Genomic DNA, 57,671 nt, shown 5'->3' on the forward strand with positions numbered 1-57,671 from the left:
ATTTCCATCTTGATGATCCCGGTACAATCATCCAGGCGATTACCAATTCAGAAATTGAAGTTAGACGCTATCCAACGATCAAGGTAATCATTGACGAGGAAACATCGTTTGAATGCTTGAACGAGTTCAGCGTCCGCTCAGCGATTATTAAAGCTTTCGTGATGGATGTATTCATCGATGACAATCACTTTGAAACCTTTCGAGGGGATGGAATGATCGTCGCAACACCGACAGGGAGCACCGCCTATAACAAGTCCGTGAACGGAGCAGTTGTGGACCCGCTGCTGCCGTGCATGCAAGTTAGTGAGCTTGCCTCTGTAAACAATAATCATTACCGGACACTCGGCTCCTCCTTCATCCTCAGTGGTAACCGGAAGCTTACCTTCAAGGTTGCCCAGGATGGCAACGATTATCCAATCATGGGGATGGATAACGAAGCGCTCAGCATTCAGCACGTGGAAAAATTCGACGTGAAACTGAGCAATAAATTCATCAAGACGATCAAGCTCAAGGATAATTCCTTCTGGCAAAAAGTAAAGCGCACATTTTTATAAGCAAAGTGAAAGAGCTGCGATTTCCGCAGCTCTTTAAACATGCATTCCTTTTTCTTTTTTTAACTTAAGGGATAAAGTGGCGACCAGTTTTGTCCGAGATAAAGTATACAAAACCAATGCCGACCAGATAAAGGTAAAGGAAAGCAGATGGACTGCTGAAAATGCCTCATGGTAAACGACCACTCCTAAAAGAAGCATTATTGTTGGCGTGATATATTGCAGGATCCCCAATGTAGCGAGTGGAATTCTTTGTGCGCCCTTCGCAAAAAACAGCAATGGAATAGCCGTTGCCACACCTGCCCCCGCAAGCAGTAGCGTTGTTGGCCACGAATCTGCGAATAGCGAATTCGTCCCCTCGGCAACTAGATAGCCAATGTAAATGGCGGAAAGCGGCATAACAACCAATGTTTCCAACGCGAGGCCCACTTCAGAATCTACCTTGATCAATTTCTTAGCCAAACCATATAAACCAAAGGATATGGCCAAAGATAAAGCGATCCACGGGAATTGTCCGTAAGAAATGGTCATGATCAGTACGCCGATAGTTGCCAGAAAAAAGGATAAATACTGCGCCAGAGTCAGTCGTTCCTTGAGGAACACCATTCCTAACAATACACTGACAAGCGGATTGATGTAATAACCGAGACTCGCCTCAATCATTTGATCACTATTGACTGCCCAAATATAGATGAACCAGTTTATGCTGATCAGGATTGATGCGGTGGTTAATACTGCCAGCTGTTTTTTATTGTGTATAAGGCCGCGGAGCGTTCCAATAAATATATGGCCTTTTTTATTCAGCAGCAATATGAAGACAACAACAAAGAATGACCAAAACACTCGGTTTGCCAGGATTTCATCCGCATTTACCTGTTGCAGCAACTTCCAGTACACTGGTAGAAATCCCCAGATAATATAGGAAAAGGCTGCATACCAAACACCGGCCTGTTGCTCGGTTTTGTTATGCATCCGAACCCCCCCTAATCTTTCCAGACTCGAAATAATATTTCAATTATATCGGGAATACTGTAGGCTTACAATCTATTTTTGAATCTTTTATGAAGCTATTTAGAATTTATTTTGCACTTTCTAATTCTTTGTTGCGCAGTTCCATGCGGCGGATTTTACCAGATGTGGTTTTTGGAAGTTCTTCAATGAACTCGATTTTTCTTGGATACTTATATGGTGCGGTCAATTCCTTGACGTGCTCCTGAAGATTAGCAACTAAGTTTTCCTGTTCCGGATTGATACCGTCACGCAGAACGACAAAAGCCTTAACGATATGGCCGCGGATTTCGTCCGGTGATGCGACAACGGCACACTCCTTTACAAACGGATGCTTAACAAGTGCATCCTCGACTTCAAAAGGTCCAATCGTATAGCCCGAACTAATGATAATATCATCACCGCGACCCTCAAACCAGAAATATCCTTCTTCATCCTTGCTCGCTTTATCGCCTGTTACGTAATAATCACCGCGGAATTGCATGGCTGTGCGCTCTGGGTCCTTGTAATAATTTTTAAATAAAGCAGGCGTTTCCACATGGACGGCGATATCGCCAACTTCACCCGGTGCACACGGTTTGCCATGGTCATCGATAATGTCAACCCGATTTCCAGGTGTCGGCTTTCCCATAGACCCTGGCTTTAATTTCATGCCCTTTGTTACGCCAACAAGCAGAGTGTTTTCCGTCTGGCCATACCCATCGCGTACATCGATATGAAAATACCTCCTGAAAATGTCGATGACTTCTCGGTTCAGCGGTTCTCCGGCAGACACGGCGCTGTGAAGATCCGGCAAACTGTAATCACTAATGTTTTCAACTTTCGCCATCAGCCTATATTCAGTTGGCGTACAGCAAAGCACATTCACTTGATATTTTTGCAACAGCGATAAATATTTCTGCGGCTCGAATTTCCCTTGATATACGAGACCTGTAGCTCCCATTCCCATGACAGACAGGAACGGACTCCAAATCCATTTTTGCCACCCAGGACTGGCAGTTGCCCAGACAGTGTCTCCATCTTCAATGCTTAACCAGTTTGTAGCTGCTGTCCGTAAATGTGCGTATGCCCATCCATGAGAATGGACTACTCCTTTCGGATTGCCGGTCGTTCCCGAAGTATAACTTAAGAATGCCATGTCCTCCCGATCGGTTTCGGCAAGCGGCAGTTCTTCAGAAGCAGCTTTCATTTCATGATCAAGATGAATCCAATCTTCCTTTTCTGCTCCAATAATAAATTTAGGAAGCTTTTCCACGTTTTCGATTCCATCAAACTCAGCTGTAAAAGGAGCAAAGCAAACAATCGCCTTTACATCGCCATGGTTTAATCGGTATTGAAAATCCTTTTTTCTCAGCATTTCTGAACTTGGGATAACAACCATTCCCATTTTTAGTGCAGCAATATAAACCTGATAGGCTTCCATTAGTCTTGGCACGACAACAAGAATTACGTCCCCTTTAACCAAACCATTCTCAGCGAAAATATTCCCGATTTTATTCGCGTTTTTGAGCAGTTCATTGTATGTAATTTCTTTTGTGCTTCCAGCTTCATTTTCCCAAAGGATTGCTTTCCTTGCTGGATCGTTAGCGAATTTCTCTATTTCTGATACAAGATTATACTTCTGCGGTGCTATTAATTGTTCCCTGTTCATGCTCTTTCCCCCTATCATCCATTTTTTTGCTGTTTCGGTTTCCGCTCTCCTGACTCATTATACTAAATTAACAAAAAATTATAAATTATAATACAAATATTCTTTACGACAAAAAGAGCAGGGCATTCACCCCGCTCTTTGTAGCCATGAATTATTCTATTTTTGATTAGTGAGAGAATCCGCCACCAAGTTGTTGCTCAGCCATTTGAACTAAGCGCTTAGTGATTTCTCCTCCTACAGAACCGTTAGCACGAGAAGTAGTTTCTGCACCAAGGTTTACACCAAATTCAGTTGCAATTTCGTACTTCATTTGGTCAAGAGCTTGTTGTACACCAGGAACTAGAAGTTGGTTTGAGTTGTTGCTGTTAGCCATGTGTTTCACCTCCTTGTGAGTTTAGAGTGTGTAGAAACACATGGGATAATGCAAAACTCCCGTTGGTAATTGTTCACAATTCCTTAACAAAAAACAAAAAGCGCAAGCGCCTCGAACAGACCCGACAAGCGCTGCCCTACTTTTTAAAAGAGAGCGTCTCCTAGGTCCTCTGCTCTTTCTGAAGCCGGCTTGATGATGATTCGTTCGGTTCCTTCAACGGCTTTCTGAATCAGTTCCTCAAAGTCGAAGTAGCTCTCAAAGTTTTGCACTTTTTCCAGCTTTGGCTTCGTCTTCGGCGATGAAGGAACAAAGACGGTACAGCAATCTTCGTATGGTCGGATGGATATATCGTGGGTATTGATTTTATGGGCAATATCCATGATCTCCAGCTTGTCCATTGTAATTAACGGCCGAATGATTGGCGTCGTTGTCACTTCGTTGATAGCAAACATACTTTCAAGCGTCTGGGAGGCAACCTGTCCGAGACTTTCGCCTGTTATGATGGCAAGTGCTCCTTCCTTTTCCCTCAGGGCTTCTGTTATGCGCAGCATCATTCGCCTAGTTGTGGTCATCGTATAGTTATCGGGTATCTGCTTGTGTATCGCCTGTTGAATTTCCGTAAAAGGGACGATATGAAGTGCGAACTGCCCGGTTACTTCCGCAAGCTGCTCTGAAAGGTCGAGTACCTTTTGCTTAGCGCGTTCACTTGTGAATGGCGGACTAAAAAAATGGACCCCTTCCACTTCAAGGCCGCGTTTCATGGTCAGATAGCCAGCAACCGGGCTGTCAATCCCTCCGGAAAGCATTAGCATTCCTTTGCCTCCAGACGCAGCAGGGAGCCCTCCTGCACCCTTGATTGTTTCCGCTGAAATATAAGCAGCTTCTTTCCTTATTTCAATCTGAAGGGCGACATCAGGATTCCTGACATCAACTTTCAGACCGTCGATATTCTTTAGAATATGGCTGCCAAATTCTGAATTAATTTCATTCGTATCCAATTCAAATGTCTTATCCGATCGTTTTGCAGATATTTTGAACGTCTGTTCTGGCTGGTGGATTTTCTTAAAAAGCTCCAGAGCAGCATTCTTCATTTTTTCCAAGTCCTTGTCGACTTTCACTGCCGGACTGAAGGACTGAATCCCAAATATGTCCTTGAGCTTACTGTTAATCTCTTCGCTATCCTCCCCATTAAGCAGGATGAACATCCTGTCCCGTTCTGCCTTGATCGCTGCATTTGGGTAGTCGCGCAATGCTCTTTTGATATTTTTTCTTAACCGGTCAATGAATTTATTTCTATTTCTTCCCTTGGTTGATATTTCTCCATACCGGACCAAAATACGGTCATACATCATTTTTTGATAACCTCACTTAATTGTTTTACTGTATCGGCAATTGCCTTGACCACAATTTCTGCTTCTTCTTCCGTATTGCTGTAGGTAAGGCTGACTCTAATCGCGCTTTCTGCGTCAGCAATAGGAACGCCCATTTCGAGCAGGGTCCTGCTAGCAGCCTTTTTCCTAGAGGAACAGGCGCTTGTTGTCGAAACAAATATATTCTTCGCTTCGAGGGCGTGAACGAATGTTTCTGCCTTCCATCCGCGGATCGAGAAATTCAAAATATGCGGGGCGCTATTTTTCTCGGGAGTATGAATGGTAAGTTCCTTGATTTGACTGATGCCGTTTCTTAACTTCCCCATTGCTGACTTCATCTGATTCAGCTTTTCTTCCCTTAATTCCATCGTCATCCTGAGTGCTTTTGCCATTGCTACCATACCGGCAACATTTTCGGTGCCACTACGCAGTTTCCCTTCCTGATTGCCTCCGGATAAAAGCGGGGAAAGCAGGACTCCTTCTTTGACAAATAAGGCACCTGTTCCTTTCAAACCATGAAATTTATGTCCTGAAATCGTCGCTAAATGGACCCCTGAATTGGATAAGTTCAATGGCACCTTCCCAATTCCTTGGACGAAATCAACATGAAAAAATGCCTTCGGAAAGCTTTTCAATACCATCCCGATTTCCTCGATCGGCTGAATTGTGCCGACTTCATTGTTTACATGCATGACGGACACGAGAATTGTATCATCGCGAAGTTCATTCTGGATGGATTCCGCACTAATAATACCATGGGAATTTGGTTTTACATAGGTTATATCATAGCCGAGCGATTCGAGCTGTACGATAGCGTTATGGACAGATGCATGCTCCATGCTCGTCGTAATGATATGCCTGCCCCGCTGACGATGGGCAGCCGCTATTCCCTTGATCGCAAGATTATTGCTTTCTGTTCCTCCTGAGGTGAATAGGATTTCGGTTTCTTTCACCTTCAGCAGTCTGGCGATTTGAGATCTCGCCTGCTGGAGCAGCTTTTCTGCCTGCCCGCCAATTTTATGAAGAGAGGATGGGTTTCCATAAAATTCTTCTGAGACTTTTATAAAAGAATCCAATACTTGTCTATAAGGTTTGGTCGTAGCGCTGTTGTCAAAATAGATCATCATTTCCCCTCCTTTTTAAAGCTTGCTAACTAAAAATCATATCATACTGCCAGATCAACAGGTGTAAGAAAGAAAAAAACAAGTCTCCAACCGGAGACCCTGTTCTAAAATTATTTTTCGGAGAGCATAATCTCAATTTTCTTCATTGCACCTGGGTCCACTTCTTCAATCGAGGTCGCTGCCTGTTCAAGCGCTTCGCGGTAATCATAATTTCGAAAACGCTCTTCTGCTTCACGTAACCCTCTCTCAACAGAAGGGTAGCGGCTGCGGTATCTGTTGCCATACTGGATGACCCGCTCAGCCAGCACCACTGTCTCGACAATTTCCTGAGTCGAGTTGTCAAGCTTTTCGACTGTCAGAACAGCAATTTCAAGATATTGCTGAACGGCAGGAATATCCAACGGTTTTTTCTCTAGCTGTTCATGCACCTGCTTAATGCTTTCATGTGCATCTTCAAGCAGGTATTGGTATTCCTGTGAAAGTCCAGGCATATTGCTTTTGGAGACAATTCGGATCAATTCGGAAATCTTTTTCGTAAGTCCGCTTACTTTCTCACGTGCTGCAAGCTCATCTTCCCTTAAGGCGTTAAGCTTTTCCAGCAATCTTTTTTGCTCTTCGACAAGCTGATCAAGCTGTTCTTTCGCTTCCTGAAGCTCCGATTTAATCACGCTTTGTGCCGTGTCATTTCCGGTGATCCTATGGTCAATCAGTTCAAAGCGCTTCAGCAGTCCCTTGATCTGCTGTTCAACCTGAGTTTGAGCAGACAGCTCTCGTTCAGTCAGATGATAACTCTCCTGGATATGCTTTGTTTCTTCCTGTAATGTCTTATTTTCTGTAATTGCTTTCACAAGGACTTCCTTTGCAATTTGTTCCGTGCTGGCAATATATTGTTTCGCCAAAACTTCTTCTTCGAGCATGTCGATCAATTTTTCGAGCCGTTCCTTCAAAGCATGGATGCCCTGTTCGGCATTCTCAACCTCACCCATTTCAAGCATTCCAAGATAACTCGCCAATTCATTGCTGAATTCCTCGATTTCCCGATCGGCATTTAAATGATCCAGGACATAACCTTTTTCCTTCATCTGCTTGACACCGTCTTTCAGTTCGTCAAGTTTAGCAGGGATGACCGATTGGCATTCATGCAGAAGGACCGGAATCAATTCCATCTTCGCGGAAACCTGATCAAGCATGGACTGAATGGAAAGTACAGTTTCCCTTGCTTCAAGATAATTTCCGTTTTCGGTCTTATCGTCAAATTCGATAAATTTCGACTGGATCTCTGCCAGCATCGCCTCGAGGCTGGTCTCGGCATTACCGAAGCTATGGCGGTGCGCGAGAAGATTTCTTTTATTTTCGCGATAATACTCTTTCAGTCCATCGATTTCCTCGCGGTTCTTTTCTTCACTTCCGACAAGATCATTTAATTCGCCGAGAATTTTTTTGATTTTATCTTCAGTTTCCGTAAGTCTCCTGTCAATGACTGCCAAAGATTCCTTCGCCTTGTTGAATCTGTACTTATCAATATACTCTTCTGCGTCAAACAGATAATCCTCGATAGATGGAAGCTTGGAGGTGACAAGCTCATCCCACTCCCGGCGCCAGCGCTCAAATAGCTCCTCTGTTTGTCCGGTCATGTTCAACTGCTTTACTTTTGACATTTCATCCAGTACAGGACGGTTCATGATATCGATTTTCCATGATTCATAGCGATCGACCTCGCTGTAAAATTTTCGTTTCATAAAATAGCCGATTAAAAAAAGAATGATTAGTATCGCGATCCCGCCAATTATGTACTTCATTATTATCCCCCTGGCTTCATATTCCAAGTCTGAAAACCTTCTATATAAAGACGATTGTTATTTGCGTGTATAATGTAATTATATTACCATGTAACCGACATTTTTTGACTATTAAATTGATATTTTTTGTTGAAAATGTCCGAATTAGGGGATTTTATTGAAAAACTCACCATTATCGGAGGTGTATTCTTATGAAAGATGGACATGTTCACACTGCATTTTGCCCCCATGGGACAAATGATACGATTGATGATTATATTCTACGGGCTCTCCAGCTTGGTTACAGCGAAATCACATTTGCCGAGCACGCTCCATTGCCGGATGGATTCAGCGATCCGACGCCATTAAAAGACAGTGCGATGAAATTGGATGATTTAGCTGCCTATTTTACAACAATTGCCGAGGCAAAAAAGAAGTACGAAGGAAAAATAACCATCAACACTGGATTTGAGATTGATTTTATTGAAGGGTTTGAGGATCGCACAACTACTTTTTTAAACAAATTCGGATCGTTTATCGATGATGCCGTTCTATCGGTCCATTTTTTGAAAAATAAAGCTGGTACCTATGATTGCCTCGATTATAGTCCGGATCACTTCGGGGAAATGATTAACTCATATGGCTCCGTAGAAAAAATCCATCATCATTACTATCAAACTGTCATGAAATCCATCCTTGCTGATTTGGGCCCTTATAAACCAAAAAGAATTGGCCATATGACCTTGGCCAATAAATTCCGGCTTAAATACCCACTGAGTAAAGAATGTTCAAATGAGATTTTGGGAATTTTGGATAAAGTAGCGGATCTTGGATATGAACTGGATTATAACGGTGCCGGTACAGCGAAGCCATTGTGCCGTGAGCCCTATCCTCCAAAATGGGTCATCAGCGAGGCCAATAAGCGCAATATCAGGCTTGTCTATGGCTCTGATGCGCATCAGGCAAAGGAGCTTGGACAGGGACTGGAATGGATAAGGGATGTTTTCGGTGATTAACAAAAAAAGGAAACCGTCGTTGTTCCCGGTTTCCTAAATGGTCATCAATATTTTTCGGTGTGATGGCTGTTCTGTACAGAGTATTCCTTTGATCCAGTTTGAAAGTTCATGACTGTATTTGTCCGCAAAGTACGTTTCGTGCGGTAGTACATGTAGCACTTCTGTGACATATTGGGTGTTCAAAAATGGCATTTGCAGCAAGCCTTTTAACTGCAAAATCGTATACTGGATGGAATGTTTTTTGAATTCTCCATTCTCCATCCCTGCTTCTAAAACCTTCTTGAACATATAACGTTCTTTTACATGATAGGTCGACATAATTTCCCTGACAATTTGAGAGTCGATCGTCATTTCTCGCAAAATAAATCTTGTCAATTGAATGTTTTCGCATTGGTATCTTACTACTTTTCCAAGCATTTGATTTAGACAATATTCCGAGCCGTATTCAAGCGATGAAAACCCTTTTTCCAGCTCATCGAGATAGCCTTCAAAAAAAACAGTAAAACAATTTTCGAGGAGTCCATTCTTGTTCTGGAAGTAATATGAGATATTCGCTGCATTTACGTTTGCCCTGGTTGCAATATCTCTCACCGATGTTCCCTTGAACCCCTTTGTATTGAATAAGTAGATAGCCGCATCCATTATCGCAGCTTTTGAATTTTTTCTCATAGCTCCGCCCCTCGCTTTCCCTATTAGCTTACTGTTTACCTTTCTCGATATCATCTAAAATCCCTTTATAAAAAGCTCGACAAAGTCTCCATAGTTTCGCCGATTTTTGAGTAAACTAGCATGAATTAGGGAGAATCACGAAGTTTGACGTCGAAAAATAGCACGGTAGCAACCGAAAACATGACTTGAAAATTAAGCAACGAATAGACTCATTGAAGATGCACCATGCCTTAATGAAAAAAACCCTCCGAAGATTTCTAAAGGAGGGGAAAACATTTATCTGTCCATTAGATTTTTTTGCTAAAATCAAATTGGTATTCATTCTGGATGACTACTTTGTTCTTACCGGATCCCTTTGCTTGGTAAAGTGCCTGGTCTGCCCTTTTGAATACGGTCTTAGATGTATCATTCTGCCCTCTGATCCACGTGGATACACCACATGAAATCGTGACATTTGGATCCGTATGTTTTTTGACTTTTTCGGCGAGTCTGTTAGCAATCATGACTCCTGTTTCCAATGGAGCCCCAGGCAGGTAAATTGCCAGCTCCTCCCCGCCCCATCTGGCCCCAATATCTGTACTGCGGATATTTTTGGCGATCTGTTGGGCAAGCTGAATGAGCACCTCGTCTCCCACTTGGTGGCCGTACTGGTCATTCACACGCTTAAAATTATCAATATCAATTAAGATGAATGTCCCCTGCGCATCCTCAAGCAGCGACAGATTCATTTTATCATCCAAATAACCTCGTGTATAAAGCTTTGTCAAATGATCCGTCACAACCATTCTCTCCAATTCTTCTCGAAGCATCGAGTTAGTGAAAGCTAAAGTCGAATGATGGATCAGTGACTGGAGCAACTTAAATGTATCAAAAGCAAAATGATATGGCTTTTCATGCATGACAAGTGCAAATCCCATTAAATCACCGCTCTGTATCATTGGAACACACATTACTGAGCAAAAATGGGAAGAAGCACCCTCAATATCAGATGAGAAATCCCCAATGAACAAGGGATCCAGCTCCTCTTTTACTCGTTTGGCAACATTCACAATATAATTGGCTGCCTCTTTGGAAAAGAAAAAACTGGTGCTTCCTTGAAGAACGGAATACTCTTGATGGTCCTTATTAAGCATGATTATTCCGACTTCTCTGGCATCGAAAGACTTGATGATCCTGTTGCAGATAAACTTCATCGTATCAGTCAGGCGCAGGCTTGTATTCAATTGATGTGAAGTTTCATTAATTAGCTGCAAATTGGCGACCAGCTTCCGCGATTGCTCGTATAGCTTCGCGTTTTCTAAGGCGCTGCCGGCGGTATTGGCAAGCAGCTTAATGAATTCTACTTCATTTTGCGGGAACATAAGTGAGTTTGGTGCAATAACCTGCAGTACTCCATATACACCTTGTTTTCCTATTAAAGGCGCGTACATGATGGAGTTTTTATCAATGACTAAGTCCTCGAACTGGATTTCACCGCTAACATAAGATTGCATCGCAGTCTCGTTATCACTGTTATACTCAAGATCTTTAACCGGCAATCCCTCGTAGCCCTTGTGATCATGCGAAAGCAGCAGAAAATAAGTGAACGCGGGGTATACCTCTCTTAGTGTTGAAATGATTTCACCGAGGACAACATCCATATCCATCGTCGAGTGGAATTTTTTTGTTACCCTGAACAATTGCTTATATCGCTTTTCTTCTTCCATCGTCTCTGCAAGGGTATAGATTTTTTTTACAAACAAACCGCATTCATCCACAATTCTTTCCAGTAGCCTGTCTGACAGACGGCCAACTAAAGCACTATTCATTTGAATCGCACATAAACCCTTTACATTTTCCTTTGCATCTAAAACAAACACTACATCATATTGTGGAAGCAATGCAGGATTTTTTAAAAAGGATTGTGGTGTTTCCGAAAGTTTGCCTATGCAACATTCCGGGGAACAACCGCTAATTTTCACATTGGGATCACTGCGGGTTGTCGCCTCAAGAGCCATGCCTTGCTTCCATTCCTCACTTTTATAAAAATCGACCTCCGTTGCCTGCAACAATTCCTTTAACAACGTCACCATTCGGGCAAGGCTTTCAGCTAAAGATAATTTGCCCATGCTGATTACATCAAAGAATCTGCTTTTCAGTTCCACTATTATTTCCCGTTCGATCAATTCTTCCATATGTATCACCTGTTTGAAAAATCACTTGAAAGCGATTTATAAGTAGCTGTTTAACAGGCAGCAGCCTGAGTAAGAGGAACTTCATCACCTGGCTATGTAATATCCAAATATTAGAAAAAATTAAAAATACAATTACTTATTATTATATCATAGCCTAGTAAAATAGTATGATAAATAAGCTAAATTTTTTCAGGAATTTCCGCTCAAAAAAAAACGATAACTTGAAATATCCCTTGACTTTAAGCATTCAGAAATTATATAATGATCTTTGTGTAAAATATCGCAGCCTATGTTGTCTGCATTGTGGCTGTATTTTGTTCCTCAAACATGGTTTGATGGTGTATCTCGTAACCCGCTGCTGCTAGGGCGAAGGTACATGAAAACAAAATACACATAATGTCCAGTCACAATCTGTTTTTATTTTACAAAATAAAAACTAAGGAGGAGTCATTCATGGCTCGTTATACCGGCCCAAGCTGGAAACTATCCCGCCGTCTTGGAATTTCCCTAAGCGGTACAGGTAAAGAATTAGAAAAACGCCCTTACGCACCAGGTCCTCATGGTCCTAACCAGCGTAAAAAATTATCCGAATACGGATTACAATTGCAAGAGAAGCAAAAGCTTCGTCACATGTACGGAGTTACGGAGCGTCAGTTCCGTAACTTGTTCGACAAAGCCGGCAAATTGCCTGGTAAGCACGGTGAAAACTTCATGATTCTTCTTGAAGCTCGCCTTGACAACGTTGTATACCGTCTTGGTCTTGCTCGCACTCGTCGTGCAGCTCGCCAACTGGTAAACCACGGTCACATCATGGTGGATGGCGCACGCGTAGACATCCCATCTTACCGCGTAGCTCCAGGACAAACGATCACACTTCGTGAAAAGTCTCGCAACCTTGATGTAGTAAAAGAAGCTATCGAAGTAAACAACTTCGTACCTGACTTCTTGACTTTTGATGCAGACAAGTTAGAAGGAACGTTCACTCGCATGCCAGAGCGCTCAGAACTTCCAGCTGAAATCAACGAAGCTCTAATCGTTGAATTCTACTCTCGTTAATTAGTACGCTTCGTAAATAGCGTATGCGAAAACCCTAGAAACCTTGATTTATCAATGGTTCTAGGGTTTTTTGTTTGTTTTCTGGTTTGTAGAATTTTGTATTCTCCTCCATCTATTTGGGGGATGGTTTGGGGGAACATTTTATTTACTTGTGGACAGACGCTTATTTTTTTAAATTTTTTTACCCCCTAAATTTTTGTTTACTATATAATACCGATTTTCCTATTCATAAATCATCATTAAGTTTCAAATAAGAAATGTGGTAATGCCACTTATATTTTACGTGGTTTTGTGGTATTATAAAAATGAAAATGTAGGAGGGAAATAAAATGGAATATAACCAAAGTAATGCAATTGTTGTTGAACGCATTAAGTCTTGGATGAAAGAGAACTCCTTTAACCAACAAGATGTTGCAATTAAGATGGGAATTAGTGATTCGTTAGTCGGTGCAATGCTTCGCGGCGAACGTAGGATTCCTCCAGCACGTATACAACTTTTCGCTGAAATGATGAAAATTTCTGTCAGAGAACTAGTCGAACGGCCTGCTACTGATACTGAAACAGTGGTGAAATTACGCGGTAAAGCCACATCACGAAAAAGTCGTTCAGCCATCCGCGACATTGTAGCGATGTGTGAGCATTATGTTGAACTAAAGGGCCTATTAGAAACAAATAAAAAGTAGGAGGCCATTTACAAATGGAGGAATCAGCCAAATATTTAAGTGAAGTAATCGGACAAAAAGCTGCACTCGATATTCATGCTGAACTATTTAGTGAACTAAACACATTTATAGGTCATGGATTGCCAGTGTATATTGAAAAAAAAGGTATTCACCTAATACGTAAGTTCATTGATGATAACGAAACTAAAGAAGATCATGTTGCGGGAGGATACATTAGACTCCCCGATAATACACGAGTGATTTTTGTAAATACTAAAAGGAATTTGCGAGAGCAGCTATTCACTATCGCGCATGAATTTTGGCATCATATTGAAGAGAAATACACCAGTGATTTTTCCATTTTTCAAGACAAAGATGTTAGTGAACATGCAGGCGATCACTTTGCTGCATCACTAACAATGAATGCAGCTAGTGTAAAAGTTCTTTTTCAGCGAATGGTAAATCAGCAATATTCATTAGATGAAATTATTTATTTTATTGCGGATTTAAGCTGTATGCCTTATGTTAGCGTCCTACGACGTATTAAAGAACTAAAACTATTCGATGAGTTAGAAGAACTACATAAAATGGATAGCAATCCATTCATTAAACATCTCTCTAGTGAATTTCAAAATTATCGCAAAAAATTATTAAAAAATGGCGAAGAAGAATATAACTTAGAAAATGAATTTATCCAAAAACGACAAGCTAAGCTTAGCTATACCCATCCTCTCGATATTTCTGATGGACAAGAATTGATTTTTATTGCTTATGACAAGACGATTCAAAACGTCAAAGAGCAAAATTTACTTGTTGATCGTGATGAAAAAATGACAGAGTTAGCTGCAGAAGATGAATAAGGTAATAAAGCTATGCAACAAAATTTAATTCCGAGTACAAAAAAAGTCGTTTTTTTGGATACAAATATTCTAAGTAATATTATTACTTTTAAAGATATAGACTTCAGCCAAATTATTAGTCAGGTATATGACATTATATTTGTTCAACGGGTTGTGAAAGAAGAGTTTAAAAAAGACCAAGCTGTAGTAGAAGCGTTAATTAATAAATATCCAAACTGGTTTATTTTTGATGAAAATGATGAAGAAATCCTATCAGAAGACCTATATGACCAATACAATATTGTTTATAAAGATGTAAAAGAAAAATTGAAAGAAATGGATAAACGTCGTGATATCGTGGGACATGCGAACGAAGGAGAAGCACACAGTATTACTGCTGCATATTTAATTCAAGGTGACTATATATGTAGCCACGATTTATCCATCCAAGAAGCCATTATAGAATTAGATTTATCAATTGAAAACGATGAAGAATTGCGTTTGATTTATCAGCACAATCTATACGATCTCTGCGGGATAATTTTACAAAACGGGTTGGCAAAACGTAGTTCATGCAGACAATTTGTAAGTGTATTTCACGAAGATTTTCGAAAGAGTACCAATAAGAAAAAAAATTAATATATACCAAAGCAATGCAAAAATTCGACCGATTATTTCCTGTTAAGATTAACACTTAATATTGATAAAGTGGCTCAAAGGTAAAACGAGCCACTTTTTACTGTATTATAGGCAGTGCATGTTATTCGAAAATAGACTTTTTATTTTGGTAAAGAATAATTTCAACCGTTAGTTTAGAAAGCCCAAAACAACTACATATCTCTCCGATACAATAACCATTAATATACATTTCTTTTATCCTTTGAGCAATTACTGATTTTCTTTGTCTCCTTTTGATTTTATGCCGTTCAAGAATCCGAAATACTTCAGTAGAACTCATGCCTAGCTCCTTCCCGACATCGTAGCCACTAAGACCCTCCAAGACATGCAAACGAATAGCCTTTTCCTCTACCTTTGCTTTTATAGCTTTACTGTTCACCTTCATACACAATAAGCCCCCTGTAGCCTTTCTCGTTTGTCAGTTTTATAAAGTGGAGACTCATCGCTTTAGTATTTAATCATAAAGTACTTCTTTTTGCCGCGGCGAACGATCGTGAACTGACCATCGATCTTATCTGCATCGCTAAGGACATATGCGGGATCGGTTACGCGTTCTCCATTAAGAGATACTGCTCCGTTTGTTACATCCTCTCGTGCCTGGCGCTTAGATGGCGAGATGTTAGCAGCCACCAGCAAGTCGACCAAACTTTGTTCTTCTTCCCAGGTTACTGTGAAGGAAGGAACGTCTTTGAAGCCTTGCCTGATTTCATCTGCGCTGAGGGTTTTAATGTCGCCACTGAAAAGTGCTGCTGTAATTCTGATTGCCTGTTGAAGGGCTTCTTCGCCATGAATCATGCGAGTCATTTCTTCAGCAAGAGCTTTCTGTGCTTTGCGCAGATGCGGTTCTTCCTCCACTGTTTTTCCTAGGACTTCAATTTCCTTTTTTTCAAGGAACGTAAAGAATTTCAAGTATTTCACAACATCCGCATCGGCAGTGTTGATCCAGAACTGGTAAAACTCATATGGGGATGTTTTCTCAGGATCGAGCCATACAGCTCCGCTTTCCGACTTTCCGAACTTGGTGCCGTCCGCTTTCGTCACAAGCGGAATCGTCATACCGTAGGCCTTTGAACCTTCAGCAGACATTTTACGGATCAGTTCTAGTCCTGTCGTAATATTGCCCCACTGGTCACTTCCGCCAATTTGTAGTTTGCAGCCGTGGTTCTCGTATAAATGGTAGAAATCCATCGCTTGCAGAATGGTGTAAGTAAATTCAGTAAAAGAGATTCCCGTTTCAAGTCTTGAAGCGATTGTATCTTTTGCCAGCATATAGTTCACCCCAACATGCTTTCCAAAGTCACGAAGGAATGTCACTACATCCATGGAACCTGCCCAGTCATAGTTGTTGACCATCAGCGCTCCATTTTCGCCTTCCTCGGCAAAAATTTTTCCTAGCTGCTTCTTAATTCCATCAACATTCATCTGTACTTGTTCCAGCGTCTGTAGTTTGCGCTCTTCGTTCTTGCCGCTCGGGTCGCCAATTAAGCCAGTCGCTCCTCCAACTAATACAATTGGACGATGCCCCGCATTCTGGAACCGGCGCAGAGTCAGGAATGGCAGAAGGTGGCCAATATGCATGCTGTCCGCCGTTGGATCGACGCCACAGTAAAGAGATATTTTCTCGTTTGAGAGCAGGTCCTTCATTCCTTCTTCATCTGTTTGTTGGTAAATAATTCCGCGCCACTCGAGGTCTTTCAATACATCCATTTCTATTTCCTCCATTCAAAATATATTTCGCAACCGAATTTTTGCGTAAATAAAAAACGCCCCTGCAATAACTGCAGGGGCGCTATACGCGCGGTACCACCCGGCTTGAAAACGAAAATGAAAAAGTTTTCCACTCCATAAAATAACGGTATACCCGTCCGCGGCTACTATCAACTCGGTTCACTGCGGCGCTCGGGGAGGTAATTCGTCCTTCTGTTTGTACCGGCTCACAGCAACCGCCGGCTTTCTGGAACAGTGACAGAAGTACTACTCATTCCCTTCAAAGCTTTTCCTATAAAGTTAATAATGCATTTTTACCATAAAGCGATAGATGTTGTCAAATTCGACACAAATTTTCAGAAAAATGAAGATTACCGTCTATTCGACAGCTTGATTATGCTATAATGTATGTGATTTTAGGGGGATTGATAGAATGCATGAAGGAAAACAGGCTTGGAAAGAGAAGCTTAAATCCTTTGGTGCTTTTTTTACGAATAAAAAGACCGTAAAAGGAGCCCGGATTACTTACTCGGTTATCTGGAACATTTTGCTTTTATTGATAATAGTTCTAGTCATCGGCGGGGGCTTCGCTGCAGGAACAGGAGCTGGGTATTTTGCATCCCTTGTCAAAGACGAACCCATCCGGCCATATGAAAAGATGAAAAGAGCTATTTACAACTATGAAGAAACGTCAGATTTATACTTTGATAATGATGTTTACCTTGGCAAGCTTAGAACCGACCTCTACCGCGAGGAAGTAAAGCTTGATGATGTGTCAAAGCATTTGATCGACGCAGTCGTCGCAACGGAAGATGAATATTTTTATGAGCATGATGGTGTCGTACCGAAAGCAATCATGCGGGCGCTTTTCCAGGAGGTCACAAACTCGTCGACATCCTCAGGAGGAAGCACACTGACACAACAGCTCATCAAAAATCAGATTCTAACGAATGAAGTATCCTTTGAACGAAAAGCAAAAGAAATTCTTCTTGCTCTTCGACTCGAACAATTCTTTGATAAAAAAGAAATTCTTGAAGCGTACCTGAATGTTGCTACATTTGGCCGCAACGCAAATGGCAGCAACATCGCCGGTGTCCAAGCAGCTTCTAAGGGGATTTTCGGAAAAGAAGCAAAAGACCTGACACTGCCTCAGGCAGCGTTTATCGCTGGACTGCCCCAAAGTCCTTTTGGCTATACGCCATTCAGCAGCGATCAAGGTAAGCTAAAGGATCCTGCAGGACTCGAACCTGGCCTGTCGAGATACAAGACTGTCATTACAAGGATGCATGGTGCAGGCTTCATTTCGGACACGGATTTTAAAGATGCGATCAACTACGATATTACGAAGGATTTCGTAAAAGAGGTTCCGAGTGATAATACAGTGGAGGAATATCCATTTCTGACGTTTGAAATTGAGAAGCGTTCCATTGATATACTGGCTAATCTATTGGCTGAACGTGACGGCTACGAAGCCGAGGACTTAAAAAAAGATGATAATTTGCTGGCTGAATATAAGGCATTAGCCAACCGCGATCTTCGTCAAAACGGCTATAAGATCCATACAACTATCAATAAAGATATTTATGAAAGAATGCAGGTAACTGCCCAAAACTACAAGTACTATGGTAGCGAAAAGCCACAGGAAGTACCGGATCCTGACGATTTGAACAAAACGATTGTCGTGAAAGAACCTGTGGAAATCGGCGCTACATTGATTGAAAACAAAACTGGCAAAATCATCAGCTTTGTCGGCGGCCGAAATTTCAAACGAGAGCAGACGAACCATGCTACAAGAGCTCCACGACAGAACGGATCGACAATGAAGCCACTGCTCGTGTATGCGCCAGCAATGGAGCTCGGGAAATTGCATCCTGGATCGGTTTTGCCAGACGTTCAAGTGTTTTTAAACGGAAAAGGCAAACCGTGGCCAAATAACTATGATATGCGCTACAGCGGTTTGACCTCTGCCAGACATGCTTTGACAAAGTCTTACAATGTACCAGCTGTCCTAGCCTATAAGAGCATTATTAATCAGAGACCCGCTAATTTCCTGGATAAGATGGGCTTCTCCAATTTGCAGCCTGACGACTATACCAACCTATCGACTGCTATTGGTTCCCTTCAAGGCGGTGTTACTGTCGAAGAAAATACGAATGCATTCGGTACATTCGCTAATAATGGGAAATTCATCGATGCTTATATGATTGATAAAATCGTCGACAAAAATGGCGAAGTCGTCTTCCAGCACAAAGCGGAACCAGTGGATGTTTTCAGTCCGCAGACATCATACTTGACCATCGATATGATGCGGGACGTCATCAACCGCGGTACGGCCACTGCTGTAAAAGGAAGATTGAAATTTGCTTCTGACTGGGCTGGCAAAACAGGTACTGGACATGAATACATTGATTCATGGTTCGTAGCAACCAATCCAAATGTCTCCTTCGGGGTCTGGCTTGGATATGACACACCTAAAGCACTCGAAAGAACGTATAAAGGACTTTCTTATGGCGTGCGTACTCAGATATATTTGGGCTGACTTGATGAATGCGGCCTATGATGTCAACCCTAAGCTAGTCGATCCGGAAGAACGCTTCAAGATGCCTGGGGGTATTGTCAAGCGCTCCTATTGCGCCGTTTCCGGTTTGCTTCCTTCAAGCGCTTGTTCGAAAGCAGGCCTTGTGGAGTCAGACTATTTCATAGCGAAATACGCACCGACAAAGGTGGATGACAGCCTGGTTGAAAATAAATTCGTTACTGTCGGAGACAAGCGCTATATTGCCCTAGATTCCACACCAGCAAAATTTACGGACACGGGTGTCATTTTGAACCCAGAATATATGGAAAACTACATTGGCCATAAGATCGGAAATCCACAGCAGCTGATCCCTAAAAAGGATGCTTGGAACAATATATTAGTTGCGAATGATAAGCTAAGCGAAAACGGCAAAACTCCAGCTGCACTTGGAATCCAGCTTTCCGGAAAAACGATTTCCTGGGGCAAACACCCTGAAAACGATATTGTCGGCTACCGCGTCTACAACAATAAGAAAAAAGTTGGCAGTGTCAAAGCGGGAGATTCCTTAAGTTTCCATGCGGGAGACGGCTCTTTCTTTGTCACAGCAGTCGACATTGCCGGAAAAGAATCGGCGCCATCGAATAGTATTGAAATTGGCAAAAAACCAGTACCAAAGGATCCTCCAAAGGATGACAAGCCAAAGGATCCAAAACCGAAAGACCCACCTCCGACCGATCCTAAACCAGATGATCCTAAGCCCCCTGGAGATGGAGGCGGCAATGGGAATGGAACGGGAGACAGTACAGGGAACTAACCACCACGATATCCATACAGAAAACAATCGCTAAGACAAATAGAATGTAGGCAACAAAAAGCAGCCCAATTCGATGGTGAATTGGACTGCTTTTTTTACTCATTTCCAATCAATTAATCTTCCATAGTAGAAAGATCGCCGGTTGGTAGGTCCAGCTCCCATGCCTTCAACACGCGGCGCATAATTTTACCGCTTCGTGTTTTCGGAAGCTTATCGCGAAATTCGATTTCGCGAGGCGCTGCATGTGCTGCAAGCCCTTTTTTTACAAATAGACGGATTTCCTCGATCAGTTCATCCGATTGCTCATAACCGTCACGCAATGCGATGAACGCCTTAATGATTTCCCCGCGGACTGGGTCAGGCTTGCCAATGACACCTGCTTCCGCCACAGCTGGATGTTCAACAAGCTTGCTTTCTACTTCAAATGGACCAACACGCTCACCGGATGTCATGATGACATCATCAATCCGTCCCTGGAACCAGAAATAACCATCTTCATCCATGTACGCTGAGTCACCGGAAACATACCAGTCACCCGGCATGAAATAAGATTCATACTTCTGCGGGTTGTTCCAGATTGTGTGCATCATCGATGGCCAGCCTTTTTTGATTGCGAGATTGCCCATTCTGTGTGGAGGCAATTCCTTTCCCTGATCATCCACGATTGCCGCCTGCACACCCGGGATTGGTTTGCCCATAGACCCAGGCTTGATTTCCATGCTTGGGTAGTTACAGATCAGCTGTGCACCAGTTTCCGTCATCCACCAAGTATCATGGATGCGCAGATTGAACACCTTCATTCCCCATCTGACTACCTCAGGATTCAGCGGTTCGCCGACACTGAGGATATGGCGAAGACTGCTAAGATCGAATTTCTTCACTATCTCATCACCCGCACCCATCAGCATCCTGAACGCCGTCGGAGCACTATACCAGACAGACACCCCATACTCTTCAATCATCTTATACCACGTTTCCGGATTGAAACGTCCGCCAATGATCACATTAGAAGTTCCCATAAGCCATGGTCCGAAGATTCCATATGAAGTCCCTGTTACCCAGCCAGGATCCGCTGTACACCAGTAGACATCCTCTTCTTTTAGGTCTAGTACCCATTTCGCTGTCTGGTAATGCTGGATCATCGCATTATGGACGTGCAGGACACCCTTTGGCTTTCCGGTTGAGCCGGAAGTATAATGTAAAATCAATCCATCCTTACGGTCCACCCATTCAATATCCAGTATTTTGCTCGCTTCCGAAAGTTTTTGTTTAAAATCAATATACCGATCATTCACTTCTACATTATCTCCAACAAGCAGGATATGCTTTAAATCTGGCAGATCTTCGACCGGTACGCGCTCCAGCAGCTCAGGTGTCGTCACCAAAACCTTTGCGCCACTGTCTTGAAGCCTGTCCCGGACAGCTCCTTCCATGAACGCTTCAAATAACGGGCCAACGATTGCCCCCAGTTTTATCGCCCCAAGAAATGCAAAATACAGTTCAGGAGAACGAGGCATGAAGATAAATACGCGGTCCCCTTTTTCCACATCCGCGTATGTTTTGAAGACATTACCCGCTTTATTAGAAAGCTCCTTCATTTCCTTGAAGGTATACTTTTCCTTGCGGACCCCATCCTGGTAATAAAGCGCAATTTTATTTTTTCTGAATCCTTCCGCATGACGATCAATTGCTTCATATGCAATATTAACTCTTCCTGTCTTAGACCAGGAAAACTCTTTTTCAGCTTCACTCCAATCAAATTGCCCCTGAAGCTCGTCATAATTTTTTAAGTTATGATTCCCTTGCACAACTGGTAGCGCTTCCACTTTCATGTATCCATCCCCTTTGGCTTTTGTATTTAAAAACCATTATAGTATAAAAATTTGATTTTCTCAATTTTTAAAATATTATTAGAAAAAATATAGCTAGATTTTTAAGCTGCGCTTGAATAAAAGTTCCCAGCAAATCCAGAAAATTTTGTGAAAGCGCTTTTAATTACTAAATTTTATGTATAATAGAATTATCGTTTTAATTGTTGACGGGTGGTGACTGAATGGAACATAAAAAGACTTATAATGCGAAAGAATTAAAGACTCCCCATGGCCGTTTAATCATTGAAGGCCCGATTTCTGCTGAAAAACTGGCAAGCTATGCATTCCATGAAGGTTTGGTGGCTTTCCGTCCTCCAGCCCAGCAGCATAAGGCATTGGTTGAAATTGCCGGTTTGCCGGAAGGACGGATCATTGTGGCTCGCTCCGACCATATGATCGTCGGCTATGTTACGTATCTGTATCCAGACCCACTTGAGAGGTGGTCTGAGGGGAAAATGGAAGATTTAATCGAACTTGGGGCAATCGAAGTCATCCCAGAATATCGCGGAAGTTCCGTTGGCAAGAATTTGCTGATTGTATCCATGATGGATGACGCGATGGAGGATTATATCATTATCACGACTGAATATTATTGGCACTGGGACCTGAAAGGAACGGGCCTCAACGTATGGGAATATCGAAAAGTCATGGAAAAAATGATGAGTGCCGGCGGGCTTGTCTGGTATGCGACAGATGATCCAGAAATCAGCTCCCACCCAGCTAACTGCCTGATGGCGCGAATTGGAAAAAGGATTCCGCCTGAATCTGTGCAGAAGTTCGATCAGCTGCGCTTCATGAATCGTTTTATGTATTAATCATTCAGTTAGAAGAATACCTCATCGGTTAAGGAGGAGAAAGTATGATTGTCGAGGAAATTATGAAGCAGAACGTTACGACACTGTTTCCTGAAGATACGATCGCGGCCGCGATCAAACTGATGACGGAGAAGAAAATTCGGCATATCCCGATTGTGAATAACGACTACGGAGTGATCGGGCTTGTTTCTGACCGCGACATCAAGGATGCTGCCCCTTCGATTTTCCATTTGGATGAACATAAGGGGGAACTTGACAATCCCATAAAATCGATTATGACTACAAAGGTGATCACCGGACATCCTTTGGATTTTATCGAAGAAATTGCAGCCGTGTTTTATGAACATAATATCAGCTGTCTTCCGATCATCAAGGACCGAAAGCTGGTGGGAATCGTAACAGAGACAGATCTTTTGCACACGCTTGTGGAGCTGACCGGTGCCAACCAGCCCGGCTCCCAAATTGAAGTAAGGGTTCCAAACAAAGCAGGTATGCTTTGTGAAGTAGCATCTGTTATTAGCATCCGGAAGGCAAATATCCAAAGCGTCCTAGTATACTCAGACCCAAAAGATGAGCGGTACAAAATCCTCGTTGTCAGGATCCAGACGATGAATCCAATCGCAGTAATCGAGGATCTGAAAAAAGCGGGGCATCAAGTACTCTGGCCGAATCTCCCAGGTGTTTCATCATGAGCGATCGCTCTGTGTTTATCTTTTCCGATGAGCTGCTGAACTATCGATTCAGCAACGACCATCCGTTTAATCAGATGCGGTTAAAATTAGCGCTTGATTTATTGCGTAAATTTGGCGCTATGGTAGACAGTCAGATTGTTGCGCCGCGGATGGCCACGGATGAAGAGCTTCACCTTGTCCATGACCCGAATTTTGTAAACGCTGTTAAGCTAGCTGGCCAGGGAAAGCTTACAGAGGAAATCGCACAAGGATATGGGCTTGGAACGGAGGACACCCCAATTTTCGCCAATATGCATGAAGCAAGCGCTTTGCTTGTTGGTGGCACGTTGACCGCCGTTGATTATGTCATGAATGGGAAAGCTGACCATGCATTACATTTAGGCGGAGGCTTGCATCATGGTTTTCGCGGCAAGGCTTCCGGCTTCTGTATTTACAATGACAGTTCTGTTGCGATCAAATATCTGCAGGAAAAATACCATGCACGCGTATTGTATGTTGATACCGACGCCCATCATGGCGATGGTGTACAATGGTCCTTCTATGATGACCCAAATGTTTGCACATTATCGATCCATGAAACCGGCAGGTATCTTTTCCCCGGCACAGGGAATGTAAATGAACGCGGACAAGGCAAAGGCTACGGGTATTCTTTCAATATTCCTGTCGATGCCTTCACAGAGGATGACTCATGGATCGATGCCTATCGAACATCACTGATTGAAGTAGTCGAATTCTTCAAGCCGGATGTTATTCTGACGCAAAATGGTGTGGATGCCCACTATCTTGACCCATTGACCCATCTGTCGGCAACAATGAAGACTTATCGTGAAATTCCCAAGCTCGCTCATGAAATTGCCCATAAATATTGCGACGGCAAATGGATAGCGGTTGGCGGCGGCGGCTATGACATCTGGCGCGTGGTCCCAAGAGCCTGGTCCCTGATTTGGCTTGAAATGATTGAAAACTCAAACTGTTATGGAAGTTTACCCCAGGAATGGATCGATAAGTGGAAAGATCAGGCACCTGTTGAATTGCCGATTGAGTGGGATGATCCAGAAGATTTATACCCACCAATTCCGCGAAAGCCAGAAATTACCGAAAAAAACGCCCAGACAGTTGAAAAGGCATTGTATCCAATCCGCTCGAATAAGAAACAGGAAACTATATAATAAACAAAACTGATATTGTTCTTCCCGATAATAGATGCCAAAAGCACACCCTCTTAGTTTTGAGGGTGTGCTTTATCATGTCATCGCTCCTCCTACGGAACATACATAAGAAGAAAATACAGGTAAACGATTTTTTATGGACCAATTCCCTGTATATGGTAATTAATCCAGAACTTCACTTCGGTCTTGGCTCAGATCTGCTGGTTGCTGTTTATTATCGGCTACAAAGTAAATACTATTAATATGCGGTTACTTACTATTGAAGCAGCCATGACGAAGAAAAAAGAACATATTTATCATGCAGCCATGCTTGATCCACATACATCTGCTGAATTATCCATTGATGATATTGTATCCTTATGTGATGACTTGATAGAAGCACATGGGGATTGATTGCCGAAGTATAAGTAAATCAAAAAAATCAAAACCACCAGTGTAAACTGGTGGTTTTCTCTGCGGATGAAAGCCTTCCTTACCGACCGCTCACTGTTAACTTTCCGGCCTACACTACATTCACTCTCTAACTCTAAAGAGGTCTCTATTTTTTGGCTCTTAGTTTTTTAAAATGTTGAAAAACAATTTAATAGGCCAGTAGTCGCCTCTTTTGAATATGGTGTGGGAAGGCAAATGTTCTTTAGATCTTTACCATTATTTCTTTTAAGTTTTTTACATTAATTCGTGAACTTTCGAGAGTGTCTCTATCAAAGTGCTCTTGCTCCACAGTAAACCATTCCACACCATAATCTTCACCAACTCTTAACAGTTCTGGGAAATCTAATTCACCTTCCCCAATTTCAATTGTTCGTTTTTCACCGTTTACTCTTGCCATATCTTTAATATGCAAGGAAACAACACGATCCTTATTGTGCTTAATAATTTCTACTGGGTCAAATCCACCGTGTGTAGCCCAGTAACAGTCTAATTCCATTTTCATATGGTTTATGTCCGTGTTATCAAACAGAATATCAAAACCACGTTGGCCATCACCCAAATCATAGAATTCAAAATTGTGATTATGATAAGCAAATCGAAAACCTTGTTCAACACATTTACGACCAACTTCATTTAATGTATCTGCAGCTTTCTTATAAGAATCTACGCTTTCTCTCAATTCAGTTGGTAAGGCTGGGCAGATGATTAGATCATTTCCAATAACATGATTATATTCTAGTGTTTCTTTTAATTCTTCACCAAGTAATGTAATGTATTGCATATGGCTTCCTGCGTTCCGAACACCAGTTTCATCCATTACTTTTTTTAACTTATTTGCTGGCGTTCCAAAAAAGCCAGCAAACTGAACTCCCTCATAACCCATCTTTCCCAATTCACGAATCGTGTCAAGAAAATTATCTTTGGTTTTATCTCGTACAGAATACAATTGAATTCCTATTTTTCCCATGGTTACTCCTTTTCAAAGGTAGACTACTTTTCTTGCCCACCTAGCTATTTAAAATTGGACTGCTTTACCTGTTTCAGCTGATTTATAAAGAGCTTCTACTATTTTTTGAATGATTGTACCTTGTTGTGGAGTACTCAAAGGCTGAGCACCATTCAAACAGGAATCTACGAACATTTGAATTTCACGTTCATGTCCTCCAACTTCCGGTAGGAAAACTGGTGTAACATCTATTAACGTATCATGTTTTTCTTGATACATTTTCAAAGGAAAAATATCTGCGCCTCCCTTATTACCCATGAGAGAAACTTGCATTGTATCCCTATCCTCTACGTTTGCAGCGAATGCTGTTTCTAAAACTAAGGATGCGCCATTTTTAAATACAATCATTCCAACAGTCATATCTTCTACCGTGTAATTTTCCCAATCCCATTCGCCTAGTAGTCCCACGCCTTGTCTATTTCCAATACGTTGGTGTGTCTTTCCTAATACAACTTCAGGCTCTGGATAGCCCATTAAGAATAATGCAGTATCTAGCATATGGATACCAATATCTATTAAAGGTCCTCCACCTTGTAATTCTTTATTAGTGAAAACACCCCATCCAGGAATCCCTCTTCGACGAATAGCTTGCACTCTTGCGGAATAAATATCTCCAAATTCGCCACCATCTATAAATCTTTTAGCAGCAGAAACATTCGGTTGATATCGATAATGAAATCCATAAGTTAAAAATTTCCCGGCTTTTTCAGCAGCATTCTGCATCTGTTCCGCTTCTTCTACTGTCATCGCTGGTGGCTTTTCGCACAATACATGGCATCCTGCTTCTAGTGCTGTTATTGCTGCTTCAGCGTGAAATTTATTTGGGACACAAATACTGACAGCATCTAATTCTACCTTATCTAACATTTCTTGATACGAACCGAAGAATTGAGGAATATCATGTTTTTCAGCAACCTCTTTCGCTCGCTCTAATGCAACATCTGCAATAGCTACTATTTCTGCTTTGTCACTCTGTTTCTTATAATTAGGAATATGTGCTCCAGTGGCAATACCACCTGCACCAATAATTCCAATTCTAAGCTTGCTCATGCCTATCATCCTCTCCTATTTACCTTCCTTTAAAATATATTAATAGTTTTTGATCAATATACAGTCTTTCGCATGGAAGTGGTAAATGCATTTGCTTTTCTAAGGACTTTGATTACTGCTACAGGACAAAAATCCAACTCAATAATGAAATCGATTTCAATTCGGGTTCATTATACAATATATGAATACGTTGTCAATACATTAGAAGAAGGTAAATAATAACGTTTAGAAAACCCCATTTCCTATTCCCGCATAGCTTAATCACTTCCAAACTCTATTGTTTACATATCCCAATACACCTAACAAAATGACAAAATGACAAAATAAAGATAACATTTTGTTATTCCTATTATCATATATTTAACGTACTATTAAGAAAACAATATTGAGGGGGATATCAATGGCTTCTTCGATTTTACCTATTTTTGTGGTTGATCACAGTTTAGCAATAAAACCCGTCAATCATAAATCTAATTATTTATAAAAGGGAGGTTTAGGAATGGCTCTAATCAAATGTGATTTTTATTCAGATGTACTAAAGTTAAGTACTTCAATGACTGTGATATTACCTCAACAAACTAATACGCAAATTGGGATGCAAAATACAATATCAGCTACCAATAAGCATCAAACACTATATCTTCTTCACGGCCTGAGCGATGATGATACCATTTGGACGAGAAGAACATCGATTGAAAGGTATGTTGCTCCTCTTGGATTGGCTGTCGTAATGCCACAAGTACATCGAAGTTTTTATACAGATATGCAATATGGAAATAAATATTGGACGTTCCTAACAGAAGAATTACCATTTGTAGCTAAGTCGTTTTTCCCATTGTCCGATAAAAGAGACGATAACTTTGTTGCAGGATTGTCCATGGGTGGATATGGAGCTTTCAAATGGGCATTGAACCTTCCAAACCAGTTTAGAGCAGCAGCTAGTTTATCAGGGGTATTGGATATAGTACAACACATAAACAGACAAGAAAGAACAGATACCTTACGCTTAGTTTTTGGTAATCAGGATGTATCGGGAACAGAACATGATTTATTTTCACTTGTAGAAAAGTTACATCAAAGTGAGCAAAAGCCTATGCTTTATCAGGCGTGTGGCACAGAGGATTTTTTATATGAAGATAATATTCGATTTAAAGAGTTCTGTGAGAAAACAAACTTTGATTTGACTACAAAGTTTAATACAGGTGAACACGAATGGGGATATTGGGATAAAATGATACAAGATGTTTTGTCATGGTTACCTTTAAAAAATTAATTTAGTTTTTTCTAATCATACTCCCCACTTACCGCTTTCGTGTGTAAACATAGGGTTGAACACAGTGAAAAATGGTTGACCTGGCTCACGGTTACGTCAATGGGCCTCCCTACCATTTACATCCCAAGCTGTAAACGGAGATTCAAATTGATATTCTGTCTTAAAGTTATTCGAAACCATTTGTTGAATATATGTTTGTAGCGGATAGAATTCTTCTCTATACATAAAAATTAAACCATAGCCAGGGGTTCTAATCCATATAAAAAGCCCCCTTCTAATGCTTCAAGGGGGCTGATAAATCATTTTGTGGAATCTCTGTACTCGATCCGGTGTGGCAGGACGACAATATTCTCCTCCACTTTTTCTTTATTCATGTATTTCGTCAATAAACGCATGGCAACTGCTCCGATATCGTATAAAGGCTGGACAATTGTTGTAAGCTGCGGGCGTACCATTAGCGTCAATCTTGTGTTATCAGAAGCAATTACTTCGAAATCTTCTGGAACGCTATAGCCACGGTCAAATGCACCATGGATCACTCCAAGTGCCATTTCATCCGATCCGACAACGATTGCTGTCGGCTTATTGTCGAGCTCGAGGATTCTTTCAATTGCTTCGAGACCTGAATCATACGTATAATCTCCTTCAACAACAAGCTCTTCGTTGTACGGAATTCCTGCATCTTCTAATGCGCGCTTATATCCTTCAAGCTTTTTATCCTTGTTGATTGGCTCCAGCATTGGCCCAATAACAAATCCAATTGCTTTATGGCCTTTTTTTGCAAAAGTAGAAACTGCATCGTATATGGCCTGTTCATAATCGATATTAACAGATGGTATTTCTCCTGATTCCTCGATGGAGCCTGCAAGGACGATTGGGGCTGGGGATTTTTTGAATTCCGCTACATGTTCAGCTCTAATATTGCCGCCCATAAAAACAAGTCCGTCCACTTGCTTTCCAAGCATCGTGTTTAAAAGGTGTAATTCTTTTTCCATATTTTGATCAGAATTGCTCAAGATAATATTGTATTTATACATAGTTGCAATATCTTCAATCCCCCTGGCCAACTCCGCAAAAAACGGGTTTGCAATATCGGGAATGATGACGCCGACAGTAGTCGTCTTTTTGCTAGCCAGACCGCGGGCGACTGCATTCGGGCGATAACCGAGACGGTCAATAACCTCGACCACTTTCTTTCTTGTTGCTGGTTTTACATTCGGGTTTCCATTTACAACACGTGAAACCGTTGCCATTGACACGTTCGCTTCCCGGGCAACATCATATATTGTAATATTCATCTATTTCACTCCTTCAGCTAATAAACGGCATTTTTCACTTAGTTTGCAGCAAAAATTGAAACAATAATCATCTTTTAAGTTTGTGATTATTTGTACAAGTTTTATCATGTTATTAATGATACGCTATCAACAACAATCCCGCAATCTCAATATCTTATTTTTAACTATTTTTCTCACAAAAAAACCTTCCTGAATAAAGGAAGGTTTTTAACTTTAGATTCTTACGAATGGAGTGGTTTTTAATCCCTCTAAAAATTCATCAAACTGTTTAAGATCCATCTGTTGAGCATTGTCAGATAAAGCGACTGCTGGATCTGGATGCACCTCTGCCATGACGCCATCTGCTCCAATTGCTAGGGCAGCTCTTGCAGCAGGCAGCAATAAATCTCTTCTGCCTGTTGAGTGAGTAACATCGACCATAACCGGCAAATGTGTTTCCTTTTTCAGAATTGGCACCGCAGAAATATCAAGCGTATTCCGGGTAGCTTTTTCATATGTCCTGATTCCGCGCTCACACAGGATGATCTGGCCGTTCCCTTGTGCCATGATGTATTCCGCCGCATTGATAAATTCTTCAATCGTAGCCGAAAGCCCACGCTTTAACAAAATAGGCTTATTGACTGCCCCTGCTGCTTTAAGAAGTTCAAAGTTTTGCATATTGCGGGCTCCGATCTGAATGACATCCAGATAGTCTACGGCCATTTCGATATCAGCTGGAGATACGATTTCACTGATAACAGCAAGATCGTATTCATCTGCAACCCTTTTTAAAATCTTCAGCCCTTCGACACCTAATCCTTGGAAATCATAAGGAGATGTCCTTGGTTTAAAAGCGCCGCCGCGCAGCAATTTGAAGCCTTTCGCTTTTACCGCTTCCGCCACTATCGCTACTTGTTCGTAGGACTCAACTGAACATGGACCGAAAACAAAGTCCGGGATGCCATCGCCAATTTTCAAACCTTTCACATCAATGATCGTATCCTCAGGCTTTTTCTTTCTGGAAACAAGAAGAGCCTTACGGTGATCATCAGCCTGAAGTTCTAGGCCCGCTTTGAAAATTTCTTTGAAAATGTGTTCGATCGTTGAATTTTCAAAAGGACCATTATTGCTTTCCTTCATCAAATCAAGCATTTCTCGTTCGCGAACAGGGTCATAGCGGTAGACACCTTGGGTTTCTTTTGCACGGCCAATTTCTTGGACGAGCAGGGCTCTTTCATTAATTAATGAGAGAAGCTGTAAATTTAATTCGTCTACTCGATTTCTAAGCTGGTCAAGATTTTTTGTCATTTTCTGTCCCGTCCTTTCGAAATTCATTTTAGCCCTTACGATAAGAATCATCAAGCAAAGAAAACCACGATTCTACTACTCAACGCCCTAAAGCAAAGGCATCAAAAATCCGATAATAGTAAGAGGCATATATATTTAAGGCCTCGATTATCTGAAGTTTAAGCTGTACAATTTAATAAAGGTAATTATATCTGAAAAAGAAATAGTTGTCACGTGTTTTTCTTTAATAATTAAACGCTTTTAAGTGATAAAGCATCATATGAAACTTTAAGGTAGAGGGTGCAAAAATTTGAGTGGTAAAAATAAACTGTTTGCTTTAGATATTGGGACGCGTTCCGTTGTTGGAATTATTCTCGAAGAAACTGATGGACATTTTGAAGCAATCGAAATCATCATTCGTGAACATAAGGATCGTGCGATGCTGGATGGCCAGATCCACGACGTGCTCTCCGTATCAGAAATCATTTCTGAAATAAAAGAAGAATTGGAAGCTGTACATGGTCCGTTAACAAAGGTTTGTGTAGCTGCAGCTGGACGTGCCCTTAAAACAGAACGGTCCAAAGCAGCCGTAGATATTTCCGGCAATCCGATGTTATCCAGTCAAGATATCCTTCATCTTGAACTAAGTGCTGTCCAGCTTGCACAAGCTGTCGTTGCTGGGGAAAAAAGCAAGGCGATGAATCCTCATTATTATTGTGTCGGATATTCTGTACTTTATTACCAGCTTGATGGGGAAGTCATTGGAAGCCTAATTGATCAACGAGGCTCCGAGGCATCCGCTGAAATCATTGCAACCTTTCTTCCAAAAGTGGTCGTGGAATCACTGCTTGCCGCCTTGGACCGGGCTGGTCTGGAAATGGACGCTTTGACACTCGAACCGATTGCGGCAATCAATGTATTGATTCCAACTTCCATGAGAAGATTGAACGTTGCCCTTGTTGATATCGGTGCTGGAACATCCGATATCGCACTCACGGAATCAGGAACGGTGATTGCATATGGTATGGTGCCAGTTGCCGGCGACGAAATTACGGAAGCTGTCAGCGATGAATTCCTACTCGACTTCCCTCTTGCTGAAAAAGCAAAGCGGGAGCTGATTGAAAAAGAAACCATTGCGATTACCGACATACTAGGCTTTGAGACAGTTGTCAGCAAGGAGGAGGCAATCGCAAGGATCACCCCGGCGATAAACACCTTGGCAGACACGATCGGAGATGAAATATTACGTTTGAACAACGGGAAATCGCCAAAAGCAGTCATGCTTGTCGGTGGCGGCAGTCTTACGCCTGATTTAAATAGAAGGCTGGCCACCAAGCTGAATCTGCCAGATAACCGAGTTGCGATCCGCGGCCTTGATGCGATCACATCGGTTTCCTTTGCGAGCCATATAACGAAGGGACCGGAACTTGTTACGCCAATTGGAATTGCAATTGCCGCAAAACAATCCCCAGTTCAGTATCATACCGTATACGTAAATGAACAACCTGTGAGGCTTTTTGAGGTGAATAAATTGACGGTTGGCGACTGCCTGCTGGCTGCTGGGATTAAAATGAATAAACTCTACGGCAAACCTGGGCTGGCGATGATTGTCAGCCTGAATGGCAAGAATGTCACAATACCAGGAAAACATGGACAGCCCCCTGTACTGCTAAAAAATGGTGCACCTTGTGGCTTCGATGATCGAGTGAACGGAGGCGATCAGCTGACGGTCGTTAAGGGTGCGGACGGAGTCAGAACAGAATGGACACTCGAGGATTTGATTGGAGAGCCTCCTGCCAAAACCATTATCATCGATGAACAGAAGTATGAAATTCGCTCGAAATGGACCTGCAATGGCCTTCGTGTCCCAATTACACAGCAAGTAGCAGATAGAGACGATATCAAATTTGAAATAGCTACTACGCTGGAGGAAGTACTGAAGGAGCTCAATCAAGCAGAAATTCTTATGAATATAAGACCGTTTTCTATTAAAATGGATGGGAAGGAACAACAGGTAACAGAGTTTTCAGGGAAAATATACGTAAATAATATGCCAGCCAGCCTCGATTACCAATTTAACCATCTTGATATGATTCGCTTTGAACAGGGAGCAGAACCTACACTCAAAAGGCTTGTGGAACTACTTGGTATCCAAGCGACAGAAACGATGCCGATATTCTTCAATGGAAAGCAAATCCGGCTTGAGCACGAAGTAATCGACTTTTTCAGGGAGAGTATCAAGATCAAAATGGACGAACAAATCTATCATGAAGACAAGATTACATCAAAACCAAAAGAAATGCAGTCATTCCTATTCCAGGATGTTTTTAATTATGCCAAGATTGACATTCCGAAAGATACCCGCAGATTCACCTTGTTGAAAAACGGCGAAAAATCAGCATTTGACGATCTCCTTGCACCTGGTGACAAGCTAACCATTGTTTTTGAAAATCCGGTTTTTTAATCAGGAAAAAAAACATCCGTAGCGGATGTTTTTTTATTTTACATTCTCGTCTTTTGCCTCAGAAAGTGCTTTTGCCGTTATTTTATAGTGAGAAGCGTGCCAAGCGACATTTGAATTTTTGAATAAAATGGCCTGAGGAGATTCGTGCTTAACATGGAATTTCTCGGCAATATGTTTTGATAGCTCGCGGGAATCCTGAACAATTAAATAATATAATGAATCATTGCTGTTTTGCTCGTACTTAGCAAACTCCTCGTAGCCCGCTGCGCTGATGGGACAAGTATTGCTGTGCTTCAGCAAGAAAAATGCTTCATCGGAATCGATAAGTTTTTCGAATTCTTCAATGGAACTGATTTTTTGCATCCTACTCTCTCCTTTTTCTTAGCTCTGATCGCATTTTGATATCCTAAATAAAAATAAACGGTGAAGTAATCTTACCACTTCACCGTTTACAAAACAAACTTACTGATTCAATTTGCTTTCCGTTTCATCAAAAGCCTTTTGGGTTTCTTCCAGTTTCTTCTGTAGTTCCTCACCGGTGGCAGTATGCGTCATTTCCATCGAACTTGACTCTGCCATCGAGGTTGGCACATCCTCCAGCTGTTCCTCGTTGGAATCGGGTGAAGCCTGACCGCTCTGGTCTTTCCTATCCTTTATTTTGTTTATCAAACTAGATGATTGCTGTGTCACAGTCTCTTTCAGATCGCTTGCCTTTTCCTTTGCGACAGAAGCAATGTCAATACTCTTGGTTTTAAGTGTAGACGATTGCTCATTAAGTGCTCCTCTTAACTCTTGTCCCGACTTCGGAGCGAGCAATAATGCAGTAAGTGCCCCGGCAAGGCCGCCTACAATTGCACCGGTGATAAAATCTCTGGAGCTGCTGTTATTGCTGTTATTCTCCCTCATCGAATCATTTCCATCATATTGACTTTGTTCCCTATTCATGCTACCTCCACCTTTCCTTCATACCCGTACTCGTTCTCTTTTCCTTGCAATGATCTCTTCGCCTTCTAGTTGATGTTCAAGTTTTGAGTTTTTTTTGGACTGCCACTTCTCCTTCAATTCAAGGAATACGTTGCTCCACTGCACAATTTGTGAAATCTTATCCTTATTCTTGTCAATTTGAACGTCAACCATTGTTTGAACATTATGGATCGATTGGTTAAATCGCTGAACTGAATTTCCTACATCCCTCACCGCATCAATAACGCCGTTTAAGCTCTCCGATTTTCTGGAAAGATCATCGGCCAAATTGTTTGTTTTGTGCAAAAGCTCAGCTGTTTCACGAGTCACACCATCCAACTGCTTCTCCAGGCCTTCAAGCGTTCCTGACACACTGTCTAAAGTTGTTTGCAAGGATTTTAAAGTTTTTGATAAGGAAACTACCAAAACTAAGAAAGCAATTGCAATTACAGCAACGCTTAAATACAAAATAATTACCACTGTTGAACACCTCCGTTAGCATATTTACATTTTACCCAGCAAATGTAGGCATAAACCACTTAGTCCATTAACATTTCCATAGTGACAGCCCCTTTTCCTTCCTCCTAAGCATATCTTTCTGCACGATAAAATTCCAGCGGGGTGATTTACTTTTAAGAACAGGAAGTTGCCCTTCATAGTTGGACAGAGAAGATCATCACCTATACAAGAGGAAAACTCGTGAATCCTCTACCCTCTATCCGATCATTTAAAAAGGATGCGGACCAAATTGGCCGCATCCTTTTTAGTAGAATAAGTTATTCGTTATGTTTGCAATTGTTTTTCATATGCTTCCTGAAATTTTTGAATATCGCCTGCACCCATGAACAGGAGAACAGAGCTGCCATGTTGTTTCAGCAAGGTTGTATCATCTTCTGTAATGATTTCAGCGCCGCCGATTTTCTGTTTCAGATCTGTAATGGACAGTTTCCCATGAATCTCACGAGCTGAGCCAAAAATTTCGCAAAGATACACTTTATCTGCCTTGTTCAGGCTTTCGGCAAACTCATTCAGGAACGCCTGTGTCCTTGTAAACGTATGCGGCTGAAAAACAGCAACAATTTCCCGATCCGGATACTTCTGTTTTGCAGCATCGATTGTCGCTGTGATTTCGGTTGGGTGATGAGCATAATCATCAATGATGATTTGGTCGTCTACTTTCTTTTCAGAGAATCTCCTTTTTACTCCTTCAAATGTTTCGAGCTGCTCCTGAATCACCTTTGAATCAATATTTTCATAATGACACAAGGAAATTACTCCAAGTGAGTTTAGCACATTATGGTCTCCAAACGTCGGAATCGAAAATGTATCATAGAATGTATTCCGCACAAAAACATCAAAGGTAGTCCCACTTGTCGATTTTATAATATTCCGGGCCTGGAAATCATTTTCGTCTCCAAAACCATAAAATACAACCGGTACCTTCGCCTGGATTTTTTGCAGCTGTTCATCATCGCCACATGCAAAAATACCCTTTTTAACTTGCCATGCCATCTCCTGGAAAGCCAAGAAAACATCCTCGATATTGGCGAAGTAATCCGGATGGTCAAAATCAATATTCGTCATGATCGCGTAATCTGGAAAATAAGAAAGAAAATGGCGGCGATACTCGCATGCTTCGAAAACGAAGTATTGAGCATCTTTGTCACCTTTTCCGGTTCCATCACCAATCAGGAAGGACGTTGGTTTCGCACCCTTCATCACGTGCGCAAGCAAGCCGGTAGTGGATGTTTTGCCATGAGCCCCTGTAACTGCCACGCTCGTAAAATTTTGCAAGAAATCACCAAGAAACCGGTGGTATCGGATGATTGGAAGTCCCAGTTTCATTGCCTCCTGGATTTCTTCGTGAGTATCTGGAAAAGCATTTCCAGCAATAATGGTCATCCCAGGCTTTATATTTTCCTTATGAAAAGGAAGGATCTTTATTCCGGATTTTTCTAGGGCTACCTGGGTAAAAAAGTGCTTGTCATAATCGGAGCCCTGCACCTGATAATCCATATCATGGAGAACTTGAGCTAACGCACTCATTCCAGACCCCTTTATACCTACAAAATGGTAAATAGTCATATAAAGAACCTCCAACAACGTCTGTATGTAACATAGTATATGATAGATATCCTGTTTTGCTCATTTGGCCTGTTTCTTAAGAATTGCCACGTGAGCTTACGGAAGCAAATCTACCCGATCTCATGTATTGCATCATTATACCATCATTCTTTAGCTGAACACAGTTCCAATTTTAATGAAAAAATGATGATTTATCATCGGTAAATGTACTTTTTCCCTTTGTGAGTGTGTATGAAACTTCGGGATAGTTATTTTCTTATTATGAAGAACATGCTATGAAAGCATACCATTTATTATTTCGATGTACTAGATTCCTGACGGGAATCAAGGTCTGTTGCCGTAATCAGGACATCCCTTGGCTTGCTTCCCTTGCCTTCAGAAATGAACCCTTGCTGCTCCATCATCTCGATCAATCGCGCTGCGCGATTATAACCGATTTTGAAACGGCGCTGGACACTTGAAGTAGAAGCTCCTCCTTGATCGATCACAAATTCACAGGCCTCATAAAAAAGTTCATCTTCGTCTTCCGTCACTTGAGCCTTAATTAGCAGTTCATCCTGTTCAAACAAGTAATCCGGATCCCTTTGTTCCCTGACAAAGGCAATGATATCATCAATTTCCTGATCCGTTACATATGTGCCCTGCAAACGGAATGGTTTGGATGATCCGTTTTCCAGAAACAGCATATCTCCTCGGCCTAGAAGCTTTTCGGCTCCGCTGATATCAATGATCGTTCTGGAGTCCACTTGTGAAGAGACAGAAAACGCGATTCTTGTAGGAACATTCGCTTTAATTAAGCCTGTAATGACATCAACGGATGGGCGCTGTGTCGCAATGATTAAGTGAATCCCGCAAGCGCGAGCTTTTTGGGCAATCCGGCAAATCGCCTCTTCGACATCCCCTGGTGCCATCATCATCAAATCGGCTAGCTCATCGATGACAATGACGATATACGGAAGCTTATCAGCAAACTTGCGATGCTTATCGGCAAGTTCATTAAATCTGCTAATATCACGGACACCTGTATGTGCAAACAACTCATAACGGCGTTCCATCTCCTCCACTGCCCACTTGAGCGCGGCTGTCGCTGCTTTTACATCTGTGATGACTGGGCTGACCAGGTGGGGAATCCGGTTATATGGTGCCAATTCCACCATTTTTGGATCTATCAGCAGCAGCTTCACTTCCTCAGGATGCGCTTTATAAAGCAAGCTTACCAGCATGGTATTGATGCAGACACTCTTACCTGAACCGGTTGCACCGGCAATCAACCCATGCGGCATTTTTTTCAGGTCCGTGACAATAGGATTTCCTGCGATATCAAGACCTAAAGCCACCGATAGCGGAGATTCGAGATCCATAAACGCTGAGGACTGTAAAATCTCGCTTACCAATACCGGCCTGCTCGAATGGTTCGGTACTTCAATCCCGATTGTGTGCTTACCAGGAATCGGCGCTTCTATCCGGATATCCTTGGCTGCAAGACTAAGTTTGATATCATCAGACAGATTGGTAATTTTATTGACTTTCACCCCAGGTTCCGGCTGTACCTCAAATCGAGTAACAGCTGGTCCTTGCGTCACGTTGACCACTTTTGCGCCGACATTGAAATTCTTTAAAGTCTCATTTAGCAAATTTTCCTGTTCTGCGATCCATTCCGGGTCAGGAGCCTTGAAAACAGGCGGATTCAACAGATTTAGCGGCGGGAAATCATAAACCACTCCGAGTTCGGCTTCAGAACCCTCATCCGCGATTCGTTCGGCTTTTTCAAGGACTTCCTTTCTTTCTTCATTCGCCTGCTGTTGTGCATCAGCTTTTCTGTCGTCTGTCATGAACGAAGGATAATTTGACGTTTTGCGCTCTTCCCATTTCCTTTTATCCTGCTTAAGCATGAGAACATTGAAAGGAAGCTGCCTTTTAGGTTCTTCCCCTTTCTGTTGGAGAGGCGGCGCTGTATTTTGTGCAAGCTCCTCCTCTATGTATTGGTTTGTTGACTCATCATAGAGATTTTCCTGTTTTTCCACCTGATTTGGCTTCTCGTGCGGAGTTTCTTCCTGCATTTCCGCTTGATTTGGTTTCTCGAGTGGAAGTTCTGTTTGCATTTCTGCTTGAATCGGCTTCTCGAACAGAGCTTCTTCCAGTATTTCCGCTTGATTTGGCTTCTCGTGCGGAGTTTCTTCTTGTATTTCCGCTTGAATTGGCTTCTCGTGCGGAGTTTCTTCTTGTATTTCCGCCTGATTTAGCTTCTCGAGCGGCGGAGTTTCTCGCTGCATTTCAGCTTGATTTAGTTTCTCGAGCGGAATTTCTGTCAGCATTTCTGCCTGATTTAGCTGTTCCTGCTGAATCAGGCTGTCTTGGATTCTATCCCTTCTTCTAGGTTTCGGTCCTTTGTCTTGCTGCACTGTTTCAAATTCGGTCATTTCATATTCTACTTCTTCCAGGCTTCTTTGATGTTGTTCTTTCTTTGGCGGCCTGTTGAATGCGTATATTGGCGATGGAATTTCGGTTGGCTTGAATGGTTGCGTACGTTTCGGACCGCTGACTTTTTTTGGTTCATATGAATAAGCGGACGCAGCTTCGTCTTTTTTGCCTGAATTCGCTGGCGCTTTCCCTTTTCCTGCTTCCTCATTTCCTTCTGCCTTGTTCCGTCTTTGTGTGGATTCCTGCCGGAGGAGGCTGTCACTCGTATATTTGAATGGGCCCCTTTCATTGATAAAAGGCTTTATTTCTTCCATCCGGCCAACCCATTCCTGCCGAGAATGTCTCGGATTTTCGCCCGTAAGCTTCTCATCAGGAATCAACGGAAACCGGAACTGTCCCTTCGGATATTGGTATACTACCTTTGCCTCAAGATCTTTTTTATGGTTGCGTTCGTCTTTGGTCAATTTTGGTACTTTCTGATTCCTTTCCATTTCATTCACTTCATCATCGTCATTTTGAAACATTGCCATAATTTTTTTTATCCAACTCACATTAAATCACTCTTTCTTTCGCATTTCATTCTTTATTTTAACAGTAATTTAGTATTTTTCGAGTTAAATTGAAAGAATGAGCATTTTTAACGAGAAGAATTTTCCCCGAAAAACAACTTTAGGCTCAGTTATTCACAAAACCATACATGAATAAAAAGAAAAAGCCCGTATAATCGGACTTCCTCTGCTGCATCTTATTTTTTTGTTTTACCCAAAATAAAAATTGGTTCTAATTTTCCATCTTCATATAAAAAACTTAAGGCAGTGATCGGTACCCTTCCACTTGCAAAAAAGCTCATGGTCATCTCGGCGAGGATATCATAGCCGGTATTATTTTCTACATCAGCGATGATCAGCACATCCTGGTGGGGAACGGCTACAGCCATGGTCCCCTTCGCTTTTTTCTTCATTTCATTCAACAAGCTTGTATTCAAAATTCTGCTCGCATCATAGCCATCATTTGTATTGAGGAAATAAAAACTGTTGTCCGCCACACGATCCTCCTTCAGCTTAACGGTAAGGGAACGGACATTGAACAAGGCTGTTTCGCGCACTTGCTCCGCAGACCAGTCTTCTTTCTTCAGCAGTTTTGAATCAATCAGCCTGTAAGTAGTTCCTAAATCTAAAGCATAATAGATCCTTGTTTCAGCTGTATGATCATCGTACAGGAAGGGCGTGCCCTCCTCCGCTTCCGATGGAAAGGACGTCGAACGGATGACAGGGAAGATGTTTTTTTCCTTGCCAGACAGCTCAAGTTGACTTTCCATCGCATTTAAGCCTTCGGAAACATAATAGACAACTTCATCAATCGCCTTTTCTTTCTGATCCTGCCACTTGGCGACAATCCCGGACAAGGAAATCGTAATGCCGCGCCCCGTGTTTTTATTTTCAATCCTCAACTGATCCATTTCCCGGTCATAGGATATAGTCCGGTCCGAACGCTGCAAACGGTTTTCAAGCTCATTACGCATTTTTCTGCTGTCCATTTGTATCCCTCCCCTTCCTCAGGAGTTTCTGAATCTAACATAAAATTTCCCACCAACTCAGGAAAAGTGGGGGAAAGGATTAAGCAAGGCCTTCAATAAAGTTTTCGATTTCAGCCTGTGTTTTTCTGTTCTTGCTGACAAATCGCCCAAGTTCTTTGCCGTTATCAAACGCGATAAAACTTGGAATGCCAAAAACATCCAGCTGAATGCATAAATCGATGAAATCATCGCGGTCAACAGTAACAAATTCATAGTCGCTGTACTTGCTTTCAATTTCAGGCATGACTGGTTCAATCATGCGGCAGTCTGGGCACCAGACTGCCGTAAATAAAAATATATGTTTTCCCTCGTTTTTCATTGTTTCAAATTGTTCCATTGACTCCAAAGTTTTCATTTTGTTTCCTCCTGTTTAATCTAGGTTTACTTTTCCTATTGTACCCATGCATGTTAAAAAAAGAAACAAATCTGATTATGAAGAGCAATAAAAAAAGCTGCCTAAGCTTATACTAGCTTCAGACAGCGCCGAGATTGAGCTATTTGACGTTCACGGAATTTGCGATGGACATCATCGTCTCTGCATCTTCTTTTACATTTTCGGTTTCTGTAGTAAGCTTGACCCCGCCAATGCCGACAATTACTTGATACTGATTTTCTTTCAGCTGTTTGACCATCATATAGCCAAATTTTCCATTTTCACTGAATGTCTCATTAGCATCCCATTCCTTCTGCTGCTTCGCAGTGGAATCATAGACCACTTTACTATCGTCTTTTTCATGTTGGTTATAAAATAAAATATACGTTTTAGACCCATTCTTAAATAGAATATTATTTGGCTTTTCCTCTTCCACCTTAAAATTGGATGGCAAGTAAAAATCTATATCTTTTGTACTATGATTCGTTTTTTCAGGCTGTGCTTCAAATGTAGTCAAAACGTCTTTTTTTATTTCAGCCTTTTGCTCTGAAAACTGGGCAGAACAACCGCTCAGCAGAAATAATCCTACTATAACGAGCCCAAATGCCCTTCTGAACTCTATCATACTTTTTTCCCCCTAGCTAAGGACTTTGCCACTCCATTTCTATCATACCTTGCCTGTTTGATTGATGACAAGGCTTCCTTAGCATTTTTTGTTGGAAATTAAGTTATTTTTAGAAATTTGTCGATAAATCTTTATAGTTTTTCCTGTTTCGTTTGATTCCTATCATATTCAAATTGTCCGGCGAGCAGCTTCATGACGTGGGTAAACATTTCACTGCGATTGATTTGGCCATTTGTAAAAATCCCGATCGCCCCTTCCTTTTCACGGACGTTCTGTTTTTTTACATACTCATCCATCACAGGACCCAATTCGGAGCCAGCCAACAATTGCCGGGCGACTTCGTCAGGAAGCGGAATTCTCGCGCCACCAGCAATAAACGGCTCCTTCCCATTCACTGCCAGAGCCCCCCAATTGCAAAGCAGCAGTCCATATGGAGTTTGCTGGACACCACCTTCAAGGCCAATGCCAATTTCCGCTTCTCCTTTTTCCGCAGCCGCAATGGCTCTGTTAACTGCCCCTTTGATGGTTTCCTCATCTGACATCGGCTGGTCGCTAACCCCCGATTCAGCATCAATGGCGAAAATCTCATAATCTGCCCCTATAAAAGCTGCCTTTGCCGCCCTGATTTTTACCGGATTCTTTGAGCCTACTGCCACTTTCATCTATATTTCCTCCTTATCTTCGTCCAGTTATTCACCGAATGACGTCTCTGTCAAATACAGAATAACCAGGTGACCCCTATGTGACACAAAAAAGGGCAGTGATTAGCTGCCCGTTCTATCTGAGTTGATTAACTATTCTTTTTGATGGTTTCGACGGTTGTTTTATCAGCTGCTTTGACAAGTTTTACGAGCAGTTCCTTCGCTGCCGCATAGTCATCAACATGGATCATGGATGCCGCTGTGTGGATGTACCGTGAGCAGATTCCGATAACCGCACTAGGGATTCCCTGATTCGAAGTGTGGACTCTTCCTGCATCCGTTCCACCTTGGGAAACGAAGTATTGGTATGGTATGTCATGGGTTTCTGCCATATCAAGAACAAATTCCCTCATGCCCCGATGCGTGACCATCGAGCGGTCGAGAATTCTTAGCAATGTTCCCTTCCCAAGCTGGCCAAATTCATTTTTATCACCTGACATATCATTCGCCGGGCTTGCATCCAATGCAAAGAAAATGTCCGGGTCGATCATATTGGCAGCCGTCTGAGCTCCTCGTAAGCCGACCTCCTCCTGGACAGTAGCGCCGGAGTACAATGTGTTTGGCAACTGAATGTCTTTTGTTTCCCTTAGCAATTCGATAGCCAATCCGCAGCCATAGCGGTTATCCCAGGCTTTCGCGAGAATCTTCTTTTCGTTTGCCATTGGCGTGAACGGACAGATCGGCACGATTTGCTGTCCTGGTTTGATGCCAATCTTGATCGCATCTTCCTTATCATCTGCACCGATATCAATCAGCATATTGTTGATTTCCATCGGTTTATTGCGTTTGGACTCATCCAAAAGATGAGGGGGGATCGAGCCAACCACACCCGTAACTGGACCGTTGTTCGTAATGATCTGGACGCGCTGAGCAAGTAGGACCTGGCTCCACCAGCCGCCAAGCGTCTGGAATCGGATCATCCCGTTTTTCGTGATTGAAGTTACCATGAAACCGACTTCATCCATATGGCCGGCAACCATGATTTTCGGGCCATCCGGGTTTCCCTTTTTCACGCCGAACACACTTCCCAATTTATCCTGGATCAATTCATCAGCATACTGTTCCAGCTGCTCACGCATGAATTTGCGCACAGCATGTTCATTTCCCGGCGCTCCAGGCAACTCTGTCAACGTTTTAAACAGACTTAATGTTTGCTCGTTCATTAATTTGCTCCTTTTCCAAAAAAAAATTTAGGTTTGCTAACCATTATGTATATCATCTATTTTACAGAACATTCCCTCTGCTTGCCAGTCTTATTCCTGACAAACAATGATTATCATCGCTAATCCTTTGCTCCAGCTTATGGATTTGGTATGATGAAGCTATCCTATCTAACTTTGGAGGTACTAAGACTATGAACTGGAAAGCCTTTGTCTTCGGCGTTGGTGCCGGTCTTGTATGTGCATACACGGTAAAGGAACTGGCCTCGCAAAAAGAAACAGTCTCTGCAGATAAAGTATTGAATGATGCAAAGGCCGCTTTTAAAAAATCCGGGCCCATCAGCGGTTCATGGATCAATATGACGATTGAACCATACTCCATTCCGCCAATCGAATACCAGGTGTATAAAGGCGGGATTACAAGAGATGTTGACGGAAAGGTCGAACAATATGAGTTCATCGCAGATGCTTCAACCGGAGTCATCCTGCACACCTACCCATTGTATTAAGCAATGAAGAATAGACCAGCCGCAGCAGGTCTATTCTTCTCTCGAGATGCTGTCCCTTATTTTTCCATCCTCGTCGAATTGGACGGCCCTGTACACCGAATCATGGTAAAAAGTGAACCATGCATTTCTGCTTATTCCAAATTCAAGCCACTTCTGCTTTGCATAAATGGAATCCATCGGGTAGTCATCATATGCCATCACCCAAAGCGGGTTTTGGTGGGCATGGGTCGGCATGATATCAGCCATATGGACCACGGTTGCATTTCCATCCTCCACGATCAGAATGGAATGTCCATCACTGTGTCCTCCAGTATGAATCATCTTGAGCGGCCCAAAACTCCATTCTTTTTCAAACGTCTCAACCTGCTGTTCGATTCCAAGCCAATTTTCTTTCCAGTATGTACTCCTGGAACGGATATTCGGATTGCGCATTTCATCCCACTCAATCTGTGATGTGATGATTTTCGCGTTGACGAAAACAGATTCCAGTTCCCCATTGACTTCTTTCGTTAATCCGCATGCATGATCAAAATGCATATGTGTCATCAAAACATAGTCGATGTCAGCGACAGTCAATCCTAGCAGATCCAGTTCGGCATTAAGGTTTGATTCTTCCATTACCCCATAATTCCGTTTCTGCTTCTCGTTTAGTTTGCCATTTCCCATTCCGCTTTCCACTAAAAAATTCTTTCCTTCCGCTTGAATGAGAATCGGATCTGTCCTCAGCTTGATCTGATTTTTATCATTTACTGCATACTTCCTCGTCCAAAGCGGTTTCGGCACGACTCCGAACATCGCACCGCCATCCAGATGCGTTTCCCCGCCACTCATCCATCTTAGCTTAACAGTTTCAAGCTCCAGATTTTCCATTGCCCAACCTCCTTTTTCTTATGATTGTATCACTGAAATTTAAATCTTTAAATAATTCAGCTTCTATTTTGATTTTTAACTAGGATGTTTTCATAGGAATTCTTTTTATTGGCGGAGTTCACAATTTTATTGGCGATTTCCCTACTTTATTGGCGAAAATAAAATTTTATTGGCGAACTGGAAATTATCAAGCTTTTTTTCCAGTAAAAAAAACCGGTCGATGCAAAATCGCCGGTTCGATCGTCACGCTATTTAGACAGAAATTGCACTTCACAGCGAAAAATTCGGCTGCCTCGCAATGAAAATTTTTCTTCGTATTCGGTCATAATATTGCCTTCATAATCGCTATTATGGAGGTCGAGGCTGAGGTAATTCAACTTCATGCCATAATGCGAAAAGCTTATAAGCGAGTATTCAAACAAACCCTGATTATCTGTCTTAAAGTGTATTTCACCATTTTTCACCAGGATGGATTCGTAAACTTTCAGGAATGATGCAAACGTAAGTCTACGTTTTTCATGGCGTGTTTTTGGCCATGGGTCAGAAAAATTCAAATAAATCCGGCTTACGTCCCCACTGGTAAAGTACTTCGCAAGCTCAGCACCATTCACGTTCATCAGCTTGCAGTTTGGCAAATTTTCTCCAATCAGCCTGTCCAGCGCACTGACAATCACGCTTTCCTGCAGTTCAATGCCGATATAATTCATGTCTGGATTGGCTTTGGCCATCCCTGTGATGAATTGGCCTTTCCCGGTACCGATTTCGATGTGGAGCGGCTGGTCCTTTGTAAAAACCTCTCCCCATTTCCCCCGGTGCTGCTCCGGTTCTTGGATCACAAAATCCGCGTATTCCTTCAATTTATCTTTAGCCCAAGGCTTGTTTCGTAGTCTCATCATGACACCTCTGTACTATTTTCATTCGTTTCAAACAATATCATGCAACCACGCTGTTTTCAAGGTGAAATTTCTGTTGGCTGCATAAATGCAAAAAGGAATCCACAATCTATATGTGAATTCCTTTTAAAAGAAAGGGTGATCATTGTGCCATTAAGCCACCATGACCAGGTAAATTTATTAAAGGATATTTTAACCAACCAGCAAACGGATTGCTGCGGATCGGTTGCCGAGTATCAACAGTTGGAACGATTAATCAAATCATTGATGGTCAACACGAATGTAGACGGTGCCATCAAAACCATTCTCGAGGATGTTTATCAGTACAGCCAAAACGGCGTTAACGCATCCGACCTGGAACAGCATATTGAGGCGAATCGGAATCAGCTATCTCAATGGGTGAATGATATCGGTCCATTCTCATAATTACCAACGACCGTTCACAAACTAGCTATTCTTAAAAAAGGGACTTTAAAAATTCAATCCATTTATCCATTTCAGGAATGCGCTTTTGATTTTTGTGCCATTGAATCGATGTTAATGACTGAGCGACAACATACCATTTCATGCGCAGTCGAAGGTTATCGGTCAAGTGTATCCCATACTTTTCCAGCCAACCTTCCCATTCCTCTACTGGTATATAGGAATAGAGGAGGAGGCCAAGATCAATCGCAGGATCAGCGATCATCGCACCGTCCCAATCAATTAAATACAACTGGTTGTCTTCGGTGAGCAGCCAGTTGTTATGATTGACATCGCAATGACAAACTACTTTTTCAGCGCAGTCAACATCGCCGACAAATTCAGTCAGAAACTTCAACGCATCACTGACTGCAGGATTCCTACTCCATTCCTCATCTAAATCTTCCTGTAAGGCTTGAAGGAACATCTCGGGTTTCAGCGGACTTTTTCCCAGCCTTGTCAGCATTCCAAGAAGCGGATCGGAAGCATGAATTTTCTTCAGCAGCCTGGCAACTCGATCATTGTTCATATCCCCGGGCTTCAGCTCACTTCCGTTCATCCATTGCTGCGCCGTTATCACATCTCCGTTTTCTAACCTTTTCGTCCAAACAAGCTTAGGTACGATTCCTTCTGCGGAGAGTACAGCAAGGAAAGGGGATGAATTTCGTTTTAAAAACAGCCTTTGTTCCTCATGCTGTGCAAAAAAGGCTGCACCTGTTGCGCCGCCAGCAGGAATAATCTCCCAATCCTGTCCAAATAAATGTTCCAAAGTTAGTCACCTTCATTTATCACAATTTCCCCTATGCTGAAAACTGGAAATGGATTCTGTAAAATCTAAATCTAAATTCGCTGTTGAATTGAATAGAAAGCGCATTCCTCCCGGAAAACTGGAACAGTGAAGTTGGCGCTTTTGACTTCACTCGCTTTACAAGCGTCTCCTGCTACTTTGTTAAATAATAGTTGAAATACACAAAATGGCTTATCTAATAAATTTTATCCTCGACAGATCGGTACGTCAACCCCAACGGCACGAATTTAACATTGGCAAAAAGTTATCCATCTATTTTGCTGCTATGAAAAGAGAGCACGGCTCGAGCAGAACGTTATTTCCTTCCAGTTGTCGAGATGGCTGTGCCGAGGCATTTTGATGGTCAGCAAGAACCATCCATTTTGCCTGTTCCGGCAGTTCTGCTGTCTGCTGGTCCAAGGAAGGGTTGAACAGCACGACGATTTTATCCCAGCCTGCTTCTGCCTGCAATTCAAATCCGATCAACGGAGTCTGAAGTGGCAAAAACGTTAATCGCCGGCGGACTTCTTCACTGTCATCCATTCTGAAAGCTTCGTTCGCTGTTCGAATCTCGATCATTCCCTTGATGTAGCTAACATGATTCAGGTTATGATCCCGAAGGTCCCAATCCAGCCAGTTGATGTCATCAGGAGATCCATAACTGTTGGCAACCCCCTTCTTTGTCCGGAAAAATTCTTGGCCGCTGTGTAAAAATGGAATGCCCTGCGCCAGCAAAACCATCGATGTTGCCAGCTTGTGCTGCCTTTTTAAAATCGCTTCTTCTTCCTCAGGATTGGCTATTTTCAGCTTATCCCATAACGTATGGTTATCATGTGACTCAATGTAGTTCACCGACTGAGTCGGCTGGAGGAATAAGCTCTTCCACTTGCCCATTCCAATGCTGCCTGCCAGTACCTGTTTTGCGGCTTCCAAATACCGCTCATTGCCCAAGGCATACCCTTTATCATAAATATTAAAAGTACTGCCCTTGATGGAATCCCGAAACCAGTCATTAAACTGACCAATTTTTGGCAGCTTTGCCTGGTTGGCAATATTGGCTTTCCGGTCATCCGGCAGCGGAGTATTCAAATCCCACCCCTCGCCAATGATCAAAACATCAGGCCTTGCATCGTCCACTGCCTTTCTGACGGCAGTCATCGTCTCCACATCAAGGATTCCCATCAAGTCAAAGCGAAAACCGTCTACCTGATACTCCTTAAGCCAGTACAGGACAGAATCAACGATGTATTTTCTCCCCATCAGCCTTTCAGAGGCGATATCGTTCCCGACTCCGGTCCCGTTGGAAGGAAGACCATTTTGATCATGCCGAAAAAAATAACCGGGGACGATTTTTTCAAAAGAGGAATCTTCCCGAATATAGACATGATTAAAAACAACATCCATGATGACACCCATACCCATTTTATGGATCGCAGAAATCAGCTGCTTCAGCTCGGTGATCCGATTGTATGGATCTTCTGGATCTGTCGCATAGCTGCCATCTGGCACATTATAATGGACAGGATTATACCCCCAGTTATAAGAACGTAAAGGGGCCCGTTCGTCTATCCCTTCAAAATCATGAAAAGGAAGAAACTCAATATGGGTGACACCTAGCTGCTGTATATAAGAAAGGCCGGTACTCTCCCCTTTTGGAGTCGCGGTATTCATCTCCGCAGCGCCCAGATAGGTTCCTTTTTTCGAAGCACCACTGTTCGGATGCATAGTCAAATCCCTGATATGGGCTTCATAAATGATCGCATCAACCGGACTCCTCATAGGTGGGCAACTGGTTATTGCTACGCTAGCTTTGGCGCGATCGATCACCACTCCATATTCGCCATTCACCGTTGCTGCGGTTGCATATGGATCAACCGCCTCTCGCCATTCAAGATTGACACACACTAGGAAGGAATAGCGATAAAGCTCTAGGTCTCGTTCAACAGTAATACTCCACACGCCTTTATCTGCCCTTCTCATATGGATGAATTCGGGATGTTGCTGATCATCCGTAAGCAGCTTCAACCTGACTTTCCCGGCAGTAGGAGCCCAGAGCTTGAACGTGCTTTTTTCAGGTGTATAGCTGACCCCAAGATCCATTCCCTCGTAAAAAAAGCATCGGTCAAATTCCTCTGTACGGATGACTGCTCCGATTTGCAGATCTGTTTTCCCACCATGATCCGTTACTATTTCATATGGCTTGCCGATATCCGGCTGGATACTGGCCCGGCAACTATATTTCACCATTTCCTCAAGGTTTATCGTTTCCTGGATTTCCAAAGGCAAATCAATGCCCTCTCCTTTGAGCCGGAATTCTTTGGATTCACCATAAAAATAAGAATAAGGCAGCAAAACTGTTATCAAGTCTACTTGATCAAGATAGGCATAAAACTCCCTTTCAATGGCAATCATTTCGTTTTCACTCCTCGAGCTGCTTGATTGTTCGTTCTGACAGGATCCCTAATGCGATTCTTGTAGGCTTCCTTATTCACCATCTCCTGGCTGATTCTCCCATTCAAGTCTCCTGACCGATGTCGTCTGGCAAAATTGCAGCAGCACCTGAGCTGCTTTTAATTGGATATGCTTTAATGGTGATTTCATTCCTCGCTGACCGATAAACCAGTCCGCAAAATCCCGTTTATCAATGAACTGAACTCCGTACGGCGGCAACGGATAATCGAAGTAGCCATTTCGCGACAGCAGCAATTTTTGCACTGGCAGATTCACTTCGTATAAATCAAAAAGAGCTTTGACAATTTTTTCTGTCCTGTTCAAGGGAATCAGTGGATTAAGGATTTTGGCTTCCGTATTTCTTGTTTTTTTGATCCAGAATCGGTCCTTTGAGCCGATAAAAGCAGCATCCTCCTCTGCTTCCATAAAAGAAATACACATCGCGGCGACGGGAGTGATCAGGACCAGTTCCGCTTCGACCGGCGCTTTTTTCAGTAAAAAGATAGGTTTATATAAAACGAGGAAGGTATCAGGAAAACGCTGAAGCAAAAACTTCAGGGTCGGGTCATGCAAAAAGTCTTTTGCAAGAAAGGATCTCTCCGTCAATGTGGAACTCGCCCATTTTAGCTGGAACGGCAGCAAATTATCAAGGAAATGCTGCTTTAGTCCCTCTTCCGTGTGGATGCTGTGGAGAGAATCGAATGCACCGGCACCGAACAGAATGTCCTGTTCTTCGCTGTGTCGCTGGCCTTCTGGGATCATTTCCGCTTCTACTCCTGATCCATGCAGCCGAATTCTACTCTTGATTTTTTCAAGAAAGGACTCAGGTAGTGGTGGAGAGGATTCCTTCATAAAATCGATTGGCTGGTCCGATCCGTGTTCCCACTTCTCCTTCCATCCTTCCCACTGCCTTTTTTTCAGCCGGACATACCTCGAAGGATATAGATAAATATCTTGAGCATAGCGCGATACATAATCTTGAAGTTTGATTAATTGTGCCATTGATTGACCTGCCTTCGTTCCTGCTTCCCTTAGCCTTATTCATTGGGAGCAAGCGGGAATTGTTCGATCGGTTCATACTTAGGGCTTTTCCCCAAATGGGTCTTGTACAAAACAACCCTTCCAGCCTGAAAGGAAATTGGGTCCTTTTTAAAAGGACTCACTGCCCCGAGTGCTGCCTTAGAAAAAGGGGCTTCCCCCAGCCATTTTCTCGCGATGGTAATATGCGGACTGAAGGGACGTTTTTCAAGATGGAATCCTGCAGCAAGGCAAGCTGCAAACACATCCTGCCTGACTTCTGTCAACGTACGTGAGTCTTTAAGCCCCGCCCAAAACACTCGAGGCGCATCGTTGCGGCCAAAAATGTCCAAGCGGTCGACTATCAATTCAAAGGAAGTTTGCAGCTTTATTGATGCTTCCACTCGTTCATTGGCAGCTTCGATCTTCTCATTAGGAGCATTTCCGAGAAACGCCAGTGTAATATGTAGATCCTGAGGATGAACCCAAGATTGAAATGGGAATTCTTTTTTCAAGTGTTCGATTCTGCTCTGGATCTCTGCTTTCGCCTCTCCAGGAAGCTCGAGCGCATAGAAAAAATGAGCATGCTGGTCCAATTGTGATCAACATCCTTTCTCGTCTTATTGTAGCAAATGGCATGTGAAATTGGCAGATATTCCTTCAGAACTTTTATTCCATACAAGTTGATCGGAATAGTATTTTTTTATATGATAAAGAGAAGATAGGATTATCTTTTCGATTGCTTCCCTTAGAAACAATCGAACATATTAAAGGAGGATACCCAATGAGAGTCGTTCCTACTATTACTGCATTAATCGGTGAAACACCGTTAGTAAAATTAAACCGCCTGGCACCTGAGGGCGGGGCATCGGTTTACTTGAAGCTTGAATACTTCAATCCGAGCAAGAGCGTCAAAGACAGAGCTGCCTTCAACATGATCGAGGCAGCTGAAAAGGAAGGAAAGCTGAAGCCCGGCTCAACGATCATTGAGCCAACAAGCGGCAATACAGGAATCGGACTGGCGATGAACGCAGCGGCAAGAGGCTATAAAGCCATCCTCGTCATGCCTGATACGATGACAATGGAAAGAATCAACCTGTTAAAAGCCTACGGGGCTAAAGTCGTGCTCACACCGGGAGACGAAAAGATGCCGGGTGCAATCAAAAAAGCAGAAGAATTACGAAAGGAAATACCCGACAGCTATATGCCAATGCAATTTGAAAATGCCGCAAATCCTGATGCCCACCGGAAATCAACCGCAAAGGAAATCATCGAAGCAATGAAAGTACTGAAAAAACCGTTGAGCGCGTTTGTAGCTACAGCAGGAACCGGAGGAACGATCACCGGAACGGGCGAAGCATTAAAAGAAGCATTTCGGAACATGAGCGTACACGTCGTCGAACCAGCTGGGTCGCCTGTCCTGTCAGGAGGCAAACCCGGAAAGCATAAACTGGTTGGCACAAGTCCAGGCTTTATTCCCAAAATCCTCAATCAGGATGTGTACGAAAAAATCCATAAAATTGAAGATGAGGACGCCTACGAAACTGCAAGAAGGCTCGCCAAGGAGGAAGGCATCCTTGTCGGCCCATCCTCAGGCGCTGCGTGCTTCGCAGCCATCGATGTTGCAAAGCAGTTAAAACCAGATGAAGTCGTCATTTGCATTGCTTGTGATACCGGAGAAAGATATCTTTCCAGCGATTTATTCCGGTTTGAAAATTAACCGTTAAGACTCGTTAGCAATAGCGAGTCTTTTCTTATTTTAAAATCTCTTGTCTATCGACCTTTCTTCCATGCCGGATTTCTATACCATCCCGCTAGTTGTCCAACTCTTCGTCGTCCTCTTCAAAAATGGTCCCAGAGTGAAGTGTCACTCCGGAAACGATTTCTTCCATCTCGGCTTGAATCCTTTCAGAGATTTCTTCCCGTTCTTCGGGGGACAATGAATCTTTCGTATAGCCGAAAAGATAATTATCAAGATCAAATTCTCTTAGCTTGCATTTAGTATGAAAAATATTTTCTTGATAAACATTGATATCAACCATATCGAATTGATCTTTTACATTTTCCGGAATATAGTTTTGAATCGAGCTTATGTCATGGTCGATGAACAGCTTGTTCCCTTCCTTATCCCTAGTGAAGCCTCTTACTTTATAATCAATCGTCATTACATCGGTTTCAAAGGAATGGATGAGATAATTAAGCGCTTTTAACGGCGTAATCTCCCCACAAGTGGAGACATCAATATCCGCCCGGAACGTACTGATCCCTTCATCAGGATGGAACTCCGGGTAAGTATGAACAGTAATATGGCTTTTATCTAGCTGCAATACCACATTGTCTGGCAATGGTCCGGGCGATTCATCATACGCTCCATTCGGAATCTCCACAACCGGACCTTCGGATACGAGGATCGTCACACTGGCACCCTGGGGCACGTAATCTTGCTTTGCGACATTAAGGACATGCGCTCCAATGATATCTGCCACATGGGTGAGTATTTTGGTAAGCCGTTCTGCACTATACTGTTCATCTATATATTCAATATACGCTTCCCGCTCTTCCTTCGTTTTCGTATAACAGATATCAAACATATTAAAACTTAATGATTTCGTAAGATTATTGAATCCATGTAATTCGATATGCTGTTCAGGTGTGAATTTCATTTTTATTCCCCCCTGTTCGGTTTTCCAAATAAGAAAAGTCCTGACAAGCTTTCTTATACGGAAACAAAAGCAGTCCTGTTTTTTTAAATATTTTTATGATACCCATTCCTGTCAAGAAAAAACAAAGCAAGCGATTGCTGATCTAGAAAAAGAACCTGCAGCTTTACTGCTGCAGGTTCATAGTCAGATTTGTCCGCATTGTCGTTCAATTTCTGCTTTGAAAAGAGCTTGGAGCTGCCTCGTAACCGAACCTGGCCGCCCGTTTCCGACTGGTCTTCCAGCGACCTCGACAACTGGCATGACTTCGACGGTTGTACCAGATGAGAAAACTTCATCGGCTGAGGATAATTCATCCAGCGAAAATGCTCGCTCCTCAAATGGAATGCTCTCATTTCGACAGATTTCCAACATCTTTTGTCTTGTGATTCCATTCAGAATATGGTTGTCTGCCTGGTGGGTAATGATCACCCCATCTTTGACAATTGATATATTGGAATGGCTGCCTTCCGTAACCGTTTCTCCGCGATGGAGAATGGCCTCGAAGCAGTTTGCTTCTGCCGCTCTTTGTTTGGAGAGCAGGTTTCCTAATAAGTTCAGGCTTTTAATGTCACAGCGGAGCCAGCGAATATCCTCATCAAGGATGGCACATACCCCTTTTTCCATCGGTTCCACAGAGCGAGGTACTTTGCGCGTATAAGCAACAAAAGTAGTCGCGACATTTTCTCCCGGAAAAACATGATTTCGGGGAGAAATTCCCCTTGTAAACTGCATATATACCGTTCCGGTATCCACTTCGTTTTTCAAAATGAGTTCTTCCATTCTGGCTAAAAGTTCTTCAGGACTGTACGGTAGCTTCATCTGGATCTTTTCGGCACTCTCCTTGAGCCGCTTTAGGTGCTCCATCCCGGTGAACATTTTCCCGTTGTACACGCGGATGACCTCGTATACGCCATCACCAAACTGGTAACCCCTATCCTCTATGTCCACCTTCGCTGCTGACCTGTCCAGCGTCCTACCATCAACCATTACATATTCCATTTTCTTCCCCTCCTTGGTTTACGAAAATCTCTATTTTGCCAATTCATAAATAGCCTGAGCGTAGATCGCCGTTGCTCGCAAAAGATCTTCGATGATTATATATTCATCCTTCTGGTGTGCGATATCGGGTCTGCCAGGGAACAGCGGGCCAAATGCCACCCCAGATTCGAGTGACCTTGCATAAGTACCGCCGCCAATGGAGAGCAGTTCTGCCTTTTCGCCAACCTGTTCTTCATAAACTTTTTTCAACGTTTGGACAAGGAAATTATTTTCATCAACATGATGCGGGTGAGAATTCGAGAAATTCTCGATCGTCAACCCTTCCGTTTCTATAAGCTGATACAGAATTTTTTTGGTCTTTTCCAGATCCGTCGTAACCGGATAACGCATATTCAATCCTGCACGGCCGCCAGTCTCGCGGGAATACGATAGTTTCCCGACATTGATGGTCAAGTCTCCAGTGATATCATCGGAAAAAGCAATGCCCAGCTCCTTGCCCCGAGAATCCTTTCCCAAGTTGTTGGCGGTAAATCGGAAGAATTTTTCACTATTTCCATCAAGATTTAATTCAGAAAGGAAGTCGGCCATTAAAAGTCCTGCATTTTTTCCATTGTCCGGTTCCATGCCATGGGCAGAAACTCCTTCCAGTTCAAGGACAAGCTTGCCACTCTCGACGGTCACCTTTCCTGCTAGTTCCTTTTTCCGTTTGAATTCGTCAAAGCGCTGAACAATATCTGTCTGGCCCTGCAAAACGGCAAGCTCCGCTTTTGCGTAATCCGGCACCATATTATATCGGCGACCGGATGAAAATTCGATTACTTCGGAATCAAAGCCTTCTTTTTCGATAACAGCTGGTTTGTATACTAAATCATAATCAGCAATTCCTTTTTCGGCAAAAATGATTGGAAAATCAGCGTCCGGCGCAAAACCGATCGCAGGCATTTCTTCCTGTTCAAAATAATGGTCGACACAGCGCCATTCACTTTCCTCATCCGTGCCAATGATCATCCTGACACGTTTATTAACGGGCAAGCCTGATTCTTTGACAATTTTCATCGCATAATATGCGGCCATGGTTGGACCTTTGTCATCAATTGCTCCTCGAGCATAGAGTTTTCCGTCGCGAATGTCAGCGCCATACGGGTCGCTTGACCAGCCATCCCCTTCTGGCACGACATCGACATGGCAGAGAACACCGACGATTTCTTCTCCCTGGCCGAATTCCAGGTGTCCGGCAAGATTTCCAACGTTTTTCGCAGTGAAGCCATCCTGTTCTCCTAATTGAAGCATAAATTCTAATGCTTTCTTTACCCCTTCCCCTAGCGGCGCGTCCAAGGTGCTGTTTTCATCATCGAGAACACTCTTGATTCTCAAGAGCTGCTGAGCATCTTTGATCAAGTCCGATTCTCTTTTTTTTACTTCTTCCATCCAGTTGATCGAAGTCAAGGTGAATACCTCCAATTAAGCGTTATATGTAGCTTTATAGGATCGGGAACATCAAGATGTATTTAGTACCGCAAATCCCATTTGAAAACTTGAATATTATTTTACTCCTTTTTAGCTCGATCCGTAAACAGTGGACAGCCTATTGCTATTTAAATTTTCTAATAACAATCATATTTACGGTGTTTCACAACATATCGTAAAGTATCTATATTGTAAAGAAAGGGGACGGAAGCAAGCGAATTGTTAAATTTTCATAAAAAACCGTGAATAATCTGGAATTTTGAGTTGGTAAAGTGTAAAATAGTCAAAAAAGGTAGGACATCATATAACTTCCTTTTTAAAATGGACGCAAAAGGAGCTGTCTGTATAGAAGAAACTACATACTTGAGGATTCGTCATCAATCAATGTCGGTTGCAGGAATATGACAAAGGGTTTAAAAAAGGATAGGGAGTGGTTGTTTGAAACCTTCGACTAACCGGATGATAAACCGCATCAAATCCATCTACATGTATATATGTCAGAATGGAACTGTCACAACTCAAGATCTTGTAGAGGAATTCGGAATTACTCCTCGAACCATCCAGAGGGATTTGAATGTCCTGGCTTATAACGACTTAGTAAAAAGTCCGAGCAGAGGTAAATGGACAACGACCCAAAAAAAAGTGAAAATGTCGTCTTAGGAACATAACGAAACGTATACCAAACAATTGAATACACAAAAATCGCCGAGGGAGTTCCAAGGCGATTTTTTATCTTTCATAAGTTTTGCAGCAGGTCGATTTCTTCGTCTGTCAGCTCTCTGTACTCTCCTAGCTCAAGCGTTTCATCCAGCTGCAGTGGGCCCATCGAGATTCTCTTCAAGTAAACGACCCTCTTCCCTACCGCAAGGAACATTCGCTTCACCTGATGAAACTTCCCTTCAGTGATCGTCAGTTCGATGTCCGAAGTCAAGCCTGATTTTACGATGACAAGCTCTCCAGGTTTCGTCTTATACCCGTCATCAAGAGTGACTCCCTGCTTGAAGGACACTATATCCTGTTCCGTCACTTCTCCCTCAATCACCGCAAAATACGTTTTTGGCACATGCTGTTTCGGTGATAACAGCCGATGGGACAGTTGTCCATCATTCGTGAGTAATAAAAGTCCTTCCGTATCCTTGTCAAGCCTACCGACCGGAAAAGGCTCAAACACCAAATCCTCCGCTTCAAGCAGGTCGATGACCGTCTCCTCATGGCTGTCTTCCGTAGCGGAAATGACGCCAGGCGGCTTATTCATCATCAAATAGATAAACTCGCGATATTGAATCTCCTCTCCATTGAAAGTAATCAAGTCCTTTTTAGGATTCACATGCTGTTTGGCATCCTTAATGAATTCACCATTCACTATAACAGCACCATCTTTTAAAAGCTTCTTCACCTCTTTCCGGCTCCCGTATCCAAGGTTGGAAAGCACCTTATCTATTCTCATCGTATCCCTCCCGTTTTCACATGGGCATAGGCCCATTCCAATTTTTTGTTAGCTTTCCTATAAGGATGCAGCGAAGCCCATTTCAATTAAATGGGAAGCCTTAATTTTCGCTTGATTTGCGCAATGCGCTCCCCGAACAGCCTGTCCAGCAGTTTTGTCCGGAATCCCAGATAAAAGTACACAGCAGCACCTACAATAGCAGAAATAAGAATGAGCAAAATCGAATGGAACTTGCTGGCCGGTGACATAAACTGAACAAGCACACGATAAAAAGCGGCTGTTGCCCCTGCCATCAATCCCGAAAACACAAGGATTAGGACAATTCTCCTCGTTACAAAACCCATTGGATATTTTGCGAATTTTTTAATAACTAGCATATTGATGATGATTGCGACCAAATAGCCTAGTGCAGTCGAAATCACAGCCCCCTGCGTTTCAAATAGCTTGATCAACGGAATGTTCAGACTCAGCTTCACCAACAATCCCGTCAGCAGGCTTAAAATCGTAAAGCGCTGCTCATTGATCCCTTGCAGGATTGCTGCAGTTACGGAAAATAGGGCAAACAGGATCGCAACTGGCGCGTACGTTGCCAATACTTCTGTTCCTAAATCATTATGCGCATAGAAAACAGTGTACATTGGTTCCGCTAGCAGGGCAATGCCAACAGCAGCCGGGACTGTCAGATACATCAGTACCTGGAAGGTTTGATCAAGCTGCCTCCTCATCCCCTTACGGTCGTTTGCTGTAAAAGCTGTCGTGATGCTTGGAACAAGTGTCAATGAAAAGGCCGTGGCCAATGAGACAGGAATAATCACCAATTTATGGGATTGGAAATTCAG

Annotated in this window: 53 protein-coding genes, 1 pseudogene and 1 other annotated feature (2 of these 55 only partly in view); of the genes and pseudogenes, 18 read left to right on the plus strand and 36 right to left on the minus strand. The window is 42.6% G+C overall.

Going from position 1 to position 57,671, the window contains the following annotated elements; all coding sequences use genetic code 11:
• On the plus strand, positions 1-554 hold the 3' portion of the coding sequence (locus tag J2S25_RS05840; RefSeq protein WP_307191482.1) for an NAD kinase. 247 nt of this gene lie to the left of the window's left edge; only the last 554 of its 801 coding nucleotides appear in the window; its start codon lies beyond the left edge, outside the window; the stop codon is at positions 552-554.
• A 33-nt stretch (positions 555-587) separates the two neighbouring features.
• Here J2S25_RS05840 and rarD read toward each other — a convergent pair whose 3' ends face one another.
• From rarD to ezrA, 6 genes are all read right to left on the minus strand, one after another.
• Complete coding sequence (gene rarD / locus J2S25_RS05845) at positions 588-1,523, minus strand: EamA family transporter RarD (RefSeq protein ID WP_307191483.1); 936 nt, start codon at positions 1,521-1,523, stop codon at positions 588-590.
• Positions 1,524-1,629: 106 nt separating this feature from the next.
• Complete coding sequence (mbcS, locus tag J2S25_RS05850) at positions 1,630-3,210, minus strand: acyl-CoA synthetase MbcS (protein WP_307191484.1); 1,581 nt, start codon at positions 3,208-3,210, stop codon at positions 1,630-1,632.
• A gap of 166 nt (positions 3,211-3,376) precedes the next feature.
• Positions 3,377-3,583 (minus strand): alpha/beta-type small acid-soluble spore protein, encoded by a 207-nt coding sequence (locus J2S25_RS05855; protein WP_044390738.1) that lies wholly within the window; start codon positions 3,581-3,583, stop codon positions 3,377-3,379.
• 143 nt (positions 3,584-3,726) lie between these two features.
• Positions 3,727-4,935, minus strand: coding sequence for a tRNA uracil 4-sulfurtransferase ThiI (gene thiI, locus J2S25_RS05860; protein ID WP_307191485.1), 1,209 nt, complete (start codon positions 4,933-4,935; stop codon positions 3,727-3,729).
• Positions 4,932-6,077 (minus strand): cysteine desulfurase family protein, encoded by a 1,146-nt coding sequence (locus J2S25_RS05865; protein WP_307191546.1) that lies wholly within the window; start codon positions 6,075-6,077, stop codon positions 4,932-4,934. The genes thiI and J2S25_RS05865 overlap by 4 nt, the downstream gene beginning before the upstream one ends.
• A 110-nt stretch (positions 6,078-6,187) precedes the next feature.
• Positions 6,188-7,876 (minus strand): septation ring formation regulator EzrA, encoded by a 1,689-nt coding sequence (gene ezrA, locus J2S25_RS05870; RefSeq protein WP_307191486.1) that lies wholly within the window; start codon positions 7,874-7,876, stop codon positions 6,188-6,190.
• 191 nt (positions 7,877-8,067) lie between these two features.
• Between ezrA and hisJ the strand changes: the two genes are divergently transcribed.
• A complete protein-coding gene (gene hisJ / locus J2S25_RS05875) occupies positions 8,068-8,871 on the plus strand; it encodes a histidinol-phosphatase HisJ (RefSeq protein WP_307191487.1) in 804 nt (267 codons plus the stop codon).
• Between the two features lie 33 nt (positions 8,872-8,904).
• Here hisJ and refZ read toward each other — a convergent pair whose 3' ends face one another.
• Entirely contained in the window at positions 8,905-9,540 is a 636-nt protein-coding gene (refZ, locus tag J2S25_RS05880; protein ID WP_307191488.1) for a forespore capture DNA-binding protein RefZ, read from the minus strand.
• Positions 9,541-9,827: 287 nt separating this feature from the next.
• The gene (locus J2S25_RS05885; RefSeq protein ID WP_307191489.1) at positions 9,828-11,714 is read right to left on the minus strand and encodes a sensor domain-containing diguanylate cyclase; all 1,887 of its coding nucleotides are present in this window, start codon (positions 11,712-11,714) and stop codon (positions 9,828-9,830) included.
• Between the two features lie 453 nt (positions 11,715-12,167).
• Here J2S25_RS05885 and rpsD point away from each other — a divergent pair, with 453 nt between their 5' ends.
• The 4 genes from rpsD to J2S25_RS05905 all read left to right on the plus strand — a co-directional run bounded on the left by rpsD (position 12,168) and on the right by J2S25_RS05905 (position 14,910).
• Complete coding sequence (gene rpsD / locus J2S25_RS05890) at positions 12,168-12,770, plus strand: 30S ribosomal protein S4 (protein WP_044390730.1); 603 nt, start codon at positions 12,168-12,170, stop codon at positions 12,768-12,770.
• A 329-nt stretch (positions 12,771-13,099) separates the two neighbouring features.
• The gene (locus tag J2S25_RS05895; RefSeq protein ID WP_307191490.1) at positions 13,100-13,453 is read left to right on the plus strand and encodes a helix-turn-helix domain-containing protein; all 354 of its coding nucleotides are present in this window, start codon (positions 13,100-13,102) and stop codon (positions 13,451-13,453) included.
• Between the two features lie 14 nt (positions 13,454-13,467).
• A complete protein-coding gene (locus J2S25_RS05900) occupies positions 13,468-14,292 on the plus strand; it encodes an ImmA/IrrE family metallo-endopeptidase (RefSeq protein WP_307191491.1) in 825 nt (274 codons plus the stop codon).
• A gap of 12 nt (positions 14,293-14,304) precedes the next feature.
• On the plus strand, positions 14,305-14,910 hold the full coding sequence (locus J2S25_RS05905; protein WP_307191492.1) for a hypothetical protein: 606 nt from the start codon (positions 14,305-14,307) through the stop codon (positions 14,908-14,910).
• A 121-nt stretch (positions 14,911-15,031) separates the two neighbouring features.
• On the opposite strand, the gene J2S25_RS05910 is transcribed toward J2S25_RS05905, so the two are convergent.
• Entirely contained in the window at positions 15,032-15,334 is a 303-nt protein-coding gene (locus J2S25_RS05910) for a hypothetical protein (protein ID WP_307191493.1), read from the minus strand.
• 62 nt (positions 15,335-15,396) lie between these two features.
• Positions 15,397-16,656, minus strand: a complete 1,260-nt coding sequence (gene tyrS / locus J2S25_RS05915) for a tyrosine--tRNA ligase (protein WP_307191494.1) — start codon at positions 16,654-16,656, stop codon at positions 15,397-15,399.
• Positions 16,657-16,728: 72 nt separating this feature from the next.
• Positions 16,729-16,949, minus strand: a binding site (T-box leader).
• 140 nt (positions 16,950-17,089) lie between these two features.
• On the opposite strand from tyrS, the gene J2S25_RS05920 reads away from it, so the two are divergent.
• Both J2S25_RS05920 and J2S25_RS05925 read left to right on the plus strand, forming a co-directional pair.
• Positions 17,090-19,195: a transglycosylase domain-containing protein gene (locus J2S25_RS05920; protein ID WP_307191495.1), complete on the plus strand. Its 2,106-nt coding sequence runs from the start codon at positions 17,090-17,092 to the stop codon at positions 19,193-19,195.
• A gap of 4 nt (positions 19,196-19,199) precedes the next feature.
• Positions 19,200-19,988 (plus strand): hypothetical protein, encoded by a 789-nt coding sequence (locus J2S25_RS05925; RefSeq protein ID WP_307191496.1) that lies wholly within the window; start codon positions 19,200-19,202, stop codon positions 19,986-19,988.
• Between the two features lie 113 nt (positions 19,989-20,101).
• Here the strand turns inward: J2S25_RS05925 and acsA are convergent, their stop codons facing one another.
• A complete protein-coding gene (gene acsA / locus J2S25_RS05930; RefSeq protein WP_307191497.1) occupies positions 20,102-21,820 on the minus strand; it encodes an acetate--CoA ligase in 1,719 nt (572 codons plus the stop codon).
• 221 nt (positions 21,821-22,041) lie between these two features.
• Here acsA and J2S25_RS05935 point away from each other — a divergent pair, with 221 nt between their 5' ends.
• The 4 genes and pseudogenes from J2S25_RS05935 to J2S25_RS05950 all read left to right on the plus strand — a co-directional run.
• Entirely contained in the window at positions 22,042-22,674 is a 633-nt protein-coding gene (locus tag J2S25_RS05935; RefSeq protein ID WP_307191498.1) for a GNAT family N-acetyltransferase, read from the plus strand.
• A gap of 44 nt (positions 22,675-22,718) precedes the next feature.
• The gene (locus tag J2S25_RS05940; protein ID WP_307191499.1) at positions 22,719-23,366 is read left to right on the plus strand and encodes an acetoin utilization AcuB family protein; all 648 of its coding nucleotides are present in this window, start codon (positions 22,719-22,721) and stop codon (positions 23,364-23,366) included.
• Positions 23,363-24,535 carry an acetoin utilization protein AcuC gene (locus J2S25_RS05945; protein ID WP_307191500.1) on the plus strand — a complete coding sequence of 391 codons (1,173 nt, stop codon included), beginning with the start codon at positions 23,363-23,365 and terminating at the stop codon, positions 24,533-24,535. The genes J2S25_RS05940 and J2S25_RS05945 overlap by 4 nt, the downstream gene beginning before the upstream one ends.
• Positions 24,536-24,772: 237 nt before the next feature.
• Positions 24,773-24,928 (plus strand): annotated as a pseudogene (locus J2S25_RS05950) (family 4 glycosyl hydrolase); the annotation flags it as partial.
• A 241-nt stretch (positions 24,929-25,169) separates the two neighbouring features.
• On the opposite strand, the gene J2S25_RS05955 reads toward J2S25_RS05950, so the two are convergent.
• Both J2S25_RS05955 and J2S25_RS05960 read right to left on the minus strand, forming a co-directional pair.
• Positions 25,170-25,934 (minus strand): sugar phosphate isomerase/epimerase family protein, encoded by a 765-nt coding sequence (locus tag J2S25_RS05955; protein WP_307191501.1) that lies wholly within the window; start codon positions 25,932-25,934, stop codon positions 25,170-25,172.
• A gap of 48 nt (positions 25,935-25,982) precedes the next feature.
• Positions 25,983-27,023, minus strand: a complete 1,041-nt coding sequence (locus J2S25_RS05960) for a Gfo/Idh/MocA family protein (protein ID WP_307191502.1) — start codon at positions 27,021-27,023, stop codon at positions 25,983-25,985.
• 499 nt (positions 27,024-27,522) lie between these two features.
• On the opposite strand from J2S25_RS05960, the gene J2S25_RS05965 reads away from it, so the two are divergent.
• Positions 27,523-28,296 carry an alpha/beta hydrolase gene (locus J2S25_RS05965; protein ID WP_307191503.1) on the plus strand — a complete coding sequence of 258 codons (774 nt, stop codon included), beginning with the start codon at positions 27,523-27,525 and terminating at the stop codon, positions 28,294-28,296.
• Positions 28,297-28,595: 299 nt separating this feature from the next.
• Here the strand turns inward: J2S25_RS05965 and ccpA are convergent, their stop codons facing one another.
• A complete protein-coding gene (gene ccpA / locus J2S25_RS05970) occupies positions 28,596-29,594 on the minus strand; it encodes a catabolite control protein A (protein ID WP_307191504.1) in 999 nt (332 codons plus the stop codon).
• 213 nt (positions 29,595-29,807) lie between these two features.
• Positions 29,808-30,881 carry a bifunctional 3-deoxy-7-phosphoheptulonate synthase/chorismate mutase gene (locus J2S25_RS05975; protein ID WP_307191505.1) on the minus strand — a complete coding sequence of 358 codons (1,074 nt, stop codon included), beginning with the start codon at positions 30,879-30,881 and terminating at the stop codon, positions 29,808-29,810.
• A gap of 289 nt (positions 30,882-31,170) precedes the next feature.
• Between J2S25_RS05975 and J2S25_RS05980 the strand changes: the two genes are divergently transcribed.
• Complete coding sequence (locus J2S25_RS05980) at positions 31,171-33,324, plus strand: cell division protein FtsA (protein ID WP_044390713.1); 2,154 nt, start codon at positions 31,171-31,173, stop codon at positions 33,322-33,324.
• Between the two features lie 33 nt (positions 33,325-33,357).
• Here J2S25_RS05980 and ytxJ read toward each other — a convergent pair whose 3' ends face one another.
• The 10 genes from ytxJ to J2S25_RS06030 all read right to left on the minus strand — a co-directional run bounded on the left by ytxJ (position 33,358) and on the right by J2S25_RS06030 (position 43,231).
• On the minus strand, positions 33,358-33,687 hold the full coding sequence (ytxJ, locus tag J2S25_RS05985) for a bacillithiol system redox-active protein YtxJ (RefSeq protein WP_307191506.1): 330 nt from the start codon (positions 33,685-33,687) through the stop codon (positions 33,358-33,360).
• Positions 33,688-33,786: 99 nt separating this feature from the next.
• Positions 33,787-34,269 (minus strand): YtxH domain-containing protein, encoded by a 483-nt coding sequence (locus J2S25_RS05990; protein ID WP_044390711.1) that lies wholly within the window; start codon positions 34,267-34,269, stop codon positions 33,787-33,789.
• An 18-nt stretch (positions 34,270-34,287) separates the two neighbouring features.
• Positions 34,288-34,767 carry a DUF948 domain-containing protein gene (locus tag J2S25_RS05995; RefSeq protein ID WP_044390710.1) on the minus strand — a complete coding sequence of 160 codons (480 nt, stop codon included), beginning with the start codon at positions 34,765-34,767 and terminating at the stop codon, positions 34,288-34,290.
• Between the two features lie 303 nt (positions 34,768-35,070).
• Positions 35,071-36,372 carry a UDP-N-acetylmuramate--L-alanine ligase gene (murC, locus tag J2S25_RS06000; RefSeq protein WP_307191507.1) on the minus strand — a complete coding sequence of 434 codons (1,302 nt, stop codon included), beginning with the start codon at positions 36,370-36,372 and terminating at the stop codon, positions 35,071-35,073.
• A gap of 293 nt (positions 36,373-36,665) precedes the next feature.
• Positions 36,666-39,344, minus strand: a complete 2,679-nt coding sequence (locus J2S25_RS06005; RefSeq protein ID WP_307191508.1) for a DNA translocase FtsK — start codon at positions 39,342-39,344, stop codon at positions 36,666-36,668.
• A 194-nt stretch (positions 39,345-39,538) separates the two neighbouring features.
• Complete coding sequence (locus J2S25_RS06010) at positions 39,539-40,330, minus strand: DUF1444 domain-containing protein (RefSeq protein WP_044392550.1); 792 nt, start codon at positions 40,328-40,330, stop codon at positions 39,539-39,541.
• A 79-nt stretch (positions 40,331-40,409) separates the two neighbouring features.
• The gene (locus J2S25_RS06015) at positions 40,410-40,724 is read right to left on the minus strand and encodes a thioredoxin family protein (RefSeq protein ID WP_044392552.1); all 315 of its coding nucleotides are present in this window, start codon (positions 40,722-40,724) and stop codon (positions 40,410-40,412) included.
• A 139-nt stretch (positions 40,725-40,863) separates the two neighbouring features.
• Positions 40,864-41,367 carry a hypothetical protein gene (locus J2S25_RS06020; RefSeq protein ID WP_044392554.1) on the minus strand — a complete coding sequence of 168 codons (504 nt, stop codon included), beginning with the start codon at positions 41,365-41,367 and terminating at the stop codon, positions 40,864-40,866.
• Between the two features lie 131 nt (positions 41,368-41,498).
• Positions 41,499-42,029 carry a DUF84 family protein gene (locus J2S25_RS06025; RefSeq protein WP_307191509.1) on the minus strand — a complete coding sequence of 177 codons (531 nt, stop codon included), beginning with the start codon at positions 42,027-42,029 and terminating at the stop codon, positions 41,499-41,501.
• 128 nt (positions 42,030-42,157) lie between these two features.
• Positions 42,158-43,231 carry a M42 family metallopeptidase gene (locus J2S25_RS06030; RefSeq protein WP_307191510.1) on the minus strand — a complete coding sequence of 358 codons (1,074 nt, stop codon included), beginning with the start codon at positions 43,229-43,231 and terminating at the stop codon, positions 42,158-42,160.
• 191 nt (positions 43,232-43,422) lie between these two features.
• On the opposite strand from J2S25_RS06030, the gene J2S25_RS06035 reads away from it, so the two are divergent.
• Positions 43,423-43,737: a PepSY domain-containing protein gene (locus tag J2S25_RS06035; RefSeq protein ID WP_307191511.1), complete on the plus strand. Its 315-nt coding sequence runs from the start codon at positions 43,423-43,425 to the stop codon at positions 43,735-43,737.
• Between the two features lie 30 nt (positions 43,738-43,767).
• Here the strand turns inward: J2S25_RS06035 and J2S25_RS06040 are convergent, their stop codons facing one another.
• On the minus strand, positions 43,768-44,607 hold the full coding sequence (locus J2S25_RS06040) for a YtnP family quorum-quenching lactonase (protein ID WP_307191512.1): 840 nt from the start codon (positions 44,605-44,607) through the stop codon (positions 43,768-43,770).
• A 248-nt stretch (positions 44,608-44,855) separates the two neighbouring features.
• Positions 44,856-45,500, minus strand: a complete 645-nt coding sequence (gene trmB, locus J2S25_RS06045; protein ID WP_307191547.1) for a tRNA (guanosine(46)-N7)-methyltransferase TrmB — start codon at positions 45,498-45,500, stop codon at positions 44,856-44,858.
• Positions 45,501-45,647: 147 nt separating this feature from the next.
• On the opposite strand from trmB, the gene J2S25_RS06050 reads away from it, so the two are divergent.
• The gene (locus J2S25_RS06050; RefSeq protein WP_044392568.1) at positions 45,648-45,926 is read left to right on the plus strand and encodes a YtzH-like family protein; all 279 of its coding nucleotides are present in this window, start codon (positions 45,648-45,650) and stop codon (positions 45,924-45,926) included.
• Positions 45,927-45,957: 31 nt separating this feature from the next.
• Here the strand turns inward: J2S25_RS06050 and J2S25_RS06055 are convergent, their stop codons facing one another.
• The 4 genes from J2S25_RS06055 to thpR all read right to left on the minus strand — a co-directional run bounded on the left by J2S25_RS06055 (position 45,958) and on the right by thpR (position 50,813).
• Positions 45,958-46,731, minus strand: a complete 774-nt coding sequence (locus J2S25_RS06055; RefSeq protein ID WP_044392571.1) for a phosphotransferase family protein — start codon at positions 46,729-46,731, stop codon at positions 45,958-45,960.
• Positions 46,732-47,022: 291 nt separating this feature from the next.
• Positions 47,023-49,161, minus strand: a complete 2,139-nt coding sequence (gene pulA, locus J2S25_RS06060; protein ID WP_307191513.1) for a type I pullulanase — start codon at positions 49,159-49,161, stop codon at positions 47,023-47,025.
• Positions 49,162-49,233: 72 nt separating this feature from the next.
• On the minus strand, positions 49,234-50,202 hold the full coding sequence (locus tag J2S25_RS06065; RefSeq protein WP_307191514.1) for an NERD domain-containing protein: 969 nt from the start codon (positions 50,200-50,202) through the stop codon (positions 49,234-49,236).
• Positions 50,203-50,237: 35 nt separating this feature from the next.
• Positions 50,238-50,813 (minus strand): RNA 2',3'-cyclic phosphodiesterase, encoded by a 576-nt coding sequence (gene thpR / locus J2S25_RS06070; RefSeq protein ID WP_307191515.1) that lies wholly within the window; start codon positions 50,811-50,813, stop codon positions 50,238-50,240.
• A 188-nt stretch (positions 50,814-51,001) separates the two neighbouring features.
• Between thpR and cysK the strand changes: the two genes are divergently transcribed.
• Entirely contained in the window at positions 51,002-51,937 is a 936-nt protein-coding gene (gene cysK / locus J2S25_RS06075) for a cysteine synthase A (RefSeq protein ID WP_307191516.1), read from the plus strand.
• Between the two features lie 94 nt (positions 51,938-52,031).
• On the opposite strand, the gene speD is transcribed toward cysK, so the two are convergent.
• The 3 genes from speD to pepV all read right to left on the minus strand — a co-directional run bounded on the left by speD (position 52,032) and on the right by pepV (position 55,364).
• Positions 52,032-52,880 carry an adenosylmethionine decarboxylase gene (speD, locus tag J2S25_RS06080; RefSeq protein WP_307191517.1) on the minus strand — a complete coding sequence of 283 codons (849 nt, stop codon included), beginning with the start codon at positions 52,878-52,880 and terminating at the stop codon, positions 52,032-52,034.
• Between the two features lie 183 nt (positions 52,881-53,063).
• Positions 53,064-53,918 (minus strand): D-amino-acid transaminase, encoded by an 855-nt coding sequence (dat, locus tag J2S25_RS06085; RefSeq protein ID WP_307191518.1) that lies wholly within the window; start codon positions 53,916-53,918, stop codon positions 53,064-53,066.
• Positions 53,919-53,948: 30 nt separating this feature from the next.
• The gene (gene pepV / locus J2S25_RS06090; protein WP_307191519.1) at positions 53,949-55,364 is read right to left on the minus strand and encodes a dipeptidase PepV; all 1,416 of its coding nucleotides are present in this window, start codon (positions 55,362-55,364) and stop codon (positions 53,949-53,951) included.
• 459 nt (positions 55,365-55,823) lie between these two features.
• Here pepV and J2S25_RS06095 point away from each other — a divergent pair, with 459 nt between their 5' ends.
• The gene (locus tag J2S25_RS06095; RefSeq protein WP_023626930.1) at positions 55,824-56,045 is read left to right on the plus strand and encodes a DeoR family transcriptional regulator; all 222 of its coding nucleotides are present in this window, start codon (positions 55,824-55,826) and stop codon (positions 56,043-56,045) included.
• Between the two features lie 76 nt (positions 56,046-56,121).
• Here J2S25_RS06095 and J2S25_RS06100 read toward each other — a convergent pair whose 3' ends face one another.
• Positions 56,122-56,832 carry a pseudouridine synthase gene (locus J2S25_RS06100; RefSeq protein ID WP_307191520.1) on the minus strand — a complete coding sequence of 237 codons (711 nt, stop codon included), beginning with the start codon at positions 56,830-56,832 and terminating at the stop codon, positions 56,122-56,124.
• 86 nt (positions 56,833-56,918) lie between these two features.
• On the minus strand, positions 56,919-57,671 hold the 3' portion of the coding sequence (locus J2S25_RS06105) for a putative polysaccharide biosynthesis protein (protein ID WP_307191521.1). The gene runs 876 nt beyond the window's last position; only the last 753 of its 1,629 coding nucleotides appear in the window; the start codon falls outside the window, past its right edge; its stop codon occupies positions 56,919-56,921.

It is taken from the genome of Mesobacillus stamsii, assembly GCF_030814065.1.
Taxonomy (GTDB): domain Bacteria; phylum Bacillota; class Bacilli; order Bacillales; family Cytobacillaceae; genus Mesobacillus; species Mesobacillus stamsii.

Bases quoted from the DNA above. Each gene is read 5' to 3' on its own strand.
- rarD (WP_307191483.1), bottom strand. From the start codon at position 1,523: ATGCATAACAAAACCGAGCAACAGGCCGGTGTTTGGTATGCAGCCTTT.
- mbcS (WP_307191484.1), bottom strand. From the start codon at position 3,210: ATGAACAGGGAACAATTAATAGCACCGCAGAAGTATAATCTTGTATCA.
- J2S25_RS05855 (WP_044390738.1), bottom strand. From the start codon at position 3,583: ATGGCTAACAGCAACAACTCAAACCAACTTCTAGTTCCTGGTGTACAA.
- thiI (WP_307191485.1), bottom strand. From the start codon at position 4,935: ATGATGTATGACCGTATTTTGGTCCGGTATGGAGAAATATCAACCAAG.
- J2S25_RS05865 (WP_307191546.1), bottom strand. From the start codon at position 6,077: ATGATCTATTTTGACAACAGCGCTACGACCAAACCTTATAGACAAGTA.
- ezrA (WP_307191486.1), bottom strand. From the start codon at position 7,876: ATGAAGTACATAATTGGCGGGATCGCGATACTAATCATTCTTTTTTTA.
- hisJ (WP_307191487.1), top strand. From the start codon at position 8,068: ATGAAAGATGGACATGTTCACACTGCATTTTGCCCCCATGGGACAAAT.
- refZ (WP_307191488.1), bottom strand. From the start codon at position 9,540: ATGAGAAAAAATTCAAAAGCTGCGATAATGGATGCGGCTATCTACTTA.
- J2S25_RS05885 (WP_307191489.1), bottom strand. From the start codon at position 11,714: ATGGAAGAATTGATCGAACGGGAAATAATAGTGGAACTGAAAAGCAGA.
- rpsD (WP_044390730.1), top strand. From the start codon at position 12,168: ATGGCTCGTTATACCGGCCCAAGCTGGAAACTATCCCGCCGTCTTGGA.
- J2S25_RS05895 (WP_307191490.1), top strand. From the start codon at position 13,100: ATGGAATATAACCAAAGTAATGCAATTGTTGTTGAACGCATTAAGTCT.
- J2S25_RS05900 (WP_307191491.1), top strand. From the start codon at position 13,468: ATGGAGGAATCAGCCAAATATTTAAGTGAAGTAATCGGACAAAAAGCT.
- J2S25_RS05905 (WP_307191492.1), top strand. From the start codon at position 14,305: ATGCAACAAAATTTAATTCCGAGTACAAAAAAAGTCGTTTTTTTGGAT.
- J2S25_RS05910 (WP_307191493.1), bottom strand. From the start codon at position 15,334: ATGAAGGTGAACAGTAAAGCTATAAAAGCAAAGGTAGAGGAAAAGGCT.
- tyrS (WP_307191494.1), bottom strand. From the start codon at position 16,656: ATGGATGTATTGAAAGACCTCGAGTGGCGCGGAATTATTTACCAACAA.
- J2S25_RS05920 (WP_307191495.1), top strand. From the start codon at position 17,090: ATGCATGAAGGAAAACAGGCTTGGAAAGAGAAGCTTAAATCCTTTGGT.
- J2S25_RS05925 (WP_307191496.1), top strand. From the start codon at position 19,200: ATGAATGCGGCCTATGATGTCAACCCTAAGCTAGTCGATCCGGAAGAA.
- acsA (WP_307191497.1), bottom strand. From the start codon at position 21,820: ATGAAAGTGGAAGCGCTACCAGTTGTGCAAGGGAATCATAACTTAAAA.
- J2S25_RS05935 (WP_307191498.1), top strand. From the start codon at position 22,042: ATGGAACATAAAAAGACTTATAATGCGAAAGAATTAAAGACTCCCCAT.
- J2S25_RS05940 (WP_307191499.1), top strand. From the start codon at position 22,719: ATGATTGTCGAGGAAATTATGAAGCAGAACGTTACGACACTGTTTCCT.
- J2S25_RS05945 (WP_307191500.1), top strand. From the start codon at position 23,363: ATGAGCGATCGCTCTGTGTTTATCTTTTCCGATGAGCTGCTGAACTAT.
- J2S25_RS05955 (WP_307191501.1), bottom strand. From the start codon at position 25,934: ATGGGAAAAATAGGAATTCAATTGTATTCTGTACGAGATAAAACCAAA.
- J2S25_RS05960 (WP_307191502.1), bottom strand. From the start codon at position 27,023: ATGAGCAAGCTTAGAATTGGAATTATTGGTGCAGGTGGTATTGCCACT.
- J2S25_RS05965 (WP_307191503.1), top strand. From the start codon at position 27,523: ATGGCTCTAATCAAATGTGATTTTTATTCAGATGTACTAAAGTTAAGT.
- ccpA (WP_307191504.1), bottom strand. From the start codon at position 29,594: ATGAATATTACAATATATGATGTTGCCCGGGAAGCGAACGTGTCAATG.
- J2S25_RS05975 (WP_307191505.1), bottom strand. From the start codon at position 30,881: ATGACAAAAAATCTTGACCAGCTTAGAAATCGAGTAGACGAATTAAAT.
- ytxJ (WP_307191506.1), bottom strand. From the start codon at position 33,687: ATGCAAAAAATCAGTTCCATTGAAGAATTCGAAAAACTTATCGATTCC.
- J2S25_RS05990 (WP_044390711.1), bottom strand. From the start codon at position 34,269: ATGAATAGGGAACAAAGTCAATATGATGGAAATGATTCGATGAGGGAG.
- murC (WP_307191507.1), bottom strand. From the start codon at position 36,372: ATGACTATTTACCATTTTGTAGGTATAAAGGGGTCTGGAATGAGTGCG.
- J2S25_RS06010 (WP_044392550.1), bottom strand. From the start codon at position 40,330: ATGGACAGCAGAAAAATGCGTAATGAGCTTGAAAACCGTTTGCAGCGT.
- J2S25_RS06015 (WP_044392552.1), bottom strand. From the start codon at position 40,724: ATGAAAACTTTGGAGTCAATGGAACAATTTGAAACAATGAAAAACGAG.
- J2S25_RS06020 (WP_044392554.1), bottom strand. From the start codon at position 41,367: ATGATAGAGTTCAGAAGGGCATTTGGGCTCGTTATAGTAGGATTATTT.
- J2S25_RS06025 (WP_307191509.1), bottom strand. From the start codon at position 42,029: ATGAAAGTGGCAGTAGGCTCAAAGAATCCGGTAAAAATCAGGGCGGCA.
- J2S25_RS06030 (WP_307191510.1), bottom strand. From the start codon at position 43,231: ATGAACGAGCAAACATTAAGTCTGTTTAAAACGTTGACAGAGTTGCCT.
- J2S25_RS06035 (WP_307191511.1), top strand. From the start codon at position 43,423: ATGAACTGGAAAGCCTTTGTCTTCGGCGTTGGTGCCGGTCTTGTATGT.
- J2S25_RS06040 (WP_307191512.1), bottom strand. From the start codon at position 44,607: ATGGAAAATCTGGAGCTTGAAACTGTTAAGCTAAGATGGATGAGTGGC.
- trmB (WP_307191547.1), bottom strand. From the start codon at position 45,500: ATGAGACTACGAAACAAGCCTTGGGCTAAAGATAAATTGAAGGAATAC.
- pulA (WP_307191513.1), bottom strand. From the start codon at position 49,161: ATGATTGCCATTGAAAGGGAGTTTTATGCCTATCTTGATCAAGTAGAC.
- J2S25_RS06065 (WP_307191514.1), bottom strand. From the start codon at position 50,202: ATGGCACAATTAATCAAACTTCAAGATTATGTATCGCGCTATGCTCAA.
- cysK (WP_307191516.1), top strand. From the start codon at position 51,002: ATGAGAGTCGTTCCTACTATTACTGCATTAATCGGTGAAACACCGTTA.
- speD (WP_307191517.1), bottom strand. From the start codon at position 52,880: ATGAAATTCACACCTGAACAGCATATCGAATTACATGGATTCAATAAT.
- dat (WP_307191518.1), bottom strand. From the start codon at position 53,918: ATGGAATATGTAATGGTTGATGGTAGGACGCTGGACAGGTCAGCAGCG.
- J2S25_RS06100 (WP_307191520.1), bottom strand. From the start codon at position 56,832: ATGAGAATAGATAAGGTGCTTTCCAACCTTGGATACGGGAGCCGGAAA.